Below are 47,076 nucleotides of genomic sequence, written 5' to 3' on the forward strand. Positions count from 1 at the left end.
CGCAACCCGTCTTCGATGGCAGAGGTGTTCGACGGAGAATCCGAAATCGTGTCAAGCGGCGGTGCCGCGATCGCCCAGAAGGTTGTGGTACACGGGATCGAGGAAAGCCTGCTGTCGGTGACCATCGACGGTGCCCGCCAGAACAAGTCGGCCTTCCACCATACGGGCAACGTCCTGATGGATCCGTCGCTGCTCAAACAGGTCGAGATCAGTTCTGGCCTCGCGCCGGCAGATGCCGGTCCGGGTGCCCTCGCGGGTCTTATCGCCTATGAAACCATCGATGCGCGCGACGTTCTGGAAGCGGGGCAGACATTCGGCGGCAATGCACTGCTCAGCTATGGTGACAACGGTGACAGCTTCCGCAGGTCGCTGACGGTCTACGGCCGGGCCGGCGGTTTCGAATACCTGCTGAACGGCGTTGCGACCACCGGAGACGATTACGAGGACGGCGCGGGCAATGTCGTACCGGGCACGCAACCGGATCTCAGCTCGTTCACTGGCAAATTCGCCTATACCACCGACAGCGGCAAACGGTTCGAATTCGCGGCGAACCAGACCAAGGACAACGGCGATCGTGCTATGCAGCAGGGTCCTGGCGGCTACTATTTCGCACGCCCGGATTTCGCCGGCGTGGTAGGCCGCGACACCGTTTACCTGCCCGCCCTGTCAGAGCGCACATCCTATACGTTCACCTATACCGACGAGGCACCCAGCGGCGCCTTCGCGCCCATGGTGCAACTCAGCTATAATGAGCAATATACCGAGGCAGGCGCCGGCATCGGCACCAATGACAGCCTGAGCGGCAAGATCGAGAATGATTTCGCGCTGGCCAACGGGACCCTGACCGCAGGCATCGATTTCTTTCACGACACGGCGACGCCCGAAAGCCCGCTGACGACCCCGACGGGCAAGGAAACGCTGGATAACGTCGGCATCTATGCGCAGATGCGTCAGGATATCGGCGACCGGTTGTCCCTGTCCTATGGTGGACGTATCGACAGCCAGCGTTACGAACTGGCCGATGGCAGCACATACAACGAAACCGGCGTCAGCCTGAACGCGCAGGCGGATGTCGTGCTGAGCAACACCCTGACCTTCAATATCGGTGCCGCGTCGAGCTGGGGCGGATTCGAACTCAGCGAAGCGTCGCTCATCAACCTTGGCGGGGCGTGGGTCTATGGAACGCCCGAAGCGTCGCGCGGAGACAATGCCCGGATCGGTCTGCGCTATGAAAGCGGTCCGTGGGAAGCGAGCGGAGCACTGTTCTATACCAAGGTCAATGATGTCAACGACGTGCTGACCGCCAGCCGCGAGCTTGCCGACCTGACCTCCAAGGGGTTTGACGCATCGGTGGGATATTTCGGCGAGCGCGGGTTCATTCGCGTCAACTATACCGACGCGGACGTCACGCTTGACGGAGCGCCGATTTCCTCGACGGCCTATTACTACGGTCGCCCGGTCGGCCAGATTTTCGGTATTTCCGCAGGCTACGCCGTGACACCCGACATCGCCATCGGCGGCACCGCCGAGATTGCGCTGCAGAACGACGATACGGATGGCGTCGGCGGGATGAGTGCGCTGCCCGGCTATGAGGTGGTCAATGTCTATGCGACCTATACGCCGCCGTCGTATCAGAACATCGAATTCAGGCTGGATGTCCGCAACCTCTTTGACGAAACCTATGTCTCGCGCGCATCCGACGGCAACGGGTTGTCAAACGTGGTCGCGCTGAACGAGCCCGGGCGCAGCGTATTTCTGACCGCATCGCTCAAGTTCTGACGAGCGGCCGGGCGCGGGATCATCCTGCGCCCGATCTCGCATACCTCACAGGGCCAAGAACCAAAGCGATCCTGAACAGGCGCGTTTTGACCGATGCCAGGGGAATGTGCCATGCGCCGCATGCGTGTCTGCATGCCGTTTCATGGCGCAGCCGGTGAGGGGCGTGGCTAGGTCGGCCTCTTCCAGGGTGCCCCGGCAGAGAATTCATTTGTCAAATGATCGATCAGGGCGCGGAGTTTTGCCGGTATGGGCTGGACCGGCGGCCAGACAGCGTGGATCGGCAGCGGACGGTTCGCTGTCTGAGGCAACACGCGCTCGAGTGTGCCCTCGGCAAACGCCGGTTCGGCGAGAAAACCAGGCAACATGGCAAACCCGACCCCGGCAATGGCGAGATCGCGTATTGCCTCGCCGTTGTTGATAGTCATCACCTCGGAAACAGCAGGTCTCACCCGGCCAAAGCGCCACAATTCGGCATTGGGCATGTGGCTGTAGCCGATCACCGGTTGACCGGTCAGATCTTGCGGCGTCTCTGGCCGGCCAAGTCTGTCAAGCAGTGCAGGAGAGGCACAAGGCATGGAACTGTCCTCGCACAGCTTGCGCGCCATCAGCGCGCTGTCTGCGAGCGGCCCGATCCGGATCGCCAGATCCGTGCAGGCCCGCGCAAGGTCGGTGAACCGGTCATCGTAATCAACGCGCAGGGTCAGCCCCGGGTGCGCGGCCGCGAAACGTGCCAGAATGGGAGACAGGTGCAGGGTGCCGAAACTGACCGGGGCCGCGATCGACAGCGTGCCGCGGATCTGCTGATCCCCGCCCGAACCTGCCGCCTCTGCTGCGGCGCGAATATCCGCAAGGGCCGGGCGGATACGGTCGGCCAGCCGGTGCGCGGCCTCGGTGGGTACGATCCTGCCGGCATTGCGGCGAAACAGCGCCGCGTCCAGTTCCAGTTCAAGATCGCTGATGCGCTTGCTGACCACCGATTTCGACAGGTTCAGCCGCGCCGCCGCCGCCGTCACAGTGCCCAGTTCCATCACGGTCAGCAGCGTATCCAGTTGATCGATATCGTATCGCATTGTCCAAGGCCCTATTCCAGTCGTTCGGAATTGTCGAACGTTGCGCGCATTTGCGTATGCCAGACGTGGTACGGTCCGACCCGCAATATCCCGTTTCGCAAGAAAGAGCGGGATTGCAACGCATTTTTGCGTGATCGAAATGAACGCGGCCCCGGCCTGTCCGGGAGATCACTTCGGCAGCACATTCGCTCCGGAGATCGCAGGCACCAATTCCGACGTGCTCGCGTGACATGGCGGCGGTGCCGGAATGTCGTGTCGTTCCGGTCGGGAGCGACGAAAAACATGGGGCGATACGACCAGCCTTGTTCCCGGAGTGGCGCGCTCCACGATCCAGCGGAGATGATCGCGCCGGAAGGCGATGCACCCTTCGGTCGGATATCCGGGTCTGCGCCATTGATGCAGGAATATCGCCGAACCCGCTCCGGGCACCGCGCGGGGCCAGTTCCAATCGGTCATCAGCACCAGATCGTAGAGCGGATCGGCGCGGCGCAGCGCCTCGTGGCTGTACCGGTGGGGCTTGCGGACGTGCAGATTGTACTCGGGATCACGCGGATCGTCCGACCACAGGTCAACCGGCCCGACCGGGCATGCCCAGGGCGTGGGACGTGCCATCCGATCGGGGCGGTACAGCAGGCCGACAATGCGATGAACGCCCGCCGGCGTCGCGCCATCGCCCTCGCGCTTGCTGACGGTGACGCCGCCCTTGCCGATCGAGCAGGGAAAGCGCCGCCCGGCAAACCGCACCCCCGTCGGGGTCAGCACCATATCCCTCACGCTCACAGCAGGTGGCCGGATTTCGCAGCCTTGGTTGCCAGGTATCCGGTGTTGAATGCGGTCTCGCCCACCTTCAGCGGTACCCGCGCGGCCACGCGGATGCCGGTTTTCTCCATCATCGCGATCTTGGCCGGATTGTTCGTGAGCAACCGAACCGATGAAAACCCCAGCGATTTCAGGATGTCGGACCCAAGACGAAAATCGCGTTCGTCATCCTCGAAACCGAGGCGGTGATTGGCCTCGACGGTGTCAAAGCCCTGATCCTGAAGGCTGTAGGCGCGCATCTTGTTGGCGAGCCCGATACCCCGGCCCTCCTGGTTGAGATACAGCAATACGCCCGCGCCCTCGGCCCCCATCTGCGCCATGGCCGCGCGCAATTGCGGACCGCAATCGCATTTGAGGCTGCCCAGCAGGTCACCGGTAAAGCAGGCCGAGTGCAGCCGTGCAAGAACCGGCTGGTCACGCATCGGTTTTCCGATTTCCACCGCGTAATGCTCTTCGCCGCCGTCTTCGGGGCGAAAGACATGCAGCCGACCGGCATCGGATACCTGCATGGGCAGGCGCGCGCTGACAATATCGTCGAGCGGGCTGCGGTCGCTCAATAGCCGGCTGGCCTGCTCGTGGTCGATCAGCGTCAGACCGTTCCGGGCCGCAAAAAGCGTTGGTTCGTCCACCGGCACCGCGACCACCGCAGGCAGCAGGCGCGCGGCCTTGGCCAGCTTCAGCGCGGCGCGGTGCAGATCGGCCTTGCCGCCGCGTTCCGACATCAACGGCCCTTTCATCGGCGCGATCAGATCGTCGGCGGGATCGGCGACCGACCGGACCCAGTTCGCATCCGCATCCGCCGGCATGATGATCCGCGCGAGGTCACCATCATAGGCCCGCGCCTTGAGCGTTTCCGTCCGACGCGCGGTGATTGCCACGACCGGCCTATCCGCCACCGCGCGCAGATCGGCCAGCCGATCCCCGGTCAGGGTTTCTGCGGACAGGGCGAGGATCGCCGCTTCGTTATCGGCGAGGACAACCGGCACCCCCATGCGCAGGTCGGCGCGCGCGCGGGCCAGCAATTCGGAGAGGTCGGGCCTGAGACTCATCTGATCACTTCCATTTTGCGTTGTTCCTAACGCAGGAACGGCGCGTTTGAAACGACAAACGCCCGATTTGGCGATACCGTTTCCGCGACGGTGCAATCGTGGCGCATGGCCTTGATGCGGCCCCGGAATACGCGCAATCTGGGGCAGGATTTGCGACGGAGTATGACATCGGATGAGCCTGACCACGGACCAGATGGAACTGCGCGAGGATGATATTCGCAAACATTACCCGGCAGCGGAAGCGTTGCTCGCCGGGTTCGATCATGCGCCGCGCATTGCCGAGGCGCGCGAGGTATCCGCGCCCGAACGATCCACGGGCATCGGGACGCGCCGGCGGTTTCGCTCAACCACGCCGGGGTTGGTCACCAAGCGCAGCACACGCCCGGATGGCGTAAGGCTGATCGAACGGATCGAGGCGGCGGACGCGGGTGACGTGCTGACCTCGCCGCAACAGGCCACGGTGATGCAGGCATTGCGCCGGGCGCTGTCCATTGCCCTGGCAGCCGCCGACACCTACGGCGAAGCGACCCCCCTGGCCGAATTGAAACGCGCGAATCTCTCCGGCGATCTCGCACCGGCACGCAAGAGCGAATTTACCGAATTGCTGTCGGCCGAGGCGCTGGTGACGCTGCATGTGTTCGCCAATGCGCTGGCCTACCTGCTGTCCTCGCATCTGTCCGAGGTCTCGGTCGAACTGGGCGAGGTGCAGGAGGTGCTGACCGACAATGGCATGCTCGCGCTGCATGGCGCGCTCTGGGAGCTCGACGCCAAGCTGGCCGAGCACGCCAGCGACGATGCCCACCTAGTCGCGAGTTGCAGCGATTTCGCGGAACAGCTCATGGAAAAGGCGGCACTGCGGGCGCAGAACGCACCGCATCTTGCCTCGTTCACCGATTCCGTCTGGCGGGTCGAGGCGGATGACCTGACGCTGCGCGGCTTTGTCCCGGCGACGCGTGCAAAATCGACGACACTGACCATGGCGTTCAAAAAGCCGAACGAGGTCGTCGGAAACCACATTGCCAAATATCAGGCGATGAAGCTGGCCAAGATGCTCATGGCCTATGATTTCGACCGCCACCTGAACCCGTTCGCGGAACTGGGCGGATTCATATTTACCTTCATGGGCGATGGCAAACCGGGCACCGGCAAGACCACATTGATCCAGATGATGGCAGGCATGATAAACGACTACTGCCAGAATGCCGGCTACCCGTTTCGCTATCAGAACCTGAGCACCGACAATATCGACAGCTATCAGGGGAAATCCGGACAGAACGCCAAGGCGTTCATCAACACGATCCTTGACCCGGCGGTGATCGGGTTCGGCACCATCGACGACATCGACCAACTGGCCGGCAAACGCGGCGACCGACAATCGAGCGCAGGACAGCTCGAGATCACGGCCGTCCTGATGGAGAGCTTTGCAGGAGCCAATACGGTCGTGCGCGGGAACTGTACCTTTGGCATGTTTTCGAACTATCCCGAGAATGTCGATGACGCCCTGCGCCAGCGCGCCGGTGCTCGGTTCCTCGTTGACGGACCGCAGACGCGCGAGGACTATATCGACATCCTGGCCCTGTTGATGGGCAACAACCACGACATTCCGCTGGGCGACCACGCATTATACGCGGCGCAGGAGATCAAGACCGCCGTGGCGGCCAGCTTCGAGGGTCACAACCGCCCCCACGACGACAGCTTGCGCGCGGTGTTCGACCGGGTTTGCGACGAGATCGGCGAATTGAACACGATTGCGAGGATGGGAACGTATCTGAAGGCGATTCAGCAGGCGGACGAACGGTTTACCGGCCGCGCGATCAAGAACATAACGGACGCGGTCAAGGTACGGGCGATGGATTTCGAACTGCCCGACGAATGGATGGAGAATCCCGACCTGTTCCTGTTCAGGGACTACGATACCAAGAAGGCGATGATTGCCGATCTGCGGGTGCCGATCACCACCGATATGGTCCTGCAAGAGATCAACCGCTATGCCGACAGCGAATTCCGCTATGCCGACAAATCGGATGAGGCGGCCATCGAGGCGATGGTGCGGGACTATGGCCGCACCGAAGAGGCCAAGCGGCGATATCTGGAGGGGAAGGGGTGAGATGCGGTGGGTCACCGTCATTACGACGATGACAGACAGATCTCTTAAAAGAACTTCTTCAGGCAGGCGCGCGACCGTGACAGACCTGTTTCAATACTGTGTTTTTGTTTGCCAACGCGGCAACGGCTCGGGTCCGATAAGGGAGGCATGTTCGGTTGGGCGAAACCATGATCACCATCGCGGCTGTCCTGTCCTGGGCGGTTCTCAGTGTTGCCAGCCGCATCGTGCTGGTCAATTTCGGCCTCGATCCGTGGATGTTCAGTTTTCTGCAACTCGTGGCCGGCGGCATCACCCTGTTGGCGATCGGCTATCGCGGGGCACGGGCGCGGCGGAGCTTTACAAGAGTGTCCACCTGGGCACTGGGCGCGCTCCGGGTGCTGTCGGCTTCTCTGTATACCGCTGTGCTGGCATCCATCAGCGTGCTGGAAGCCGGGACAATTGGTGCGATCAACCTGCCTGTTGTTTCGCTTTTGGTGCTGCTCTGGAGCCGCATATGGCCGCGCCCTATGGCCTGGCCCGGTCACATCCTCATTCTTGTGGCGGTTGCGTGGATGGCCATGCGGCTGCAGAGCGATACCCGCACCGTTGTCATGGGGCTGATGGGCCTGAACGCACTGTGTCTCGCGGGGATGAACCTGATCGCCGAGCATCATCCCGAGAACAAGTCTGCCACACCGGCGGGGCGCGCGTGGTTTTCCGGCGTGGTGCTGGCGATCACGGCAGCGGTTTTCCTCATCATGCGTGTCCTGCAGGGTGCGGATATCGTGGGCGCGTTCAGCCTGCCACTCATCCTGTCCAGTATCGCAGTCGGCGTGTTTCTGAGGGCACCGTCGATGTTCCTGACCTTCTGGGCCATCAGTGTCGCGGGCGCTCAGGGGTATACGGCCGCGATTGCATTCCTGCCATTGTTTGGAATGGCCCTTGAGCAGGGGGCCGTCGCCGTGGGCCTTCTCGATACGTCCCGCTTTCAATATGAATTCCTGTATATTGCGATACTTGCGCTGATCGGCACATTGGTCGTCTGGACGGCAAACCGGGCCGCACATCAGACGGCACAAAGACGCGGGTGATGCGGCCCGCCTCGGTCGAAACGCATGCGCCCGGCTTGCACACCGACGATTTCTTTGCCATTGCCTGCGGCAACGCGAACTGACCGCAAGGGCCCGTGCCATGAAATTCACGCTTTCCTGGTTGAAAGACCATCTGGATACCGAAGCCAGCCTTGACGAGATCCTCTATGCCCTGACCGATCTGGGCCTTGAGGTGGAAGAGGTGACGAACCCTGCGGCGCGGCTTGCGGATTTTACCCTGGGCAAGGTTGTCCATGCCGAACAGCATCCCGATGCCGACCGGCTGCGGGTGTGCAAGGTGGCGACGGACGAGGGCGAATTGCAGATCATCTGTGGCGCGCCCAACGCACGTGAAGGCATCACCGTGGTTGTCGCCAAGCCCGGCGTCTACGTGCCCGGAATCGACACGACCATCGCGGTCGGCAAGATCCGGGGCATCGAGAGCTTCGGAATGATGGCGTCCGAGCGCGAGATGGAGTTGTCAGACGAGCACGACGGCATCATCGAACTGCCCAGCGGCGAGGTGGGCGACAGGTTCATCGACTGGCTGGCCGAGAACGATCCGGCCAAGGTGGACCCGGTGATCGAGATCGCGATCACGCCCAATCGCCCCGATGCGCTCGGAGTCGAAGGCATCGCCCGCGATCTGGCCGCACGCGGTCTGGGAACGCTGAAACAGTACGATGTTGAGCCGGTTCCTGGCGATTTCCCGTGCCCTGTTCCGGTCGGCATCGACGCGGATACGCTGGACGGCTGCCCGCTCTTTGCCGGGCGGGTGATCCGTGGCGTCCGGAACGGCCCCAGCCCGCAATGGCTTCAGGACCGTCTGCGGGCCATCGGGTTGCGGCCGATCTCGACCCTGGTCGACATCACCAACTATTTCACATTTGACCGCAACCGCCCGCTGCACGTGTTCGACGTGGCGCGGATGAACGGCGGATTGCGGGTGCATCGTGCGACGGGGGGCGAGCGCCTGACGGCGCTGGATGACAAGGAATATACCTTTGAGCCGGGCATGATGGTGATTTCAGATGACACCGGACCCGAAAGCATCGCCGGCATCATGGGCGGCGCGGCGACGGGCGTGACCGGAGAAACCGTTGACGTGTTCGTCGAGAGCGCGTTCTGGGATCACATCCAGATCGCGCTGGTGGGTCGTGCGCTCAAGATCAATTCCGATGCGCGCTATCGCTTCGAGCGCGGGGTCGATCCGGCATTCACCCTGCCCGGTCTGGAACTGGCGACGCAGATGATCCTGGATCTCTGCGGCGGCGAACCCTCCGAGATTGTCGTCGCCGGCGCGGTGCCCGATCATTCCCGTGCCTACCGGCTTGATACCGACCGGGTGCAGAGCCTGGTGGGCATGAAGATTGACGCCGAGACCCAGCGCGCAACCCTGAGCAAGCTGGGCTTTGTTCTGGACGGAGACATGGCGCAGGTTCCAAGCTGGCGTCCCGATGTGCAGGGCGAGGCCGATCTGGTCGAGGAAGTCGCGCGCGTTGCATCGCTGACCGGGCTGGAGGGGCGCCCCCTGCCGCGCCTGACATCGGGCGTTCCCAAGCCGGTGATGACCGTCGCGCAGCGACGCGCGCAGGCGGCGCGCCGCACCTGTGCGTCGCTCGGCTACAACGAATGTGTCAGCTACTCGTTCATCGACCGGGCCAGCGCCGCTCTGTTTGGCGGCGGTGACGATGCGACCATGCTGGAAAATCCGATCAGTTCCGAAATGAGCCACATGCGCCCGGCCCTGTTGCCCGGGCTGCTGCAGGCTGCGGCACGCAACCAGGCGCGGGGTTTCATGGATCTTGCCCTGTTCGAGGTCGGCCCGGCGTTTCACGGCGGCGAGCCGGGTGAGCAGCATAACCTTATAACGGGCCTTCTGGTTGGTCGCACCGGCCCCAAGGACGTGCATGGCGCATCGCGCCCGGTCGATCTCTACGATGTCAAGGCCGACGCCGAGGCGGTGCTGGCGGCCATCGGTGCTCCGGCCAAGGTGCAAATCCGGCGCGGTGCCCGCGAATGGTGGCATCCGGGTCGGCATGGCCAGATTTGCCTGGGGCCGAAAAAGGTGCTCGGCGTGTTCGGGGAACTGCATCCCAGGGTGCTGGCCGCGATGGACATCAAGGGGCCGGCAATGGGCTTTACCATCTGGCCTGACGAGGTGCCGCAAGCCCGCAAGAGCGGGGCGACGCGCGCGGCTCTTGAACTGCGCGATTTGCAGGCGGTCGAACGCGATTTCGCTTTCGTCGTGGATACGGATGTGGATGCGCTTGATCTCGTCAATGCCGCAGCCGGAGCCGACAAGGCTCTGATCGAAGACGTTCGCGTTTTCGACGAATTCATCGGCGGCAACCTTGGCGAGGGCAAGAAATCCCTCGCGGTGACCGTGCGTCTGCAACCTGCCAAGACGACCCTGAAAGAAGCCGATATCGAAGCGGTCAGCGCAAAGATCGTCGAGAAAGTAACCAAGGCGACGGGCGGCATCCTGCGGGGATAATGAGCCGGAACCGATCCTGGCGAGCGGGGCCAGTTCCCCCGTTCGCACCAAATTGCCCCGATTGAATTCGACGGGGCAATTGGTGTGACTTCGACGATGACGATCTTCGCGGCGCAGTTTGCTGACCGGCTCGTCGCCCTGCAGGACGGCGGCATTCGGGCAGTGGGCACGGTGCTCCGGCTGTCTTCGTCAAAATGACTCGCCGATACGGTGCCGTCGGGTCAGCTCGTATTCTATCGCGGTGATCCCTGACAGGGGGTTTGGCGGGTCCTTCCGGGGGCGAAATGTGGCCGGTTCGGATAATCGCGTTGATTGTCGTCGGAAAGCTGGGCTAGGAACAATAATCAGTGAAAGGGCGTCTGATCACACATGACCATGCTTGGCACTTTTATCAAACCCATGCATCGCGAAGGTATCCCCTTCGTCGCGGGGTTTGCCGTCATTTCGTTCCTGCTGTTCCTGATCCTTGAACCTTTGGGCTGGATCGGCGCGGGGCTCACGGTCTGGTGCTATTATTTCTTTCGCGATCCCAAACGTACGACTCCGATCCGTGACGGATTGTTCGTGAGCCCGGCCGACGGGGTTGTATCTCTTATCGAACCGGCGGTTCCGCCGGCGGAACTGGGCATGCCGGACGCGCCGCTGACACGGGTCAGCGTGTTCATGAACGTGTTCAATTGCCACGTGAACCGCGCGCCGATCGCAGGGCATATCGCGGCGGTGGCCTATCGCCCGGGCAAATTCCTGAACGCGTCGCTGGACAAGGCCAGCGCCGACAACGAGCGCAACAGCCTGTGTATCGAAATGGCCGATGGCCGACAGATCGCCGTGGTTCAGATCGCCGGTCTGGTCGCCCGTCGCATCGTCTGTTTCGTCGATGAGGGCCAACAGATGATGACCGGCGAGCGATTTGGCCTGATCCGGTTCGGGTCGCGCGTCGATGTCTATTTGCCCGATGGCGTTTCGCCGCTGGTAAGTGTCGGACAATCGATGGTCGCCGGTGAAACCGTGCTGGCCGATCTGACCTCGGACGAGGCCCCGCGTAGCGGGCGGACAGCCTGACCATGAGCGGGAACCGGCAAACCCAACGTTCGGATATGCCGCTTGTCACGTTGCTGCCCAACGCGGTAACGATCATCGCGCTCTGTGCCGGGCTGACCGCGATCAGGATGGGCTTCAACGGCCAGTTCAGGGGCGCTGTGATCATGATCCTGGTCGCCTGTGTGCTGGATGGCATGGATGGCAGGTTGGCGCGGCTGTTGCGTTCTGAATCGCCAATGGGGGCGGAGCTGGATTCGCTCGCTGACGCGGTCAATTTCGGAGTGGCGCCTGCGCTTGTGGTCTATGCATTCGCGATGCAGGACGCCACCGGGGCGGGCTGGATCGCGGTACTGGTCTATGCGGTGAGCTGCGTGATGCGCCTCGCACGGTTCAATCTCGACAGCAAATCTGAAACCGCCACGCCCTCGGGGGGGCGATTTGTCGGGGTTCCGGCGCCTGCAGGGGCATTTCTGGTGCTGTTACCCCTGTTCCTGTCCTTTCAGGCTGGCGACCCCGGATTTGTGTCACCGGTCATCGTGGGCTGTTACATGATCGCGGTGGGCATGCTGATGATCAGCCGAATCCCCACCTTTTCATTCAAGAAGACCCGCGTCGCCCGCAAGAGCGTGAAATTCCTGCTGATCGGCTTTGTGTTTCTTGCCGCGGCCCTGCTCACGCAGCCCTGGCTGACATTGATCGCGTTCGAACTGGCCTACGTCGTCAGCATCTTCTGGACGTGGTATACCCGCGAGAGCGATCAGGCGCTCTAGCGGGCGTGCACATCACAGCGCAGCGAATGTGCGCGTGTGCAGATGGACATCGCCGAAATCGACCTCACATTGGGTCGCAGACACCACGCAGGAGAGATGCAGGACATGACCGACAACAGCGAATACACCCCCCCGCGCGTCTGGACATGGGACTCGGAAAATGGCGGGCGTTTCGCCAGCGTCAACCGGCCGATCGCCGGCCCGACCCATGACAGGGACTTGCAGGTGGGCCAGCACCCGTTCCAGCTTTATTCGCTGGCCACCCCGAACGGGGTCAAAGTGACGGTGATGTTCGAGGAACTGCTCGCCGCCGGTCACGCGGGTGCGGAATATGACGCCTGGCTGATCAACATCGGTGAGGGCGATCAGTTCGGCAGCGGGTTTGTCTCGGTCAACCCGAACTCCAAGATTCCGGCGATGATGGACCACACGACCACACCGCCGACCCGCGTGTTCGAGAGCGGCGCGATCCTGTTGCACCTGGCGGAAAAGTTCGGGGCCTTCCTGCCTTCCGATCCTGCCAATCGCCCGGAAATGCTGTCATGGTTGTTCTGGCAGATTGGCAGCGCGCCCTATCTGGGCGGTGGGTTCGGGCATTTCTACGCCTATGCACCGTTCAAGATGGAATATCCGATCAACCGTTTTGCGATGGAGACCAAGCGCCAGCTTGATGTTCTGGACCGTCGCCTGTCCGAGAGCACCTATCTCGCAGGCGAAGAGTACACGATTGCCGATATCGCCAACTGGGCATGGTACGGACAGCTGGTTCTGGGCCGTCTCTATGACGCCGCCGAGTTCCTTGACGTGAAGAGCTATGCCAACGTCCTGCGTTGGGCCAAAGCAATCGACGCAAGGCCGGCGGTGCAGCGCGGGCGCATGGTCAACCGCACCTCGGGAGATCCCAAGATGCAATTGCATGAACGCCATGACGCATCCGATTTCGAAACCCGCACGCAGGACAAGATCGGCAACGCCGCCGAATGACAGGCCCGACGCCGGGTGGCTCCCACGGGCCGCCCGGCGCGCAGATCAATCGATGCCGAGATTGTCGATCAGCCGCACACCGTCCAGCCACACCGCAACAAAGAGCCGCGCCGGGGCGCTGGTATCCTGAACCGGGGCCAGGTCCCGCTCGCGGCGCATTTCCAGATAGTCGATGGGGCCAAGCCCGTGGTCCAGCAGCTCTGCGCGGGCTTGGTCGAGCACGCGTTCCACCTCCTGCCCTGCCGCGATCGCGCGGGCGGCGGCGGAAAGGGTCGCGTAGATGATGCTGGCCTTTTGTCGCGCCGCATCGTCAAGGCGCAGGTTCCGCGAGGATAATGCCAGTCCGGACTCCTCGCGCACCGTCGGACAGGGCACGATTTCGCAATCCAGATCCAGATCCTCGGCCACCCGCCGCACGACCTGCACCTGCTGGTAATCCTTTTCTCCGAAAAACGCGAAATCCGCTTCGGTCTGACGCAGCAGCTTGGCCACGACGGTTGCGACCCCGTCAAAATGCCCCGGTCGCGTCGCACCGCACAGCCCCTCACTGACACCACTGACCGATATCGTGGTGGCAAAGCCATCCGGGTACATCTCGGCCCCATCGGGAATATAGAGCACGTCGACGTCATAGGGAGCGAGTTTGCGCGCGTCCGAGTCTTCGGTGCGGGGATATTTCTCAAGATCCTCGGGATTGTTGAACTGCTTGGGATTCACGAACAGCGTCACGATCACCCGATCGGCCCGTTTGCAGGCGGCCGCGGCCAGACTCAAATGCCCGTCATGCAGGGCTCCCATCGTCGGGACAACCCCGATGCTCTCGCCCGCCAGCCGCCAGCCACGGGTCAAAGCGCGCAGGTCCGACTTGCGGCGGACGATCTTCATGTCTGGCTGTCCTTGTCGACGAAAATATGTTCGGGGGCCGGAAAACTGCGCGCACGGACCTCGCTGGCATAGTGCTGCACCGCCTTGCCGGCGTCGGCGGCAAGGTGGCCATAGCGCTTGACGAATTTCGGCTTGAACGCATCAAACAGCCCGAGCATGTCGTCGATCACCAGGATCTGGCCGTCGCACCCTGCCGATGCGCCAATTCCGACGGTGGGAATGTCGATGGCCGCCGTGATCTCGTCGGCCAGCGCGGCGGGCACTTTTTCCAGCACGACAGAGAACGCCCCGGCCCCGGCGATTGCCGCCGCGTCGTCAAGTATCCTTTGCCGGTCATCTCCCTTGCCCTGCACCCTATACCCGCCGAGCGCGTTGACCGATTGCGGGGTCAGGCCGATATGCGCCATGACCGGAATGCCCCGGTCGACAAGGAAACGGATCGTGTCCGCCATGTGTCGGCCACCTTCGAGCTTGACCGCGCCGGCCCCGGTCTCCGCCATGATCCGCACCGCGTTGCGCAATGCCTGTTCGGGGCTTTCCTCATAGCTGCCAAAGGGCATGTCGACGACCATCAACGCCCGCTTCAACCCGCGCGCCACCGCCTTGCCGTGCAGGATCATCATCTCCATCGTCACCGACAGGGTCGATGGCAGCCCGTGCAGGACCATTCCCACACTGTCTCCGACCAGAACGAGATCGCATTCGGTGTCCGCAATCTGGGCAATCGGCGTCGTGTAGGCGGTCAGGCAGACCAGCGGCTCACCACCCTTTCTTGCGCGAATGTCGCTGGCCCCGAGGGACTTGACCGGTGGTGTGTGGCTCACTTTCCCGCCTCCATCTTACCTTGCGTCAATCTGATACGGCGCGCGGCGCGCGGTTGCAACCAGAGTGCTTGCGTCCAGACCATCGGGACGGAGCAACGCACGCTTCCGTTGGAATGCCCTGCGGCCGCCAAAACCGCAAGTTCCGGGTCGCATCGGGGTGGGCCATGACCTAGCTTGGGACAAGAGAGACAGGATGACAGGTCATGAACGTGCAAACTCAGGAAGACGGGTATCATTTCAACGTCATGCGGCGGGCGATCGAATTGATCGACGAGGGCGGCGAGGCCCAGACGCTCGATCAGTTGGCGGCGCGAATGGATATGAGCCCGGCACATTTCCAGCGATTGTTTTCCCGGTGGGTCGGCGTATCGCCCAAACGCTACCAGCAATATCTTACGCTCAGCCACGCCAGGACCCTGCTGCGCGAGCGGTTCACGACGCTTGAGGCCAGCCACAGCATCGGTCTGTCGGGATCGGGTCGTCTGCATGACCTGTTCCTGCGATGGGAAGCGATGAGTCCGGGCGCATTCGCGGCCAAGGGGGCGGGTTTGACGATTTCCTGGGGCTGGTTCGACAGCCCATTTGGTCCGGCTCTGGTCATGGGCACGAACAAGGGCATCTGCGGTCTGGGATTTTCCTCCGAGAGCGGCGAGACAGCCGTGATGGAAGATCTGGCCGGACGGTGGCCCCTGGCCGATTTCGTCGAGAACCCCGAAGCCCTGCGCCCCTGGGTGCGCACCGCCTTTGGGGCGCAGCCATCGGATCACAAGGCACCACTTTTCCTGATCGGGGCACCGTTCCAGATCAAGGTGTGGGAAGCGTTGCTGACAATCCCGTCGGGCCATGTCACCACCTATTCCGAGATCGCCGGATCCATCGGCCATCCCAAGGCCGTTCGCGCCGTCGGTACGGCGGTCGGGCGCAACCCGGTCAGCTGGCTGATCCCCTGTCACCGCGCCCTGCGCAAGTCGGGCGGGCTCGGCGGGTATCATTGGGGGCTTCCCGTCAAGCGGGCACTGCTCGCCTATGAATCTGCCCGCGCGGAAGCCTGACGCGCCCGACCCGGCGACATTCTGCCGGAACTCTCGATAATGTGCCTTGAGGCCCGGCTGCCGGATCATGCTATAGTGCGCGCAACCAGCCCCGGCGGAACGGGGCGCGAGCATAAGGTACGTAAAATGTCTTCCAAGTTCATGATCGCTGCGGCGCTGTCCGCTTCTGTTGCCCTGAGCGCCTGTAACGATCCGGCGACCCTTGGTGGTGAACCCGACCCGAACGCCAAGGCCAAGCAAGGCGCGCTTCTCGGTGCTGCGGTTGGTGTTGGCGTGTCCGCTCTTACCGGTGGCGAAGGCGGCAATCTGCTGCTTGGTGCGGCGGCAGGGGCGGCAGCGGGTGGCATCATCGGCAACGAGTTGGACAAGCAGGCCGCCGAATTGCGCGCGAACCTGGCCAATGACGGCATCACCATCACCAATGCCGGCGACCGCCTGATCGTCACCCTGCCACAGGACATCACCTTTGCCACCGACAGCGCCGAGGTCACCCCGTCGCTGCGCGCCGATATCGGCCGGGTTGCCCAGAATCTGTTGCGCTATCCCGACAGCAATGTGCAGGTGATCGGCCATACCGACAGCACGGGCGACGCAACCTACAATCTCGGCCTGTCCCTGCGTCGCGCCAATTCGGTGGCGACTATCCTGCAAAGCGGCGGTGTCAGCCCGGCGCGCATCAACACTTTCGGCGAGGGAGAGGAAAAGCCGCTTGCCTCGAACCTGACACCCCAAGGCCGTGCACAGAACCGGCGCGTCGAAATCGTGGTGATCCCGAGAAACTCCTGAAGATGACCTGCCTCGTGCGCGCGGATGCGATCCGCGCGGCATGAAACGGGCCTGTCGGGCCGTAATGCGGCAGGCGATGTTTCGGCACGGGACGACGCACGCGGCTTTATCTTGCAGTGAGGACAGCAGCGACCATGACACAGCCAACTCTTCTCGGGCTTTCCGGGGCCTTGCGGGCCGGGTCGACAAACACCAGGCTGATCCGCGAGGCCGCGCGCCTCTTTGGGCCCTGCAAGCTTGACTGGGCCAACCTGCGGCTGCCGCTTTACGATGGCGATATCGAGGAAGGTCCGGGCATCCCCGACGAGGTACAGACGCTTGCAGACCAGATTGCGGCGGCGGATGCCGTGGTGATTTCGACACCGGAATATAACAAGGCCCCTTCGGGTGTGCTCAAGAACGCGCTGGACTGGGTCAGCCGGACGCGCGGCAAGCCTTGGCAGGGCAAACCGGTCGCCGTGATGTCCGCGGCTTCGGGACGGTCCGGCGGCGAACGCTCGCAATCCATCCTGCGGGCGATGATGGTGGCGTTTCAGCCAAGGATTTTGCAAGGTCCCGAGTTTCATCTGGCCGATTCCCGCAACCAGTTTGACGACAGCGGGCAGCTCAAGGGCGAATTGTATCGCGAGACGTTGCAGGCGCTGATGGACAAGTTGCGGGCCGAAATCGACCGGTAGGCACACCCCGCACGGTCCGGACAGGCCGGTATCGGATCACAGCGAGGCCTCTACCCGAAATGCCTCGGGGATGGCGTCCTGCCCCTCAAGCAACAGATCGGCCATGACCTGCGCCACTTTCGGCGCCATGCCGAACCCGATCTTGAACCCGCCATTCGCGATGAAATGATCCCGCTTGCCCGGCCAGTGACCCAGCATCGGCGCGCGACTTCGGGCACGGGGCCGAAGACCGGCCCAGCGTTCGATCACCGACACGCCATGAAGGATCGGCATTGCCGCGATGGCGCGTTCGATCACCTCATCCAGCAGGGCGTCGGTTGACCGCGCATCGTCATAGTTGCGCTCGCTGGTCGAACCGATGGCCAGCGTGCCGTCCGAATGCGGGATCAGGTGCAGCGCATCGACAAAAAGCTGCGGGGCGTTCGCGCCGGCGTCAAACCGCAGCAGCGCCGCCTGCCCCTTGACGCCGACACCCGCGGTTTTGCCGCCTGGCTGCGACAGCGCGGTCAACCCATCGACACCCGTGGCATGCACCACAAGGCCGCGATCGGGCGCATCGGTGACGACCGGAACACCCAGAACCCCGAGCGCGGCAACAAGCGCGGCACAGGCCCGTCTCGGATGTATGCGTGCGCTGAGCGTATCATGAATGACATGACCGGTGGCAGAGGCCGGCGCAAAAGGGCCCATATCCGCGACGTTCCGTATGGTCCAGGTCGCGTGGCCCTGCCAGAGGTGCCGCGCGGTCTCGGCCCTTTGCCGCGCCAGGTCGAGCGCCCGCTGATCCGCGATGGGTTGCAGCCGCCCGGTGCGCCCATAACCCGCAGCAACGCCACCGGTAGCCTCGACCTCCTGCCAGAAGCCTTCGGCCATCAACAGGCTTTCGAGCTGAAATGCCTTCTTGCTGTTCCAGTTCTCGGGAACATGCGGTGCCAGCGCGCCCACGATGCCGCCGGATGCGCCCGAACCGGGGCCGTGAGGGTCGACGACCTGAACGGATGCGCTTCGTCTGGCACATGTCCAGGCGATAGACAGACCAAAGATGCCAGCGCCGCGTATCGTTACATCGACCATTGCCTAATCCCGTTCCTTGCGCCATGTCTCGCGTCGTTGTGAGACCTTCTTACGGATTCCGGACATGCAGGACCAGCAGGCAGAATTGCAGTGGCGCGACGGCCATGTGCCGGTTTCGACCCGCTTTGACGATCCGTATTTCAGCCTGGAAAACGGGCTGGCCGAGACGCGACATGTCTTTCTCGACGGCAATGATCTGCCGGATCGATTCCGCGAAGGGTTCCACATTGGCGAACTCGGGTTTGGCACGGGTCTGAACATGCTGGCGGCCTGGTCGGCGTGGGAAGAAGCCGGGCACCGCTCGCCTCTGCGCTTTACGAGTTTCGAGGCCTTTGCGATGACGCCCGACGATATGGCGCAGGCGCTGGATGCCTTTCCGTCGCTGTCACCCTGGCGGGACCGTTTTTTGCAGGTCTGGACCGGCGCGGGATCCTGTGATCTTGGCACGTTGCGCCTGACACTCGTCAAGGGCGACGCGCGCCACACCTTGCCGGATTGGGCCGGGCGGGCAGATGCGTGGTTTCTTGACGGGTTTTCACCTGCAAAGAACCCGGAACTCTGGGGCGAACCCCTGTTGTCGGACGTCGCGCGCCACACCGCTCCGGGTGGCACCGTGGCGACCTATACCGCCGCAGGTTTCGTGCGTCGCGGGCTGGCCAAGGCCGGTTTCGAGGTGTCGCGGGTGCCCGGATACGGGCGCAAGCGACACATGGTCAGGGGGGTTCTGGCATGAGCCTGCCCCACCCACCGCAGCAATCGAACAACGTACCGCTCGGCGTCGCGCTGATGATCGCCACAACGGTGGTCTTTGCCATTCAGGACGGTATCTCGCGACATCTTGCCGGCGAATACAACACGATGATGGTGGTCATGATCCGCTACTGGTTCTTCGCGGCCTTCGTGATCGCGCTGGCGGCGCGGTCGCGCGGCGGCTTGCGAGCGGCAATGCAAACCTCGCAACCGGCGGTACAGATCACTCGTGGCCTGTTGCTCGCTGCGGAAATCTGCGTCGCGGTGTTCGGCTTTACCGTGCTCGGCCTGATCGAAAGCCACGCGGTTTTTGCCTGCTATCCGCTGCTGGTTGCGGCGCTGTCGGGTCCGATCCTGGGCGAACAGGTCGGCTGGCGGCGCTGGACGGCCATCGCCGTCGGGTTTGTCGGGGTCCTGATCATCCTGCAACCGGGCGCCGGGGTCTTTGACCCCGCGGCGATCATCCCGCTGGTCTCATCGGTGATGTTCGCGATCTATGGCCTGCTCAACCGCTACGCCGCCCGGCGCGACACCACGGCGACCAGCTTTTTCTACACCGGCACGGTGGGTGCGGTGCTGATGACGGCGATCGGCATCTGGTTCTGGCAGCCGATGGCGGGTTCGGATTGGCTCTGGATGGGAACGCTTTGCGTCACCGGCGTGCTGGGACATTGGCTGCTGATCCGATGCTACGAGGCCGCAGAAGCCAGCGCGGTGCAGCCCTTTGCCTATTTCCAGCTGGTGTTCGCCTCGCTGCTGGGCATGGTGGTCTTTGGCGAAACCCTGCGCAACAACGTGGCGATCGGCGCGGCGATCATCGTCGCCGCCGGGCTCTTCACCCTATGGCGCGAACGCGTCAAGAGTTGAGCCAGAAAGCTCGCGCGAAAACGGGATGGGAAGCGCCGGGCCCCCCAACCGCGCGCGATAGACTGGCAGGCTTTCGGTAACGCGCATCACGTAGTTCCGGGTTTCGTTGAACGGAATGAACTCGATCCAGTCGATCACATTCACATCCGGGTTACGCGGATCGCCGAAATCCAGCGCCCATTGCAGCGGTCGTCCCGGTCCCGCATTGTATCCTGCGGCCATCATCACGACATTTCCATCAAAGCTGCCGGCCAGATCGGCGAGATAGCGCGCGCCCAAACGCGCATTGTATTCCCAGTCTTCGATCAGGCGCGAGGTCTTGTGACCGGCGGCGATTCCCATGCCTTCGGCCACGGCGCTTGCGGTGGCGGGCATCACCTGCATCAAACCGCGTGCGCCGGCACCGCTGATCACACGGGGATCGAATTCACTCTCGCGCCGCGCAATTGCAAGGGTCATCTCCGGGGCCATCGGCAGATCCATTTCCGCAACCGGATGCAGCGGGAAATAGGCGCTCGGCAGGACCAGCGCCTGTTGCGCGGCGCGCTTGGCAATCATGACGGCCAGGTGCGGCTGTCCGATGTCGATAACCATCTCGCCCAGCTGGTTGGCCTGCACCGGGTCGAGGCCTTCGACCAGATGCGCAAGAAACCGTTCGGCCAGGTCGAGTTCACCGGCCTCCAGCAACAGCAACCCGGCCTGAAGGACGCTCGATGACATGAATGCCGCGTCCTTCCAGGGCGGCAGGTCGGGCGGGCTGGCAAGAACCGGATCAAAGGGACCCCCGATCCGCTCGGCGGCAAGCAGGCCGTAGAACGATGTCTGATGCTCGGCGGCCTGTGAATAGGCATCATGCGCGCCGTCACTGTCGCCAAGCGCCTCGTAGGCACGACCCAGCCAGTATCCGGCGCGCCCGCGCGAAATCGGCGAACTGACCGCTTGGTCGAAATGCTGGAAATGACGCAGGGCGGTGTTGGGATCGTCGAGTTGTCGCAACGCGATGAACCCGGACAGCCATTCCAGGTCGGCATAGGATGCACCTTCGGTCAGATAGTGGCGCGACGCGATCTGGTAGGCGCGTTCCGGCTCGCCCGCGCGCATCACCTTGCGCGCGAGATTGGCGCGGCTGCGGGCCCATTTCTCGGGCTCGCCAAGGGCCTGGGCGCTGGTGCTGCGCTCCATCAACAGGTCGATGGCATCGTCATCGCGGCCCTTGCGGACGCGCCAGACAAAGCGATCATGCGCAAGCCCCGGCGATCCGCTCAACTCTTCGGGTACGGCTTCGATCCGGACATCCACGCCGGGAGCCATGTCACGCAGCGCGATCCGCGCCTCGGCCAGCGCCCGGTGGTCTTCATCGACCAGCGACAGCATCTGCCGCGCGCTGACCTGGTGGTCGTCCCACAACATGCGATCCAGACGGGCGTTGTGATGCGGCGCGAGCAGGTCCGCGTGCTGGCGCAGGTAATTCGCCTGGATCAGCCGCCCCATCGGCATCGTGCGCCATGCCAGAACGAGTTCGGCCTCGGCATCGCCCTGCTGGCCATTCTCGATCAACACGCGTGCGCGGCTCAGCACACCTTCGGGAGATTGCGGCGGCATCTGCTGATAAAAGGCGATGATCTCGTCGGGGGGCAAGGTGTCGATCGCCGCTTCGTTCTTGCGCCGCAACCATTCGAGGCCCGGCCAGTCCGGGCGACGCGCCAGGAACCCGGTAACATCCGCGGCATCACCCAGGCCCGCGCGCAGGCGGTGCCATTCGACGATGTCGCTGGCCACGCTTCCGGGCTCGCCCGCAGCGGCGAGCGCCTCGTGCCACTCCCATTTGCGCAGCAATTCCATGGCGAGCGCCATGTTCGGCGCATCATCCGCCCGCGCCGCCCCTGCGGGAAGCGCACAAAGGCACAACAGAAGTGTCAGAATGCGCAACATCACTTGCATTTCCCGATCATCCAAGGCTAGAGCCTGTGACGATAATCTGTGGTGGGCCGGGATCAACAGCAATCGCGGACCTGTCGCGGGTCAGGCGGAGTTTTTTCCGCGCAGATCATGAATAAAGGAGCGTGCCCATGTTCAAAGGCTCAATGACAGCCCTCGTCACACCGTTTCGCAACGGCGAGTTGGATCTGGACACGCTCAAACAGCTGGTCGAATGGCAGATCAGCGAAGGCACATCGGCGCTGGTGCCAGTGGGAACCACGGGCGAAAGCCCGACGCTGACCCACGCGGAACATGAAACCGTCGTGACCGAGGTGGTCAAGGCCGCCGGCGGACGTGTGCCTGTCATTGCCGGGGCAGGATCGAACAACACGCTTGAAAGCCTGCGGCTGGCACAGCATGCCGAGTCGGTCGGGGCCGATGCGGTTCTGGTGGTGACACCCTATTACAACAAGCCCACACAGGTTGGGTTGATCGCGCATTTCACCGCGATTCACGATGCCACGTCCCTTCCGATCATCATCTACAACATTCCACCGCGTTCGGTGATCGACATGTCGCCTGAAACCATGGGCGAGTTGTCGAAACTGCCGCGAATCGTGGGGGTCAAGGATGCCACCGGCGACCTTGCCCGGGTCAGCGCCCAGCGGATCACCTGCGGCCCGGATTTCATCCAGCTTTCGGGCGAGGATGCGACCGCGCACGGGTTCAACGCGCAAGGCGGGGTCGGGTGCATCTCGGTCACCGCGAATGTGGCGCCCGGTCTCTGCGCAGAACTGCAGGCCGCGACCGCCGCGGGCGACTACGCCAAGGCGCTGAAAGTTCAGGACCGGCTGATGCCGTTGCACCAGGCAATCTTTACCGAACCGGGGCTTGTCGGTGTGAAATACGCGATGAGCAAGCTGGGCCTGTCCAGCGAAGAGGTACGCCTGCCGCTGACGGGGCTGACCGATGCCACCAAGACACTGGTCGATGATGCCCTGCGCCATGCGGGTCTGCTGAGCTGAAAACCCGCCCTCTGGCGACATACGTCAGGGGTCTTGGTCAATCCTCCGGTTCCGGCCTGTCCGGAACCGGATCGTAGCCTGAACCACCCATCGGATGGCATCGCCCGATCCGGCGCGCGGCGAGCCATGCGCCCCTGATTGCACCGTGCTTTTCCAGCGCCTCGAGCGCATAGGCGGAGCAGGTTGGCTGATACCGGCAATTGAATCCCACCCAGGGTGAAAAGATCAGGCGATAGGCGCGAACCGGCAGGGCAAGGATATGGGCAAGGGGACTCACGAGTCGCCGTGAATGCGGCGCAGCGCATAGCGGAGGTCTTTTTGCAGGGCGTCGAACGGTCGGTCTGCCGTCTCCCCTGCCCGGCCGATCAGAACATAATCCCACCCGGCACGGCCATATTTCGGCAGCACCAGCCGCGCCGCCTCACGCAGCCTGCGCTTGGCGCGGTTTCGCGCCACCGCGTTGCCGACCTTCTTGGAGCAGGTAAACCCGACGCGTATGCCGGCGGCTTCGTCTTGTGCGCGTTTGCGCCCCTGCACCAACATCGACCCCGTGCCCTGCCGACGTGCGCGGGCCGCGCGCAGGAACTCGGCGCGTTTTGTCAGGATGACAAGACCGTCAGGCACGCAAACGGACACCGCCGGGGGTGCGTTCCCTCGGGCGGCAGTGCCATCCAAGGGGACCTCCGGCGGTGTCATGTCCGTCAGGAAGGCTGATGCGCTTACGCGCTCAGCACCTTGCGGCCACGCGCACGGCGCGCGTTCAGAACCTTGCGGCCCGCTTTTGTCGCCATACGGGCACGGAACCCGTGGCGGCGCTTGCGAACCAGGTTCGAAGGTTGGTAGGTGCGTTTCATCGCTCCGTCTCCAGCTTACTCGGTCGGGTACGGCGCGGAATCGCCCCCCGTGTGAACTTTGAAGCCCGTCCTCTAATGGCGCTTGCCGCGCAAGTCAAACCCTGGCTGCGATAAATCGCGCGAAATCTGCAACAATTCGCATGTCGGGCATAGAGTGATTGTTTCAATCGCATTAAACCATGCCGCATTCCTCACGAAATCGGTGCAAAAGATCAACCGACCGTGAAACCCCTGTCGCTTCGCCGTGTCAGCGCGCATGTTGCTCGCAACGATTGACCCGAAGATGGACCCGGACCGATGACTGCAACGCCCGGCGAGAAAAGACCCGGACTTCTGCGCCACCTGCCCTTGCTGCTGATCCTGTGCATAGCACTGGTCGGGAGCTTCACTTTGCGCGATTATCTCAGCTTTGACACCCTGCGCGAAAATCGCGAGGCACTGCTGGCGTTTCGCGATCAGAATCTCGTGGGACTGGCGGTCGGGTTTTTTGCGATCTACGTGATCATCGTCGCCTTCTCCCTGCCCGGTGCGGCGGTTGCGTCGGTGACCGGTGGCTTCCTGTTCGGGCTTGCGGGGGGCACTGCGCTGAATGTGCTGGCCGCAACGGTCGGGGCCTCTGCGATCTTCCTCGCCGCGCGGACGGGTCTGGGCGCAACACTGAGCCGGAAAATCGATGCGTCGGAGGGAACGGCTGGCCGTATTCGCGACGGGCTGCGCGATCATGAGATCAACGTGCTGTTGTTGATGCGTCTGGTGCCCGCCGTTCCGTTTTTCGTTGCCAACCTGCTGCCGGCGCTGGTCGGCGTGAAATTCGGCAACTTTCTCTGGACCACGGCCATCGGCATCATCCCCGGCGCGATCGTCTTTACCTGGATTGGTGTCGGTCTGGGCGAGGTGTTCGATCGCGGCGAGACGCCGGATCTGTCGCTGTTGTGGGAACCTCATATCATCGGTCCCATCCTTGGCCTTTGTGTTCTGGCCGCATTGCCGATCGTCATCAGGCTGGTTCGCGGCCGGAAAGAGATTTGAGATGGAACAGACGATCAAGACCGACCTGCTGGTGATCGGTGCGGGCTCTGCCGGATTGTCCGTCGCGGCAGGGGCCAGCCAGATGGGGGCGGATGTGGTGCTGCTTGAGGGGCACAAGATGGGCGGCGATTGCCTGAACTATGGCTGTGTCCCGTCCAAGGCGCTGATCGCCAGCGCCAAGGCGGCGCACGCGCGCACCACGTCCGCACCGCTGGGCATCGCCAACCAGACACCTTCGGTGGATTATGCGGCCGTGATGGAACATGTCGCGCAGGTGATCGCCCGCATCGCTCCGGTCGACAGCCAGGACAGGTTCGAGGGGCTCGGTGTGCGGGTGATCCGTGAATATGGACGGTTCCTGTCGCCGACCGAGGTTCGGGCGGGCGATCACAGGATCACAGCCCGGCGCATCGTGATTGCAACCGGTTCGTCACCGCTGGTCCCCGCCATTCCCGGACTGGATGGTGTGCCCTACCTGACCAATGAAACCCTGTTCGACCTGCGCGAGCCACCGGCGCATCTGCTGATTGTCGGCGGAGGTCCGATCGGGCTTGAGATGGCGCAGGCACATGTGCGTCTGGGCTGCAAGGTGACGGTGATCGAGGGCGACGTTCCTCTGGCCAAGGACGATCCGGATTTTGCATCGGTCGTTCTGGACGCATTGCGCGACGAGGGTGTCGTCATCGAAGAAAACGCGCTGGCGGCGGAAATCCGCGGAAAGGCCGGGGACATTGAGGTACAGGCCAGGGACGGTCGCGTTTTTCGTGGAACGCACCTGCTGATGGCGGTGGGACGCAAGGCCAATACCGAACGTCTGAACCTCGATGCGGCCGGGATAGAAAAGACCAGAAGCGGTATCAAGGTGGATGCGCGCATGCGGACCAGCAACCGCCGTGTCTTTGCCATCGGCGATATCGCCGGCGGCCTGCAATTCACCCATGTCGCGGGATACCAGGCCGGGATCATCCTGCGCCCGATCCTGTTCGGGTTGCCGGCCAAGGCCGGAAACTCCCATATTCCTTGGGCCACATACACCGATCCCGAACTGGCGCAGGTGGGTCTGACCGAGGCGCAGGCACGCGAGGCGCGTGGCGGCTCTGTCGAGATCGCGGAATTTGCCTATGACGAAAACGACCGTGCCATCGCCGAGCGCAAGACCACGGGCCGGATCAAGGTCATGGTGGTGCGCGGGCGCCCGGTCGGCGCCACCATCGTTGGGCACCGGGCCGGAGATCTGATCAGCCTGTGGTCTCTCGCGATCGCGAACAAGCTCAGGATGAGCCAGATCGCGGCAATGGTCGCGCCCTATCCGACCTATGGTGAAATCAACAAACGTGCCGCGGGGGCCTATTTCTCGCCCAGACTGTTTGATAATCCTAGGGTCAGACAAGTGGTTGGGCTGGTTCAGAAGTGGCTGCCCTGACGAACAAGGAGCAGCATGCTGAACACGCTTTCGGGTCGGCTTCTCATACTGACGACGCTCTTCGTGATGCTGGCCGAGGTGCTGATCTTCGTGCCGTCTGTCGCCCGCTATCGCGAAGTATACCTGCGTAACCGGCTCGAACGTGCGCAGATCGCGTCGCTGGCGCTTCTGGCCGATGACATGCTGTCAACCGAACTCGAGGCCGAGCTGCTTCGCACTGCGGGTGTCTATAACGTGGTGCTGCGGCGTGACGAGGTGCGCGAACTCGTGCTGACCTCACCGATGCCGCCGACCATCGCGGCCACATACGATCTGCGCGAGGCGGGGCCGATCACCCGCAATCGCGATGCGATGATGCAGCTCTTCTCGACCAGGAACGAGGTCATCCGGGTCATCGGCGCCCCGGTGCAGGATGCGGGTTTGCTGATCGAGATCACGATGGAAACGGCCCCCCTGCGCACGGCCATGATCGATTACGGCCTGCGCGTCCTCGCCCTGTCGGCGATAATCTCTGTGGTGACCGCCATACTCCTTTTTGCAGCCGTCCGGGTGCTTATGGTTCGTCCGATCAAGGGAATCGTGGGCCATATGCAACGCTATGCTGCGGCACCCGAGGATTCACGAGGGCTCATTCGGCCCAGTTCCGGCGTCATCGAAATGCGCGAAGCCGAGGAAGCGCTGCAAAAACTTCAGACCGACCTGACCCAGGCGCTCAGGCAACGTGAACGGCTCGCCCAGCTTGGCGGAGCGGTCGCCAAGGTCAGCCACGACCTGCGAAACATCCTGACCACCGCGCAATTGTTCATCGACAGGATCGAAACCTCGGACGACCCGCTCGTGCGCCGGCTTGCGCCCAAGCTGGTCAACTCGATCACCCGCGCGGTGTCGCTCTGCGAGAACACGCTGGCCTTTGGCCGCGCAGAGGAGCCGGCACCGACGCTCGGCATGGTGCGCCTGCTGGATGTGGTCCAGGATGTGGTCGAGGGCGAACGTCTCGCTGATGACGCCAACCAGATCACGTTCGACACCGCCATCATGCCGCTGCTGACTGTGCGCGCCGACAGGGAACAGCTCTATCGCGTCATGCTCAACCTCGTGCGCAATGCGCGGCAGGCCATCTCCGCCACCGGCAAACCGGGGACCATTTCCATCGTCGCGGATGAAGACGACGATGCCTGGATGATCACCGTCAGCGACACCGGGCCCGGCCTGCCGCCGCGCGCGGTCGAGCACCTGTTCATCCCGTTTCAGGGTGCGGCGCGCAAGGGCGGGTCGGGGCTGGGCCTGACCATCTCCGCGGAGCTCGTGCGCGGGCACGGCGGCAAGCTGACCCTGAAGCAAAGCACCCCGGAAGGGACGGCATTCGAGATCTGCCTGCCCAAGGGCGATGGCATGACCTGAAGAAACCGGCCTGATGTATCAACCGCCCCAACCATCGCATGAGGCGGGCTGACGGGCCGTATGTGATCTATCCGTCAAGAGCTGCCGCGCGGTTGCTTTAGCGCCGGTCCGATGGAACGGGCCGCGAACCCGGGCAAGGCACCCGGGCTCCGGAACCGGCGCCTGCGGCAAACTCAGTCCAGCCCCAGGGCCTTGCGCCTGCGACCTGCCCAGACCGACACCAGATGATCCACCGTCAATCCCATGAAGGCGACAGCCAGGCCCAGCACGAGCCCCTTGCCAACGTCACTTGAGGACAAGGCACGCTGCATTTCCTGACCCAGATCCTGGGTGCCGATGAACGCCGCAATGATCACCATGAACAGCGAGAACATCACCGACTGATTGACGCCAACCATGATGGTCGGCAGTGCCAGCGGCAGACGCACGTTCCAAAGGGTCTGGTTGCGCGTCGCGCCGGACATGTCGGCAGCCTCGATCAGCGACTCGGGAACACCGCGCAGGCCCTCGATCGTGTACCGGATCAGCGGGACAGCCGCAAAGAGCACGACCGCGCCGACAACGGCGACATCGTTGACCCCAAACAGCATGATGACCGGGATAAGGTAAATGAAGCTCGGAAAGGTCTGGAGCGTGTCGCAGACCAGCAGCGCCACTTTTGCGCGCCCTTCGCTGCGTGATCCCCAGATACCCAGCGGAAAGCCGATCAGGGTGGCGATGAAAACCGAGAAGGTGACGGTGTATACCGTGATCATCGCGCGGTCCCACCAGCCGGACATGGCGATGAGGCCAAAATACGCGAGGCATATCAGCGCCGACCGCTTGCCGCCAATCGCCCAGCCCACAGCCATCAGGAACATGAGAACCGCGGAGAACGGCAGCCACAACATTCCATCGCGTAAGGGGACGAGCACCCAGACGATCAGGAACCAGCGCAGCCATTGCGTCACCGGGTCGAGCGTGGCGATGATCCAGTCCATCATCGCATCGAGCGGTTCCGACAGGCTCAGGGCATCGCGGCGTCCAACCTCGTGCAAGATCGGGAAGGCCAGCGAGAGAATCCAGAACAGCACGACCAGAACCGCCCAGAGAACCAGCAGCTTGTGCCGCGTCAGCCAGGACGCGCCTTTCTCAAGGTGTACCGGTTGTTTCATCGCCCAGGCCTTGGAACAGCGGTCCAGCATCACCGCCAGCAGGACAATGGTAATGCCGATCTCGATGGACCGTCCGATCTTGAGCGCCTGCAGAAGTTGCAGAAGCTTCTGGCCGAGACCCGGCATACCGATGAAACTCGCCAGAACCACCATCGCGAGACACTGCATGATGACCTGGTTGATACCGACCAGAATCTCGGTCCGGGCAGTCGGCAACCGCACATAGCGCAGCAGTTGCCAACGGGTCGCGCCGGCCATGTGCCCGGCCTCGACCACCTCGGACGAAACTTTCTGAAGCCCGAGCAACGTCATGCGGATCATCGGCGGCACCGAAAAGATGACCGTCACGATGGCACCCGCCTTCGGGCCCACGCCGATAAAGACCACGACCGGGATCATATAGGCAAAATGCGGCAGGGATTGCGCGATATTCAGAAGCGGATTCAGAATTTTCCGAAAACCTTCGCTTTTCCAGGCCAGGATTCCCATGAACAGGCCGAGGAACACCGAAACAGGCGCGGCAACGACAATCACGGAAAGCGTTTCCATCGCCCACTGCCACTGGCCCATCACGGCGATCCAGACGAAAGTCAGCCCGGCAAATGCCGCAAGACGCCAGCCGTTCAGGGCATAACCGATCATCGCCGCCGTAATCGCGATAACGGTCCACGGGATCGGGCCGAGCCGGGGCCAGCGGTTTTTGCCGTAAAGAAGGTTTGCCGTCACATCCAGCACCCATTCCAGGCCATCGGCAAAAGCGCGGGTGACGTGGATCAATCCGAGGTCGTCGCGGACGAAGGCAAAAGCTGCGTTGATCCAGTCCGCAAAAGGCAGGATCAGCCATTCCGGCGGCCGGACAAGAAAGTCTGGCAGGGCAAACCTGCCGATGGCAAGGCACAGCGCCGCCGCGAACAGGACTTGCGCCACCCGCAGACGGGTTTCCGTGCGCTCCGGGACAGGAGCATTCGTCGCCGTGACCGTCATTCGCCCGCCCCCAGCAGAACGTCGAGCGCCTGCTGACGGTCCAGCACACCCATCACTGTTCCATCCGGGGCGGCGACCGGCAATGCCGTGCGGTCGTCATTCACGAGCAGCCGGGCGAGCTGCGAAATCGTCTTGTTGCCGTCCACCGGCGTCCCTGTGAGCGTATGGCCGTTGACAGGTTGTACCAGCGCGCGCGCATGAACAACGCGGGCCTTCTCGACATCCTCGATGAACTTGGCGACATAATCCGTTGCCGGGTTCATGACGATGCGGTCAGGCCGGTCGCATTGCTCGACCGCGCCGTCTTTCATGATGGCAATCCGGTCGGCAAGGCGCAACGCCTCGTCGAAATCATGGGTGATGAACACGATGGTCTTGCCCAGCATTTCCTGCAGGCGCAGAAATTCGTCCTGCATCTCGCGTCGGATCAGCGGATCGAGCGCCGAAAAGGGTTCGTCCAGAAACCAGATGTCCGGCTCGATCGCGAGGCTGCGGGCGATGCCCACCCGTTGCTGCTGCCCCCCCGACAACTCGCGCGGGAAATAATGCTCGCGCCCGGCGAGCCCGACGAGTTCGATCACCTCAAGCGCTCTTGCACGGCGTTCGTGAATGTCCTGCCCCCGCATTTCCAGCGGAAAGGCGACATTGTCGAGCACGGTGCGATGTGGCAGCAATCCAAAGCTCTGGAACACCATCCCCATCTTGTTGCGGCGAAGGTCGATCAGTTCCTTTTCCGACAATGAGCCGATCACGCGGTCTTCGACCTCGATTTCCCCGCCGGTGATCTCGATCAGCCGGGACATGCAGCGCACAAGGGTCGATTTTCCCGATCCCGACAATCCCATGATCACCAGCATCTCGCCCTTGGCTATGTCGAGCGACACGTTGCGGACCGCCGGAACATAGCCATCGGCCCGGATCGTGTCGAAAGCGACCGTCGGGTCGATCTCGGCGAGGTAGTCTTCCGGCTTCGGGCCGAAGAGCTTCCACACGTTGCGGCACGAGATCACGGGCTTGGGGTCATTCATCTTTGAAACTCCTGGCAGCAATGGACCGCCCCGGTGCTTCCAACCGGGACGGTGACGTTTAGGTCTCGGGACGGATCAGGCGTCGCCTTCGACCCACGGCGTCCAGACGGCTTCGTTGTTTTCCAGCCATTCGGCTGCCGCGTCCTCCGGTTCCAACTCGTCGATATCGACCAGCTTGGCCATCTCGGCGATCTGCGGGTTGGTAAAGCTGATGCGCTTGAGCGTTTCGTAGGCGCCCGGCCACTTGTCGGCCATGCCGTCCCACGCCGCCTTTTTCAGGTAGCCGTTGGCGGGGTTGCCGCAATCATAGGTCATGTCCGGATTTGGGCCGACGGCCGGGTCATCCTTGCAACCTTCCACGTACTCCGGGAACTCGACGAACTCACCGGGATAGAGCGCCTCGACAAAGTTCGGGGTCCAGTTGAAGATCACGACGGGGCGTTTGTCGCGCTCGGCCGCGCCGACTTCGGCCCAGAGCGCCGAAGCCGATCCGGCGTTGACGACCACAAAATCCATACTGAGCGCATCGACCCGTTCCTGGTCATGCTTGAGCCAGTCCACCGGCCCGCCAAGAAAACGGCCCTTGTCACCGGTTTCCGGCGTCGCGAAGAGCGCGGCGCAGTCGTTCAGCGCCTCCCATGCGGGCAGGCCGGGGCAGGCTTCCTTCGCCCACAGCGGATACCACCAGTCCTCGCGCGTGACGGCATCGTGGTCGCCCACGTCATGGATACCGCCCTTGGCCACGGCGGCCTCGAAAGCGGGACCGAACGCACCTTCCCAGACTTCGAGTTCCAGCGTGACATCGCCAAGGCGGATCGATTCGTATACCGCCTGGCTGTCGGTCGAGACATATTCGACACTGTTGCCCATCGACTCGAATATCTGGCCGACTACGTGGCTCATCACGATCTGGCTGGACCAGTTGTGCGTCGGAATGAGGATCGGATCCGAGCTGTCCTGCGCCTGGGCCATGGAGACGGTGGCAAGTGCCACGGCCGTTGCGGACAGAAGTGTTTTGCTGCGCATGATTTTTTTCCCTGTTGATTGATGTCAACCTGATTATCGCTTGCCGAACTTGTCCTGGGAAAAGCTCGGAGTTCGCAGGGAAATCGTAGGCTTGTTATATGAACAGGTAAGCGGGTTTGCATGAACGGGCTATACGGCGTTGTTAAAAGTTGTTAACAGGAAAGATATTTTCCTATCGGTGGAACCATGTCGCATATCCTGATCATCGAAGATGAGCCGGTCACCCGCGCAACCCTGACCTCTTATCTTGAGGCGCAGGGTTATGACGTGTCCGAAGCCGAAAGCGCCCAGGATGCCGAGCGGGTGCTGGCGGAACGGCCCATCGACCTGATGCTGGTCGATATCAACCTGCCGGGAAAGGACGGGCTCAGGATCACGCGCGAACAGCGCGCGAAGTCCAATATCGGCATTATCCTCGTCACCGGGCGTGATGACGAGGTCGACCGGATCGTCGGGCTCGAGATCGGGGCCGACGATTATGTCTGCAAGCCGTTCAACCGCCGCGAACTTCTGGCCCGGATCAAGAACCTGCTCTATCGGACCGGACAGGCGGGCCATGCAGCCAAGAAAGTCTATCGGTTCGAAGGCTTCGCGTTCGACGTCCACACCCGGCGGCTGGAAACCGGAGATGGTGAGTTGGTCCCGCTGACACGGGCCGAATTCGAAGTCCTGAATTATCTCGTTACCCGCCCGGGGCAGGTCGCGACGCGCGACGCCATCATGTCACGTGTGACCCATAGGCGATATGGCGCAAATCCCCGGACCGTCGATGTATTGGTGCGGCGATTGCGCAGCAAGCTCGATGTCGATCCGTCCCGTCCACCGGTCATTGCCACGATCCACGGAGAGGGCTACGCATTCACACCGTATGTGACGTGACCGGCGTGGCTTTGACTGCAACGCCGTCAAGCGCCTGTGTCATCGCCGTCCGCATCTCGGACACCAACCCCGCCATTTGCCTGACCAGTGCGGTTGCCTGCTCGGCGCGGGCGGCACCGTCCAGGGCCTCTATCCGGGCAAGGACAGTGATGGTTTCGTTCTGGTCGTAGTTTCCGACCGAGCTCTTCATTCGGTGCGCGATCGCCTTCAAACCCGCCCAGTCCCCGGCGGCAAGCGCGGTTTCCAGTTCCTGCTGCTCCGTCTGGATGCGATCGACAAACAGCCGGGCAATCCGTTCGGCATCCGCCGCGCCAAAATCGTCGCTGTCACGACGCAGCGCAGCCTGCATGACCGAGACCGCGCTCTTCGGCGTTTGGGTCGCCATGCGGGGCGACAGGAACACCTCGCCATCGTTCCCCTTCATTAGGGCCGAGAGAGCGCCCGCGAGGCGTTCCGGTGCGACCGGTTTGGCGACAAAGCCATTCATGCCGGCCTCGAGATGCGCCATGACCTGCTCTTCCTGGACATGCGCGGAAATACCTATGACCGGAATACCGGACAGCCGCGGATCCGCGCTCGCGCGTAAACGTCTTGTCGCTTCGACTCCGTCAAGGCCGGGCAGCTTCACATCCATCAGGACGACATCGAAGTGCCGGTGCTGCAAGAGGTCCAGCGCACTCTCGGCATTCGGGAGACAGACGCAGCGGTGGCCCATGCGTTCCAGATACCCGCGCGACACCATCTGATTGATCTCGTTGTCCTCGACAACCAGTATATCAAGCGCGACCTCTGCCTGCTCGATTGGCTCGGGCTTACAGCGGTCTTCGATCTCGCCGGGGTCGCCGTCTTCCAGATCGACCGCCAGCGCAAAGACCGATCCCACGCCCTTCTTGCTTTCAAGGCTCAGCGATGCACCGATGGCATCCGCAAACCGCTTGCTGATCGCAAGGCCAAGGCCAGTCCCGCCATAGCGCGTCCCGGTGTCACCGTCTTCCTGCTCGAAAGCCTCGAATATCCGCGCCTTGGCGTCCTGCGACACACCGCGCCCGGTATCGCTGATCTCGAATACGATACGATGCCGGATGCCGGACCCGCCGATTTCCCGCACGCGCATGATCACGTCGCCTTCGTCGGTAAACTTCACGGCATTCGACAACAGGTTGAACAGGATCTGCCGCAGCTTGGATGCATCGCCACGAACCGTGTCGATAATGTCATCCGGCACATCCAGAAGAAGCGGCAGCTTCTTGGCATCGGCATTGGGACGTATCAGCGCAACGACGTCCGCGGCCAGCGCGTGCAACGAGAATGAAGTGGCCTCGACCCGGAGACCTCCGTGCTCGAGTTTGGAATAGTCCAGGATGTCGTTCAGAATCACCAGAAGGTTCTGGCCAGAGGCGAGCGCGGCACGGGCGCGCGTTTTCTGTGTGCGGGACAGCGGGTCTTCGGAGAGGGCCCGCAACAGGCCCAGCATCCCGTTCATCGGCGTGCGGATTTCGTGGCTCATCATGGCGAGGAATTCGGATTTTGCGCGATCTGCCGCCTCGGCCTTGTGCCTCGCCTCTTCATGCGCGGTGGCCTCGCGTCGCAGATCCTCGGTCTGGCGCGCCACGAGCATCTCGAGATTGTTGCGATGTTCCAGCAATTCCCGTTCGGTCAGGTCGCGCTGACGCTCCAGATCGCGCTTTGCAATGGCCTGCTTGCGAAAGAGCTCTGTTGCTGCTTCCATCCGCGCGATCTCATCGGTGCCGCGCGGGCGGATTGGCCGGTCGAGCCGCCCCTCGGCAAGCGCCGTCATGCCTTCGTAAAGCTGATCGAGCGGGCGCGTGATCCGGCCCCGAACGAAGAACCACATGACGGCAAGCGCGAGGAACAGGCCCGCAATGGCGGCCACGGTGCTGCGCATCTGTGCCTGCCGCATCTGCCCGGCGACCGTTTCACCGGATCCGACCGCGAGGTTCTGCAACTGATCGGCGACCGCCGCCGCCTCTTCGGCCAGCCGGATCGCGGCATCCTGCAAGTCCCGCTTGAGAGCATCGATACCGTTGCGGGTTCCGAGGATGCTTGCCTGCAGGTCAAAGAGACTGGCACCCGAGGTCGTAACCGATTGCAGCTCCGACAGGTAGCCGCGCGCCAGTTGCAAGCGCCCGGGATCGCGAATGGCGTCGATCCGGCGCGAGACGATCGACAATTCCCGGAGAAAGGCCGCCTCGACCTCGGCCAGTTCGGCGTTGTCCGACACCTCGTCGATGCGATTGATCAGCAGCCCGAGCGCGGCCGTCCGCGACCGCAATTCGTACATCAGGCCAAGTTGAAAAAGATCGACCTCAAGCAGTTTGTCCAGAGCCTCGATGGGGCTTTCGCTGTTGAGGGGGCTGTCCAGGTCACCATAGAGGCTTGAGATGACAGCCGTGGTCCCCATCTCGGCATTCGCGACAAGCGTGTCGGACATGCCCAGCAGGGCGGTCGCCGCACTCAGCGCATCCGAGGCACGATCGCGGGCGAGCCGATCTGCCGCGATGCGCCTCGCCACCAGCCGATCGAGTTTATCCAGCGTCGTCTCGGCGCGGGTTACCGTCGCGCTCAGCGCAGCGATATCCGCCCCGCGTGTCGCGTCAAGGCGTTCCATCCGCCGGGACAGCGCATCGACCTGGGATCGCAGTTTCTGCGACAGGGCCTCACGGTCGGCCTGGTCATCCATTTCTGCCAGCTGCGGCGCGAGCGCGACGATGCCTGTGCTTTCCTCGGTGATGCCTCGCACGTCGCCGATGGCGGGGATTGTCCGGCCGATCACATCGGACTGGCGGATCGCCAGGCTGCGCAGCTCGACCAATCCGAGCAACCCCGCCAGCGTCGGCAGCCCTGCGATCAGAACGAAGGCGAGCAGCAGCTTGCCGCGCAATCCCGGTTGTTTCATCGCATCGTTTCCACGTCTGCCTTTCCGCCCGTCCGATCGGTCTGGAGATTGCCGTCCGCCGAGAATGCTGCATAGAATATATATATGCGATGGCTCTTGTTGTCTTTCCTCGTTTTTGCGACCCCGGCTGCCGCCGACACGGAATGGCAGCTTCGGGTGCCGCGCACACCGTTTGATTACCTCGGACCCTCGGATGTCGTTTCCTATGCGCCGCTCGATACGGCGACGGCCAATTGGTCGATCTGCGTGGCCTATCCTCACCTCAAGGATTCGTATTGGCTGAGCGTCAATCACGGCATGGTCGAAGAAGCCGCACGGCTGGGCGTTTCCTTCCGGCTCGTCGAAGCGGGCGGTTACCCCAATATCGAAAGACAGCGCCGGCAGATACTGGATTGTGTGGCCGAAGGCGCGGACGCGCTCGTCCTCGGAGCCGTGGCGTTTGACGCGCTTTCCGACACCATAGTCGAGATCTCGGTGGATATTCCGGTGATCGCGGCGGTGAACGACATCGCCGATCCGGGCATCACCGCCAAGGTCGGAGTATCCTGGACGGAAATGGGCGCAGTTTCGGGACGCTACATTGCCGAGCGCCATCCACAGGGAAGCAGGCCCGTCAAGGTCGCATGGTTTCCGGGTCCCCAGGGCGCGGGCTGGGTACGCTTTGTCGAGCGGGGGTTTCACGACGCGATCAAGGACAGCGCGGTCGAGATCGCGGCGACGAAATACGGTGACACCGGTCGCGAAATACAGGTGCTTCTCGTCGAGGAAGCACTCGAGGACATAACCGACCTGGATTATATCGTCGGAGCGGCGCCAGCGGCCGAAGCCGCCGTCTCGCTGCTGCGGACCCGCGGTCTCAGGGATCGGATCGGTATCGTGTCCGATTACATGACCCACGCGGTCTATCGCGGCATCTACCGTGAAAAAATCCTTGTCGCGCCAACGGATTTCCCAGTTCTGCAGGGCCGCATGGCCATCGAGTTCGCGGTGCGGGCGATCGAAGGAAAACTCCTCTACAGACACGCAGGTCCGGTCATCGAAACCGTCCGCGCCGGAGAGGTGATACCGTCGCAGATGACCGAAACGCTTGCACCGACAAGCTTCATTCCCGTTTTCCAGTTCACCAGTGAAAAGAGGCGCTGAAGAGCGCGACAAACGCTGTATTGTCGGCTGCAATGCACCCGGCAGTCATCCAGCGACAACAGGGCAAACGGCCGGGGTGCTGCCGTCGTCGTGGCGCGACCCTGCAACCCCGGCACTCACATCTGATCGACCATCGATTTGCACCGATCCGGATGTCTCATCCGATGGCGGCCTGCTCCTTGTAGTGGTGCCGTACCGCGCCGCCAGAAATCTTCAGGATGCTGCCCTGTTCGGGAACGAGGCTGCAATCCAGCGGGTCCGGCGTCAGAAGTGACCGGATAACAACGATTGCGACCTTGTGCGAAACGATGATCGCCGGCGCGGTCAGTTCCGAAAGGAAGGACGCGAGGCGCGCCCCGATCTGCTGCGCGTTTTCCGCGCCCGGACCGCTGGTATAGACATCGAATTCGGTGTCCAGCCCGGCAACGATCAGGGGATCCCGCGCGACGCGTTCCTCGTGTGTCGTGCCCTCCCAGGTGCCGCAACTGATCTCTGCAAGGCGCGGATCGGTTGAAAAGTCTGACCCGGCAAAGGCCAGCCGCGCGGTTTCCTGCGCCCGGCCGAGGGGGCTGGCCCACAGCCGATGCGGCCCCAGAGCGGGTCTGATGCTTCGCAGGATGCGTTCTTGCTGGCGCGCCTGTGCGCGCCCGCGCTCGGTCAGGTCAGAGTTCTTGCGCCCCTGTATCCGGTGATACCTGTTCCACTCCGTTTCGCCATGGCGCAACAGAAACACATCATGATCGATCCTCAGCTTTGGCAGGTCCGTCATCAGAGCACCACCGCGCTCATCGTGTTCACCTGCAAATAGACCTCTTCGCCGGTCTGGATGCGCTGTTGACCGGCCTGATGGCTCTGATCGACGACCATCTCTGCCCCGCCGGCCGCCACCAGATAGCGGATCTGGCTGCCGAGAAATTCGCTGTGGCGCACCTTGCCCGGCAGGGAATCCCGACCGGCGCTGCGCGCAATGGATATATTCTGTGGCCGCAGGACTATATTGTTCCCCTCGCTCATCGTTTCACCCGGCAGTGTCAGGCTGTCGCCCGTCGCGGTCACGAAACGCCGCTCGGGACCATCAGATTCGATCTTGCCTTCCAGAATATTGGCCGTCCCCAGAAAATTCGCAACAAACAGATTTTCCGGCCGGTCGTATAGCGTTTGCGGCGAGCCGACCTGCTGGATGATGCCCTTGTCGAGAACCGCCATGCGGTCGCAAGTGGTGTTCGCCTCCTCCTGATCGTGGGTCACGAAGATCGTGGTCAGCCCGAGTTGCCGCTGCAGACGCAGGAGTTCCCGACGCATGTGAACCCGAAGCGAAGCGTCGAGATTGGACAGGGGTTCGTCGAGCAGCAGCACCTCGGGCTCGACCACGACCGTGCGGGCCAGCGCGATCCGCTGCTGCTGTCCGCCGGACAGCTGATTGGGCATCCGGTCCGCCAGATGCGAAAGCCCCACCAGATCCAGCGCCGCATCGACCTTGGTCCTGATTTCTTTCGACGGAACCTTCCGCTCCTTCAGGCCAAAGCCGACATTGTCGCGCACGGTCATATGCGGCCACAGCGCGTAGGATTGAAACACCATGCCGACATTGCGTTTCCAGGGGTCCAGGCCGACAACATCCCTGTCCCCGATCATGATCCGCCCGCTCGGCGTGGGGCCGAACCCCGCAATGGCCCTGAGCAGGGTCGACTTGCCCGATCCGGACGGGCCCAGAAAGGCGAAGAACTCGCCAGGTTTTATATCCAGGTTGACACCCTTCAGGACTTCGGTGTCACCAAAGGACAGATGGAGATTCTCGATTTTGATACCAGCTTTTTTCATATCCGTATTCCTTACAGGCTCAGTGCTCGCCGCCCGATGACTTCAGTTTCTTGTCACGCTCGATAATGATCTGCGACGCGATCGTTCCCACGGCCACCACGATGACAGCCACGATACCAAGCGCCGCACCGGCGCCCCGACCGGACGGGGTTTGCATGAAGAGATAGATGCCATAGGCCAGCGGAGCGTCATTGTTGGAACTGACCAGCATGATGGTTGCGGAAAGCTCGACCGCCGCTGTCGCAAAGCTCGTGACGAAACCTGCGAGGATCCCGCCGGTCATCAGCGGCACCACGATCTTCTGGATGGTCCGCCGCTTGGTTGCCCCAAGGCTTTCGGCGGCTTCTTCCAGCGCATGGCTGACCTGTTGCAGTGCCGCCGTGCAGGCACGCAACGCGTAGGGCAAGCGTCGGATCATCAGCGCCAGCGCGATGATCACCCACCAGCTTGCCATCGGCTTGTCGGCAAAGGGCACATCAATGCCATGGAACGTCCGCAGATAACCGATCCCGAGCACGACGCCAGGCACGGCCAGAGCAGCGGTCGCGAGGTAATCCAGCGCCTTGCGGCCAAAGATATTCGTCCGCAACACGATATAGGCAATGGCGGTTCCGATGATGACATCCAGCGTTGCGGCGATGCCGGCATAGAGCACGGTGTTGAGGATAAAGGTCTTGGACCCCTCCCACATCGTCACATAGTTCTGCAGCGTATAGGCATCAGGCAGAGGCGCATAGGACCAGATCGTTCCGAAAGACAGCAACAGCAGGCCGATATGCGGCGACAGCACCAACAGCAGGATGAAGATGACCACGCCATAGGCGACGGCTTTTTCGGCCGGTTTCAACACGCGTTTTGCCATGCCTCCGCCACCTTTCTGAACCGTGGCATAATCCTTGCCGCGCATGAACAGGAACGAGGTCCAGAGCGACAGGATCGAGAAGACGACAAGGATCACGGAAATCACATAGCCCATTGGGTCACTGATCCCGATTGACGAGATTCGCAGAAAGGCCTGTGGCGCCAGCATGTTGTTGACATTGAGCAGCAGCGGTGTCCCGAGGTCGTCGAATACCTTGATGAAGACGAGCGCTGCCCCGGCAATATAGCCCGGCATGGCCAGCGGAAAGACGATCCGCTTGAACAGGCGCAGACCGTGGCTGCCAAGGTTCTGCGCCGCCTCTTCCATGGAGCGGTCGATGTTGCGCAGCGATGTCGACAGGTTGATCAGGATGAACGGGAAATAATGGATCGACTGCACGAGGATCACACCGTTCAGGCCCTCCATGAAGGGAATGTCAAAGCCGAAGTGATCCCGCAGCAGAAGGTTGACCGAACCGTTGCGACCAAAGATCAGCTGCATCGCCACGGCACCGACAAAGGGCGGCATGATCAACGGAATGAACCCCAGACTCTGGATCAGGATCGAACCCGAGAAATGGAACCGCGTGGTGATATAGGCCAATGGTAGCGCGATCACCGTCGCCACGACCACCGACATGGCCGAGACGTAAAACGAGTTCCAGAAACTCTCGCGGAACAGCGCCGTGCTGAAGAAATCGATGAAGTTCTGAAGCGTCGCCGCACCGGTGGCAGGATCCTGGAAGGCAACGACCATCACCTGCGCGACGGGCACCAGCAACAGGCCGATCAGCAGCAGCGCGATGAAAATGGCGACAAGGTGGATGCCGCTCAGGTTTGGCACCAGCCAGCGCGGCAAAATATCGGCAAGGCCCGCCCGCGACGCCGCGGGGGAGGAAGCATTCTGTGACATGGTTCAGGCTTTCTTGGAGAGCCGCCAGCACGAAAAGAACCGGTGGCGGCGGGGGGCCGGACCCCAGGCGGGCTCCGGCCGGACAGGCGTTACATTCCGGCGGCTTTTTCCGCCAGTTCACGGGCCTTGGCATAGTTCGCCACGACCATGGCGTCCCAGCTCTGCTCGACCTCGGCCTGACGCGCGCCGACCTCATCGGTGGCCTTCTTGCGCTTCTTGGTGAAGATGCCGGCAAACTCGGGGTCGAGGCTTTGCGCTTCGTCAATCGGGTTTGCGTCGATCAACGCCCAGGCTTCGTCGATCATTGCCTGTGCCTCGGCATTGTCACTGTCGGCAAGGGCGGCCTCGGCGGCGTGGATCGCGCCAACCGCTGCGCGAAGATCGTCGAGACGATAGGTGATCATCACGTCGAACATCGAATTGACCAGATTGTAGCGCGCGCCCGATTTGTCGACATCGAACTCGACCGTCGCGCCGATCGTGGAAGCCTCGAACGGATTTGGGAAGCCTTCAGGCGCGTTGGCATAGGTGGCCGGGTTCACCGGCAAGCGCATGATGGCCGGGTCCAGCAGCACCGACTGTCCCTCCGGGGTCAGCAGGTATTCGATAAAGGCCACGGCACCCGCCTGGTTCGGCGCGTCATTGACGACGCCCACATTCGCCGGGACCAGCGCCGTCACGGTCGGATAGGCGAAATCGACCGGGAAGCCTGACGCTTTGGACGAGAAACCGAAAAAGTCGATCACGATGCCCAACCCGAAATTGCCGGTGTTCACGCCGTCAGGCACACCGAAACTGCGCTCGGTGACCGAGGCAAAGTTGCCGGCGATGCGCTTCCACTGCGCCCAGCCCTTGTCCCAGCCTTCGCCTTGCAAGAGAGTCTCGACCGTCAGATGCGTCGTGCCCGACCGGGACGGCGCAGACATGCCGACATGGCCATGATATTCGGCCTTGGCCAGATCCTGCCATTCGCGCGCGGGTTCGAGCCCGTTGGCCTTGAGATACCGCTCGTTCCACATGATGCCGTAACCCGCACCTGCAAAGCCGAAATACTTGCCATCCGGATCGTTGAGGGGGTAGGCACCGATGCGCTCGGGGATCCCTTCGGAGCGGATCGTGACATCGGCGAGCAGCCCGTCGCTCTTGAGCACTTCAAAAGCATCCGGCGCGCTGGCCCAGAAGATGTCAGAGGTGTTGTCGCCGGCGGTTTCCTGGATGTATTTCACGCCGGCCGAGGTCTTCTTGTTCAGGACTTCAAGATCATATTGCGGATGCGCCGCTTCGAACGCGGCTTCGATCGGCCCGGTCATCGAATCCGGGAACGAAGTGATAACCGTGACCTTGCCCTCGGCCAGTGCGCCGCTGGCAATCAGAGCCGTCGAGGCGATGGTCGCGAACAGTGTTTTCTTCATTGTGTCCTCCCATTGATGTGCTGCGCTCCTCCGCGCATTGGGCCAAGAGTTTCAGGACACCGGAGAATCCGTCAATTTTTTGCAGAAATCGGCAGATCAGGCGCCGAACGGGTCAGTTGTGACCCGCCATTTCGGTCAATCCTGACCCGACTTCAGAAGCCCCACCGCCTTCATGCGCAGGTAGAGACGCTTGCGGGGAATCGCGAGAGTCTCTGCGGCAACGCCCTTGCGGCCATCGGCGTCCCGCAAAGCCTGCTCCAGCAACGCGCGCTCAAAGGCCATCATCGCCTCGTCATAAGAGGTGTGCGGCCCGGTGCCGCCGCGCGACTGTGCCTGAAGATTCAGTCCGAGGCCGATGATCATCCGCTCTGCGACATTGCGCAATTCACGCACGTTGCCTGGCCAGTCGTGCTTGCCGATCGGATCCAGCATCTCTTTGGTGACATTGGGCAGGCGCTTGCCATAGCGTTCCGCCGCCTGCCGCAAAAAGGCTTCGAGCAGGATAAAGACATCGCGGTTTCGCGCCCGCAATGGCGGTATCTCGACGGTCGCAACGTTGACGAGATAGAGCAGTTCGTCACTCAGGCTGATCTCCGGATCGGTCAGTGAGCCGGTCACGGAAAGAATGGCGCGCGGACGGTCGTTGCGCCGGAGAAAATCCGCCAGATGCGTCTGTCCCCGGTTATCGAGCTTGTGCAGGGCGCGCACGAAAATCGTATCCACCTCTGGCGGGATACCGTCCAGTTCCGCCTGCAATCCATCTGCCGCGACCGTGGCGCAATTGATCGCGTAAAAACCCCCCGCACCTTCGCCGTAATCGTGCAGCATTCGAGCGGCCAGCGCCTTGCCCGTCCCGGTTTCACCGTAGATCGTGACGGTGATCGGCAGCGGCGCAAGATCGAGCAGCGCCTTGCGACAGTTTCGGATCACGTCGGAGCGGCCGAGCAAATGGCTGACCATGCCGCCCTGGCGGGCGATGCGTCGGCGCAGGCGCTTGTTTTCCAGCACCAGTTTTCTGGCGTTCAGGGTGCGCCTGAGCATGGTTATCAGGACATCCGGCTGCACCGGCTTTTCCAGGAAATCATAAGCCCCGGCCTTGATCGCAGCGATGGCAAGCCGCATTTCGGCATGCCCGGTGATCATGATGAACGGCACGTCCGGCGCGGCCGCACGCACGGCTTTGAGCACATCAAAACCATCCATTTTGGCCATGCGTATGTCACAAAGGATGACGCCTCCCCATTCCGGGTCCAGGGTTTCCAGCAGGGCCGCCCCACCGGCGAAGCCCCTTGGGCGCAGCCCCTCTTCTTCGAGCATCTCGCAGGTGGCCTCACGAAAATCCTGATCGTCATCGACCACATAGACCTGATGGGCGTCATGTTTCATCGTCGCTCTCTCCCCGTGGCAATGTCACAGTCGCGCGTGTGCCGACCTCACGGCGCGCACTCAGCGACAGCGTGCCATTCATTCCGGTAATGATGTTGAACGAAATCGACAGGCCCAGCCCCATCCCCTCGCCGGGGTCCTTGGTGGTGACAAAGGGGTCAAAAGCCCGCTCTGGCGTCAGATCGCCAAGACCTATCCCATCGTCGACGATGGAAAACGCGACAGTCTGGATGTCGCTTTCCTCGGCACGAACCGTGATCTTACCCGCCTTGCCTGTCGAGGCAATTGCATCACAGGCGTTGGAGAGCAGATTGACCAGAACCTGCTCGATCAGAACCGCGTCCCCGATGACCATGAGCCCGTCCAGCGCCGGGTCGATCTCTACGGTTATTCCATGATCGGTGAACGAGCCTTGCAAAAGCTCCTGCGCATTGCGAAGCGTGCGCACCAGCGGCACCTTTTCCCGGAGATACTCCGACCGGCGCGCGAATTTGCGCAGATGCGATATGATCCGCTCCATCCGCGTCACCAGGTCGTCGATCTTGTCGATCTGCGTGGCGGCACGGTCGGTCTCGCCCTTGCGCTGCGCGGTCTGCAACAGGCGCAGGCGCTGGCGAATCGCGCCAAGCGGTTGATTCAATTCATGCCCGATTCCGGCCGAGAGATTGCCAAGCGCCGCCATCTTGCCGACCTGCACCAGTTCATTCTGTGTCTGACGAAGATCCCGGATTGCGCGGTCCCGCTCGTCCACCGACGTTTCAAAGGCAATCACGGCCGACGCCAGTTGCGCGATTTCATCGTTGCGCCCCGGCAGCCCTGAGAGCGAGGGCCGTCCACCCCCCGCAATCTGGCGCATGGCATCCGTAAGTCGTTGCATCGGGCGAATGATCGACGGACGAATGTAGGAAAACAGGATCGCCAGCCCCCCCGCAGCAGCGAGGATCGTCAGCACAAGCAGCAGACGCATGGTGGCGGCGGCGCTCGTTGCAAATGTATCGCTGATCGCAAGAATCTCACCATGCTGGGTTTCGGCCTGTTCCAGTAGCTGGTCGTTCATCCGTGTCAGCAATGTCAGAACGGTTGCGAGCTGTTCGCCAAGGGCATCCCTCGTCTGGTGCCAGGCCTTGCGATCCGCAATCACACCGTTCGGATGAGTGGTCATGCGCGCCAGCGTTTCGGCGGCCTGGCGCAGGAACAGATATTCGGCCTTGGGCGGAAGGGTTTCGATGCTCGCGCTGACGCGGGCCAGCGCATCCGCGATCAGGTTTTCGAATTGTTCCAGCTGCGCCGGAGACTGACTGGTGGATATCTGAATCGCAAGCGCCGTTGCCGTCGCCGCATCATGGCCGATATCGGCAAAGGTGGTTTGCAATTGCAGCTCTTCGGTCAGCATCCTGGCCATTTCACCGCGGATCGCCGGGTCGGACTCCTCGATCATCCGACGGGTCAGCACCTCGATGTTGAAGGCAAAATCCGACATGACGGCGGTGGTCTCGTCCTGAATATCCGCGTTCAGCCAGCGCAACTGGTCGATCTTGGAAATCACCCGCGTCTCGGTTCGCGCCACCGTCTCCACGCTGCGGATCACCAGTGCCAGTTGATGTTGCAGCGTTTCCACATCCCGAGGCGTGATGACCGTATCGAATCCCTCCGCGACAAACCGGCTGAGCTCGGCCGCCGAAGACTTGAGCATGGCATCCAATGCGCCAGACCTCTCTGCGCTGCCGGAGAGGATGCGATTGCCGAGCATTGCGAGATCCGCCGTCTTGGCCGACAGGCGCGTGGTCTGGGCCAGTTTCGGCACCTGCGTGGCGCTCAGATCGGCCACCACTTCGCGCGCACTCCCAAGCCAGTAGAACGCAGCGCCCATCACCACCCATGTCATCAGGATCGCCGCCAGAACCGTCAGCAAAAGACGTGTCCAGATGCGCGGCGCGATGTTATCCCACAGGCGCTTCACTCCTCGACCCGACGCTCCAGCAGGTTCAATGCCGCGTCGGCCCGCGCCATCGTCTGTGCGACCCGCGTGTTCCAATCCCTGAGCAGATCGCGTTCGAGCCTTACCGCATCTCTCCGTGACACCGTCTGCGCGCCGTCGTAGAGGGTCAGGCTGGCGTCAAGCGCTTCCTCCCCTGTCACCGGAGTCTCGGTCAACAGCGCGCGCACCGATGACAGCGCGTCAGGCGGCAGCGTGCCCTGCAAGGCGTGGTAGCGCCGCCACAGGTTGCGCCGCTCCACGAGCCGGTCGGTGATCATCAGATCAAACAGCGTATTCACCGCCCAGTAGCGGTTGGAAGATTGTTCGGCATCATATTCCAGCCAGGCGAGCTTCAGCGCCTCGACAATATCCTCCGGCAAATCCGCGACCATCTCCTCGCGCACCAGCGGATCAAAGGGAATGCGCGAAATACCGGGTGCCATCAGCGCGGCCTGCCCATCACGCGACAGCAACATACGCAGGAAGTCGCAGGCCCGCATCGGCGCTTTGCCTCCCTTCAGGATACCGACCTGTGCGGCCGCCAGAACGATCGGGCGGCCATAGCGAAAATCGAGCATATCGGATTTCGCTTCCGACAGGAAATCGATAGTCAATCCGATCTCGAAGCGTTCGTTTATCAACCCGTCGGGCACGCCATAACTCCGCGCGGTCAAGGTGGACAGGTTGCCCGAAAGCTCCAGCAGATAGCGCCAGCCATCCTCCCACCCGCGCACCATCAACATCCGTTCGACCAGCATATGCGCCGATCCCGAACGGGCCGGGCGCGCCATGGCGATCTTGTCCCGGTAAAGCGGGCGCAAAAGGTCGTTCCAGTTGGTCGGCATGAACAGCCTGCTATCGGATCGCCGTGCCCAGCCGACCGAGGACAGGGCAAAGGGCGCAACCGTGTGGGGTCCATCAGGTCCGCAAAGGCCGGTATCCGCAAATGCCCCCCTGCGCTGCAACAGTTCGAAAGCCTCAGGCGACGACGCCCAGAAGATGTCAAAACCGCGGCTGTTGCCGCGCAGCACCTCCTCGATGGCCGCGACGGTATTCTTGTTCAGGACACGGATCTCGGCGTCCGCCGCCCGCTCGGCCCACATTCGGGTATAGGCCGTCGACAAATCCGGCGGAAACGACGTCAGCACACGCAGTTCCTGCGCCGAAGCCAAATGCGCCCACAGGCTGCCCAGAAGAATTGCAAGAAAACGAAAGACCGACATGCCAGCAGTTTACGCGCTGTGATCCAGAAGGCATCCCGACAAAAGCAAAAGCCCAAAATGGGTCACTTATGACACATTAACAGTTCTCAAGGTATAACGATCTGAACTGATGCGGTTGATGCCCCACCCGGTCGGCTTGCGCCGCATCACCTTATCTGAATTAAGTATTCTTGGGGTGCCGCTCCGACAGACGACCGCAGTTTTTTATAGCCGTCATCAACTGGCCGGCGGAACTGGGGCCATGCCCGATTTCAGCACCCTGTGCCGTCGTCAAAAACACCAAGCGTGAGCCTGTTTATCACGCCAATACCGCGTCACTGAATCTTTCTGTCGATAGCACCGGCATAAAATCCAAGAGCGAAGTCGAGTGGAGCGCCAACAGGCATCATGGTCGCAAACACTGCATCTGGTACAAGATATACAGAGACATTGGCGAGGATTGGCGAGGAAACGCTGGATGACCTGCCCCCCTTCGGTCCCTCGTTCATAACGAGAGTCTGCGGGTTTGATCTTGATAATCATGGGTTTCGGTTTGGGCAAGCGCGCCGGGCGCGGAGCCCTCAAATTGCTCAAGCGCTCGGCGCGCTTGCAGTGGCGT

General features: G+C 62.4%; 38 protein-coding genes and 1 pseudogene (1 of these 39 cut by a window edge). 18 read left to right on the forward strand and 21 right to left on the reverse strand.

Annotation, left to right across the window (positions count from 1 at the left end):
* On the forward strand, positions 1-1,779 hold the 3' portion of the coding sequence (locus AB9K34_RS12875) for a TonB-dependent receptor domain-containing protein (protein WP_369954830.1). 165 nt of this gene lie to the left of the window's left edge; the window shows 1,779 of its 1,944 coding nt (coding positions 166-1,944); the start codon falls outside the window, past its left edge; its stop codon occupies positions 1,777-1,779.
* A 167-nt stretch (positions 1,780-1,946) separates the two neighbouring features.
* Here the strand turns inward: AB9K34_RS12875 and AB9K34_RS12880 are convergent, their stop codons facing one another.
* From AB9K34_RS12880 to ribA, 3 genes and pseudogenes are all read right to left on the reverse strand, one after another.
* Entirely contained in the window at positions 1,947-2,849 is a 903-nt protein-coding gene (locus AB9K34_RS12880) for a LysR family transcriptional regulator (RefSeq protein ID WP_369954831.1), read from the reverse strand.
* Between the two features lie 291 nt (positions 2,850-3,140).
* A pseudogene (locus AB9K34_RS12885) lies at positions 3,141-3,614 on the reverse strand (L,D-transpeptidase); the annotation flags it as partial.
* A gap of 11 nt (positions 3,615-3,625) precedes the next feature.
* Positions 3,626-4,717, reverse strand: coding sequence for a GTP cyclohydrolase II (gene ribA, locus AB9K34_RS12890; protein ID WP_369954832.1), 1,092 nt, complete (start codon positions 4,715-4,717; stop codon positions 3,626-3,628).
* Between the two features lie 172 nt (positions 4,718-4,889).
* On the opposite strand from ribA, the gene AB9K34_RS12895 reads away from it, so the two are divergent.
* From AB9K34_RS12895 to yghU, 6 genes are all read left to right on the forward strand, one after another.
* The gene (locus AB9K34_RS12895; RefSeq protein ID WP_369954833.1) at positions 4,890-6,824 is read left to right on the forward strand and encodes an ATP-binding protein; all 1,935 of its coding nucleotides are present in this window, start codon (positions 4,890-4,892) and stop codon (positions 6,822-6,824) included.
* A 167-nt stretch (positions 6,825-6,991) separates the two neighbouring features.
* Entirely contained in the window at positions 6,992-7,894 is a 903-nt protein-coding gene (locus AB9K34_RS12900; RefSeq protein ID WP_369954834.1) for a hypothetical protein, read from the forward strand.
* 100 nt (positions 7,895-7,994) lie between these two features.
* On the forward strand, positions 7,995-10,391 hold the full coding sequence (gene pheT / locus AB9K34_RS12905; RefSeq protein WP_369954835.1) for a phenylalanine--tRNA ligase subunit beta: 2,397 nt from the start codon (positions 7,995-7,997) through the stop codon (positions 10,389-10,391).
* A gap of 369 nt (positions 10,392-10,760) precedes the next feature.
* On the forward strand, positions 10,761-11,453 hold the full coding sequence (locus AB9K34_RS12910; protein ID WP_369954836.1) for a phosphatidylserine decarboxylase: 693 nt from the start codon (positions 10,761-10,763) through the stop codon (positions 11,451-11,453).
* Between the two features lie 2 nt (positions 11,454-11,455).
* The gene (pssA, locus tag AB9K34_RS12915) at positions 11,456-12,202 is read left to right on the forward strand and encodes a CDP-diacylglycerol--serine O-phosphatidyltransferase (RefSeq protein WP_369954837.1); all 747 of its coding nucleotides are present in this window, start codon (positions 11,456-11,458) and stop codon (positions 12,200-12,202) included.
* 105 nt (positions 12,203-12,307) lie between these two features.
* The gene (gene yghU / locus AB9K34_RS12920; protein ID WP_369954838.1) at positions 12,308-13,186 is read left to right on the forward strand and encodes a glutathione-dependent disulfide-bond oxidoreductase; all 879 of its coding nucleotides are present in this window, start codon (positions 12,308-12,310) and stop codon (positions 13,184-13,186) included.
* 45 nt (positions 13,187-13,231) lie between these two features.
* Here yghU and panC read toward each other — a convergent pair whose 3' ends face one another.
* Entirely contained in the window at positions 13,232-14,071 is an 840-nt protein-coding gene (gene panC / locus AB9K34_RS12925; RefSeq protein WP_369954839.1) for a pantoate--beta-alanine ligase, read from the reverse strand.
* The gene (panB, locus tag AB9K34_RS12930) at positions 14,068-14,895 is read right to left on the reverse strand and encodes a 3-methyl-2-oxobutanoate hydroxymethyltransferase (RefSeq protein ID WP_369954840.1); all 828 of its coding nucleotides are present in this window, start codon (positions 14,893-14,895) and stop codon (positions 14,068-14,070) included. The genes panC and panB overlap by 4 nt, the downstream gene beginning before the upstream one ends.
* 203 nt (positions 14,896-15,098) lie before the next feature.
* Between panB and AB9K34_RS12935 the strand changes: the two genes are divergently transcribed.
* The 3 genes from AB9K34_RS12935 to AB9K34_RS12945 all read left to right on the forward strand — a co-directional run bounded on the left by AB9K34_RS12935 (position 15,099) and on the right by AB9K34_RS12945 (position 17,410).
* Complete coding sequence (locus tag AB9K34_RS12935; RefSeq protein ID WP_369954841.1) at positions 15,099-15,947, forward strand: methylated-DNA--[protein]-cysteine S-methyltransferase; 849 nt, start codon at positions 15,099-15,101, stop codon at positions 15,945-15,947.
* A gap of 126 nt (positions 15,948-16,073) precedes the next feature.
* Positions 16,074-16,733: an OmpA family protein gene (locus AB9K34_RS12940; protein ID WP_369954842.1), complete on the forward strand. Its 660-nt coding sequence runs from the start codon at positions 16,074-16,076 to the stop codon at positions 16,731-16,733.
* A gap of 134 nt (positions 16,734-16,867) precedes the next feature.
* The gene (locus AB9K34_RS12945) at positions 16,868-17,410 is read left to right on the forward strand and encodes an NADPH-dependent FMN reductase (RefSeq protein ID WP_369954843.1); all 543 of its coding nucleotides are present in this window, start codon (positions 16,868-16,870) and stop codon (positions 17,408-17,410) included.
* A 36-nt stretch (positions 17,411-17,446) separates the two neighbouring features.
* Here the strand turns inward: AB9K34_RS12945 and AB9K34_RS12950 are convergent, their stop codons facing one another.
* Positions 17,447-18,484 (reverse strand): NAD(P)/FAD-dependent oxidoreductase, encoded by a 1,038-nt coding sequence (locus AB9K34_RS12950; RefSeq protein ID WP_369954844.1) that lies wholly within the window; start codon positions 18,482-18,484, stop codon positions 17,447-17,449.
* Between the two features lie 64 nt (positions 18,485-18,548).
* On the opposite strand from AB9K34_RS12950, the gene mnmD reads away from it, so the two are divergent.
* Both mnmD and AB9K34_RS12960 read left to right on the forward strand, forming a co-directional pair.
* Positions 18,549-19,217 carry a tRNA (5-methylaminomethyl-2-thiouridine)(34)-methyltransferase MnmD gene (mnmD, locus tag AB9K34_RS12955; RefSeq protein WP_369954845.1) on the forward strand — a complete coding sequence of 223 codons (669 nt, stop codon included), beginning with the start codon at positions 18,549-18,551 and terminating at the stop codon, positions 19,215-19,217.
* Positions 19,214-20,101, forward strand: a complete 888-nt coding sequence (locus AB9K34_RS12960; RefSeq protein WP_369954846.1) for a DMT family transporter — start codon at positions 19,214-19,216, stop codon at positions 20,099-20,101. Before mnmD ends, AB9K34_RS12960 begins: the two co-directional genes overlap by 4 nt.
* Here the strand turns inward: AB9K34_RS12960 and AB9K34_RS12965 are convergent.
* Positions 20,075-22,033: a transglycosylase SLT domain-containing protein gene (locus AB9K34_RS12965; RefSeq protein WP_369954847.1), complete on the reverse strand. Its 1,959-nt coding sequence runs from the start codon at positions 22,031-22,033 to the stop codon at positions 20,075-20,077. The genes AB9K34_RS12960 and AB9K34_RS12965 overlap by 27 nt on opposite strands.
* Before the next feature lie 137 nt (positions 22,034-22,170).
* On the opposite strand from AB9K34_RS12965, the gene dapA reads away from it, so the two are divergent.
* Positions 22,171-23,046: a 4-hydroxy-tetrahydrodipicolinate synthase gene (gene dapA / locus AB9K34_RS12970; RefSeq protein ID WP_369954848.1), complete on the forward strand. Its 876-nt coding sequence runs from the start codon at positions 22,171-22,173 to the stop codon at positions 23,044-23,046.
* Between the two features lie 37 nt (positions 23,047-23,083).
* Here dapA and yidD read toward each other — a convergent pair whose 3' ends face one another.
* From yidD to rpmH, 3 genes are read right to left on the reverse strand one after another with little or no spacing between them, the layout of a single operon-like run.
* On the reverse strand, positions 23,084-23,323 hold the full coding sequence (gene yidD, locus AB9K34_RS12975) for a membrane protein insertion efficiency factor YidD (protein ID WP_369954849.1): 240 nt from the start codon (positions 23,321-23,323) through the stop codon (positions 23,084-23,086).
* Positions 23,320-23,742, reverse strand: coding sequence for a ribonuclease P protein component (gene rnpA / locus AB9K34_RS12980; RefSeq protein WP_369954850.1), 423 nt, complete (start codon positions 23,740-23,742; stop codon positions 23,320-23,322). Before rnpA ends, yidD begins: the two co-directional genes overlap by 4 nt.
* 23 nt (positions 23,743-23,765) lie before the next feature.
* Entirely contained in the window at positions 23,766-23,900 is a 135-nt protein-coding gene (gene rpmH, locus AB9K34_RS12985) for a 50S ribosomal protein L34 (RefSeq protein WP_369954851.1), read from the reverse strand.
* 297 nt (positions 23,901-24,197) lie between these two features.
* On the opposite strand from rpmH, the gene AB9K34_RS12990 reads away from it, so the two are divergent.
* From AB9K34_RS12990 to AB9K34_RS13000, 3 genes are read left to right on the forward strand one after another with little or no spacing between them, the layout of a single operon-like run.
* The gene (locus AB9K34_RS12990; protein ID WP_369954852.1) at positions 24,198-24,929 is read left to right on the forward strand and encodes a TVP38/TMEM64 family protein; all 732 of its coding nucleotides are present in this window, start codon (positions 24,198-24,200) and stop codon (positions 24,927-24,929) included.
* A 1-nt stretch (position 24,930) separates the two neighbouring features.
* Positions 24,931-26,352: an NAD(P)/FAD-dependent oxidoreductase gene (locus AB9K34_RS12995; protein WP_369954853.1), complete on the forward strand. Its 1,422-nt coding sequence runs from the start codon at positions 24,931-24,933 to the stop codon at positions 26,350-26,352.
* 15 nt (positions 26,353-26,367) lie between these two features.
* On the forward strand, positions 26,368-27,753 hold the full coding sequence (locus AB9K34_RS13000) for a sensor histidine kinase (protein WP_369954854.1): 1,386 nt from the start codon (positions 26,368-26,370) through the stop codon (positions 27,751-27,753).
* 173 nt (positions 27,754-27,926) lie between these two features.
* On the opposite strand, the gene AB9K34_RS13005 is transcribed toward AB9K34_RS13000, so the two are convergent.
* From AB9K34_RS13005 to AB9K34_RS13015, 3 genes are all read right to left on the reverse strand, one after another.
* On the reverse strand, positions 27,927-29,891 hold the full coding sequence (locus tag AB9K34_RS13005) for an ABC transporter permease (protein WP_369954855.1): 1,965 nt from the start codon (positions 29,889-29,891) through the stop codon (positions 27,927-27,929).
* A complete protein-coding gene (locus AB9K34_RS13010; RefSeq protein WP_369954856.1) occupies positions 29,888-30,919 on the reverse strand; it encodes a glycine betaine/L-proline ABC transporter ATP-binding protein in 1,032 nt (343 codons plus the stop codon). The genes AB9K34_RS13005 and AB9K34_RS13010 overlap by 4 nt, the downstream gene beginning before the upstream one ends.
* 75 nt (positions 30,920-30,994) lie before the next feature.
* Positions 30,995-31,945 (reverse strand): ABC transporter substrate-binding protein, encoded by a 951-nt coding sequence (locus AB9K34_RS13015; RefSeq protein WP_369954857.1) that lies wholly within the window; start codon positions 31,943-31,945, stop codon positions 30,995-30,997.
* 186 nt (positions 31,946-32,131) lie between these two features.
* Here AB9K34_RS13015 and AB9K34_RS13020 point away from each other — a divergent pair, with 186 nt between their 5' ends.
* A complete protein-coding gene (locus AB9K34_RS13020) occupies positions 32,132-32,824 on the forward strand; it encodes a response regulator (protein WP_369954858.1) in 693 nt (230 codons plus the stop codon).
* On the opposite strand, the gene AB9K34_RS13025 is transcribed toward AB9K34_RS13020, so the two are convergent.
* Positions 32,805-35,741, reverse strand: a complete 2,937-nt coding sequence (locus AB9K34_RS13025; protein ID WP_369954859.1) for a response regulator — start codon at positions 35,739-35,741, stop codon at positions 32,805-32,807. The genes AB9K34_RS13020 and AB9K34_RS13025 overlap by 20 nt on opposite strands.
* Before the next feature lie 84 nt (positions 35,742-35,825).
* Here AB9K34_RS13025 and torT point away from each other — a divergent pair, with 84 nt between their 5' ends.
* On the forward strand, positions 35,826-36,884 hold the full coding sequence (gene torT, locus AB9K34_RS13030; RefSeq protein ID WP_369954860.1) for a TMAO reductase system periplasmic protein TorT: 1,059 nt from the start codon (positions 35,826-35,828) through the stop codon (positions 36,882-36,884).
* 157 nt (positions 36,885-37,041) lie between these two features.
* On the opposite strand, the gene AB9K34_RS13035 is transcribed toward torT, so the two are convergent.
* The 7 genes from AB9K34_RS13035 to AB9K34_RS13065 all read right to left on the reverse strand — a co-directional run bounded on the left by AB9K34_RS13035 (position 37,042) and on the right by AB9K34_RS13065 (position 46,478).
* Positions 37,042-37,653 (reverse strand): histidine phosphatase family protein, encoded by a 612-nt coding sequence (locus AB9K34_RS13035; RefSeq protein WP_369954861.1) that lies wholly within the window; start codon positions 37,651-37,653, stop codon positions 37,042-37,044.
* Entirely contained in the window at positions 37,653-38,705 is a 1,053-nt protein-coding gene (locus tag AB9K34_RS13040) for an ABC transporter ATP-binding protein (RefSeq protein ID WP_369954862.1), read from the reverse strand. Before AB9K34_RS13040 ends, AB9K34_RS13035 begins: the two co-directional genes overlap by 1 nt.
* A 19-nt stretch (positions 38,706-38,724) precedes the next feature.
* Positions 38,725-40,479, reverse strand: coding sequence for an ABC transporter permease (locus AB9K34_RS13045; RefSeq protein ID WP_369954863.1), 1,755 nt, complete (start codon positions 40,477-40,479; stop codon positions 38,725-38,727).
* Between the two features lie 89 nt (positions 40,480-40,568).
* Positions 40,569-41,891, reverse strand: coding sequence for an ABC transporter substrate-binding protein (locus AB9K34_RS13050; RefSeq protein ID WP_369954864.1), 1,323 nt, complete (start codon positions 41,889-41,891; stop codon positions 40,569-40,571).
* Positions 41,892-42,026: 135 nt separating this feature from the next.
* A complete protein-coding gene (locus tag AB9K34_RS13055; protein ID WP_369954865.1) occupies positions 42,027-43,277 on the reverse strand; it encodes a sigma-54-dependent transcriptional regulator in 1,251 nt (416 codons plus the stop codon).
* Positions 43,267-45,237 (reverse strand): ATP-binding protein, encoded by a 1,971-nt coding sequence (locus AB9K34_RS13060; RefSeq protein ID WP_369954866.1) that lies wholly within the window; start codon positions 45,235-45,237, stop codon positions 43,267-43,269. The genes AB9K34_RS13055 and AB9K34_RS13060 overlap by 11 nt, the downstream gene beginning before the upstream one ends.
* Positions 45,234-46,478 carry an ABC transporter substrate-binding protein gene (locus tag AB9K34_RS13065; protein WP_369954867.1) on the reverse strand — a complete coding sequence of 415 codons (1,245 nt, stop codon included), beginning with the start codon at positions 46,476-46,478 and terminating at the stop codon, positions 45,234-45,236. The genes AB9K34_RS13060 and AB9K34_RS13065 overlap by 4 nt, the downstream gene beginning before the upstream one ends.
* Between the last annotated feature and the right edge of the window lie 598 nt (positions 46,479-47,076).

The sequence above is a fragment of the Sedimentitalea sp. XS_ASV28 genome, from assembly GCF_041224545.1.
Taxonomy (GTDB): Bacteria; Pseudomonadota; Alphaproteobacteria; order Rhodobacterales; family Rhodobacteraceae; genus Sedimentitalea.

Coding starts and splice junctions, on each gene's coding strand:
- AB9K34_RS12880 (WP_369954831.1), bottom strand. CDS start 2,849: ATGCGATACGATATCGATCAACTGGATACGCTGCTGACCGTGATGGAA.
- ribA (WP_369954832.1), bottom strand. CDS start 4,717: ATGAGTCTCAGGCCCGACCTCTCCGAATTGCTGGCCCGCGCGCGCGCC.
- AB9K34_RS12895 (WP_369954833.1), top strand. CDS start 4,890: ATGAGCCTGACCACGGACCAGATGGAACTGCGCGAGGATGATATTCGC.
- AB9K34_RS12900 (WP_369954834.1), top strand. CDS start 6,992: ATGATCACCATCGCGGCTGTCCTGTCCTGGGCGGTTCTCAGTGTTGCC.
- pheT (WP_369954835.1), top strand. CDS start 7,995: ATGAAATTCACGCTTTCCTGGTTGAAAGACCATCTGGATACCGAAGCC.
- AB9K34_RS12910 (WP_369954836.1), top strand. CDS start 10,761: ATGACCATGCTTGGCACTTTTATCAAACCCATGCATCGCGAAGGTATC.
- pssA (WP_369954837.1), top strand. CDS start 11,456: ATGAGCGGGAACCGGCAAACCCAACGTTCGGATATGCCGCTTGTCACG.
- yghU (WP_369954838.1), top strand. CDS start 12,308: ATGACCGACAACAGCGAATACACCCCCCCGCGCGTCTGGACATGGGAC.
- panC (WP_369954839.1), bottom strand. CDS start 14,071: ATGAAGATCGTCCGCCGCAAGTCGGACCTGCGCGCTTTGACCCGTGGC.
- AB9K34_RS12935 (WP_369954841.1), top strand. CDS start 15,099: ATGAACGTGCAAACTCAGGAAGACGGGTATCATTTCAACGTCATGCGG.
- AB9K34_RS12940 (WP_369954842.1), top strand. CDS start 16,074: ATGTCTTCCAAGTTCATGATCGCTGCGGCGCTGTCCGCTTCTGTTGCC.
- AB9K34_RS12945 (WP_369954843.1), top strand. CDS start 16,868: ATGACACAGCCAACTCTTCTCGGGCTTTCCGGGGCCTTGCGGGCCGGG.
- AB9K34_RS12950 (WP_369954844.1), bottom strand. CDS start 18,484: ATGGTCGATGTAACGATACGCGGCGCTGGCATCTTTGGTCTGTCTATC.
- mnmD (WP_369954845.1), top strand. CDS start 18,549: ATGCAGGACCAGCAGGCAGAATTGCAGTGGCGCGACGGCCATGTGCCG.
- AB9K34_RS12960 (WP_369954846.1), top strand. CDS start 19,214: ATGAGCCTGCCCCACCCACCGCAGCAATCGAACAACGTACCGCTCGGC.
- AB9K34_RS12965 (WP_369954847.1), bottom strand. CDS start 22,033: ATGTTGCGCATTCTGACACTTCTGTTGTGCCTTTGTGCGCTTCCCGCA.
- dapA (WP_369954848.1), top strand. CDS start 22,171: ATGTTCAAAGGCTCAATGACAGCCCTCGTCACACCGTTTCGCAACGGC.
- rnpA (WP_369954850.1), bottom strand. CDS start 23,742: ATGACACCGCCGGAGGTCCCCTTGGATGGCACTGCCGCCCGAGGGAAC.
- rpmH (WP_369954851.1), bottom strand. CDS start 23,900: ATGAAACGCACCTACCAACCTTCGAACCTGGTTCGCAAGCGCCGCCAC.
- AB9K34_RS12990 (WP_369954852.1), top strand. CDS start 24,198: ATGACTGCAACGCCCGGCGAGAAAAGACCCGGACTTCTGCGCCACCTG.
- AB9K34_RS12995 (WP_369954853.1), top strand. CDS start 24,931: ATGGAACAGACGATCAAGACCGACCTGCTGGTGATCGGTGCGGGCTCT.
- AB9K34_RS13000 (WP_369954854.1), top strand. CDS start 26,368: ATGCTGAACACGCTTTCGGGTCGGCTTCTCATACTGACGACGCTCTTC.
- AB9K34_RS13005 (WP_369954855.1), bottom strand. CDS start 29,891: ATGACGGTCACGGCGACGAATGCTCCTGTCCCGGAGCGCACGGAAACC.
- AB9K34_RS13010 (WP_369954856.1), bottom strand. CDS start 30,919: ATGAATGACCCCAAGCCCGTGATCTCGTGCCGCAACGTGTGGAAGCTC.
- AB9K34_RS13015 (WP_369954857.1), bottom strand. CDS start 31,945: ATGCGCAGCAAAACACTTCTGTCCGCAACGGCCGTGGCACTTGCCACC.
- AB9K34_RS13020 (WP_369954858.1), top strand. CDS start 32,132: ATGTCGCATATCCTGATCATCGAAGATGAGCCGGTCACCCGCGCAACC.
- AB9K34_RS13025 (WP_369954859.1), bottom strand. CDS start 35,741: ATGAAACAACCGGGATTGCGCGGCAAGCTGCTGCTCGCCTTCGTTCTG.
- torT (WP_369954860.1), top strand. CDS start 35,826: ATGCGATGGCTCTTGTTGTCTTTCCTCGTTTTTGCGACCCCGGCTGCC.
- AB9K34_RS13035 (WP_369954861.1), bottom strand. CDS start 37,653: ATGACGGACCTGCCAAAGCTGAGGATCGATCATGATGTGTTTCTGTTG.
- AB9K34_RS13040 (WP_369954862.1), bottom strand. CDS start 38,705: ATGAAAAAAGCTGGTATCAAAATCGAGAATCTCCATCTGTCCTTTGGT.
- AB9K34_RS13045 (WP_369954863.1), bottom strand. CDS start 40,479: ATGTCACAGAATGCTTCCTCCCCCGCGGCGTCGCGGGCGGGCCTTGCC.
- AB9K34_RS13050 (WP_369954864.1), bottom strand. CDS start 41,891: ATGAAGAAAACACTGTTCGCGACCATCGCCTCGACGGCTCTGATTGCC.
- AB9K34_RS13055 (WP_369954865.1), bottom strand. CDS start 43,277: ATGAAACATGACGCCCATCAGGTCTATGTGGTCGATGACGATCAGGAT.
- AB9K34_RS13065 (WP_369954867.1), bottom strand. CDS start 46,478: ATGTCGGTCTTTCGTTTTCTTGCAATTCTTCTGGGCAGCCTGTGGGCG.